General features: G+C 71.1%; 54 protein-coding genes and 5 pseudogenes (2 of these 59 running past the window's edge). 19 read left to right on the top strand and 40 right to left on the bottom strand.

The genetic code is table 11. The features are described 5' to 3' along the window. From C7C45_RS04855 to C7C45_RS04865, 3 genes are all read left to right on the top strand, one after another. Positions 1-627: the 3' portion of a hypothetical protein gene (locus tag C7C45_RS04855; RefSeq protein ID WP_110562407.1), read on the top strand. The gene continues 507 nt to the left of window position 1, outside the view; 627 of the gene's 1,134 nt are visible here — the last part of the coding sequence; its start codon lies off the left edge, out of view; the stop codon is at positions 625-627. 457 nt (positions 628-1,084) lie between these two features. After that, a complete protein-coding gene (locus C7C45_RS04860) occupies positions 1,085-1,693 on the top strand; it encodes an HNH endonuclease (RefSeq protein ID WP_110562408.1) in 609 nt (202 codons plus the stop codon). Further along, positions 1,693-2,028 (top strand): HNH endonuclease, encoded by a 336-nt coding sequence (locus tag C7C45_RS04865; protein WP_110562409.1) that lies wholly within the window; start codon positions 1,693-1,695, stop codon positions 2,026-2,028. Before C7C45_RS04860 ends, C7C45_RS04865 begins: the two co-directional genes overlap by 1 nt. 293 nt (positions 2,029-2,321) lie before the next feature. Here C7C45_RS04865 and C7C45_RS04870 read toward each other — a convergent pair whose 3' ends face one another. Both C7C45_RS04870 and C7C45_RS04875 read right to left on the bottom strand, forming a co-directional pair. Further along, on the bottom strand, positions 2,322-2,876 hold the full coding sequence (locus C7C45_RS04870; protein WP_110562410.1) for a hypothetical protein: 555 nt from the start codon (positions 2,874-2,876) through the stop codon (positions 2,322-2,324). A gap of 114 nt (positions 2,877-2,990) precedes the next feature. Beyond that, the gene (locus C7C45_RS04875) at positions 2,991-4,562 is read right to left on the bottom strand and encodes a recombinase family protein (RefSeq protein WP_146247267.1); all 1,572 of its coding nucleotides are present in this window, start codon (positions 4,560-4,562) and stop codon (positions 2,991-2,993) included. 72 nt (positions 4,563-4,634) lie between these two features. On the opposite strand from C7C45_RS04875, the pseudogene C7C45_RS04880 reads away from it, so the two are divergent. The 3 genes and pseudogenes from C7C45_RS04880 to C7C45_RS33525 form a co-directional block, all read left to right on the top strand. Further along, a pseudogene (locus tag C7C45_RS04880) lies at positions 4,635-5,156 on the top strand (ATP-binding protein); the annotation flags it as partial. Positions 5,157-5,167: 11 nt separating this feature from the next. Further along, a complete protein-coding gene (locus C7C45_RS35475) occupies positions 5,168-6,658 on the top strand; it encodes a recombinase family protein (RefSeq protein ID WP_110562412.1) in 1,491 nt (496 codons plus the stop codon). A 58-nt stretch (positions 6,659-6,716) separates the two neighbouring features. Further along, positions 6,717-7,433 (top strand): hypothetical protein, encoded by a 717-nt coding sequence (locus C7C45_RS33525; RefSeq protein ID WP_146247268.1) that lies wholly within the window; start codon positions 6,717-6,719, stop codon positions 7,431-7,433. Between the two features lie 200 nt (positions 7,434-7,633). Here C7C45_RS33525 and C7C45_RS33530 read toward each other — a convergent pair whose 3' ends face one another. After that, the gene (locus C7C45_RS33530; RefSeq protein ID WP_146247269.1) at positions 7,634-7,855 is read right to left on the bottom strand and encodes a hypothetical protein; all 222 of its coding nucleotides are present in this window, start codon (positions 7,853-7,855) and stop codon (positions 7,634-7,636) included. 226 nt (positions 7,856-8,081) lie between these two features. Here C7C45_RS33530 and C7C45_RS04890 point away from each other — a divergent pair, with 226 nt between their 5' ends. Next, the gene (locus tag C7C45_RS04890; protein WP_110562413.1) at positions 8,082-8,306 is read left to right on the top strand and encodes a helix-turn-helix transcriptional regulator; all 225 of its coding nucleotides are present in this window, start codon (positions 8,082-8,084) and stop codon (positions 8,304-8,306) included. A 60-nt stretch (positions 8,307-8,366) separates the two neighbouring features. On the opposite strand, the gene C7C45_RS35480 is transcribed toward C7C45_RS04890, so the two are convergent. From C7C45_RS35480 to C7C45_RS04905, 3 genes are all read right to left on the bottom strand, one after another. After that, complete coding sequence (locus tag C7C45_RS35480; protein WP_110562414.1) at positions 8,367-9,515, bottom strand: hypothetical protein; 1,149 nt, start codon at positions 9,513-9,515, stop codon at positions 8,367-8,369. Further along, the gene (locus tag C7C45_RS04900; protein ID WP_110562415.1) at positions 9,515-9,781 is read right to left on the bottom strand and encodes a hypothetical protein; all 267 of its coding nucleotides are present in this window, start codon (positions 9,779-9,781) and stop codon (positions 9,515-9,517) included. The genes C7C45_RS35480 and C7C45_RS04900 overlap by 1 nt, the downstream gene beginning before the upstream one ends. Positions 9,782-10,076: 295 nt before the next feature. Next, positions 10,077-10,478: a helix-turn-helix domain-containing protein gene (locus C7C45_RS04905; protein ID WP_110562416.1), complete on the bottom strand. Its 402-nt coding sequence runs from the start codon at positions 10,476-10,478 to the stop codon at positions 10,077-10,079. A gap of 785 nt (positions 10,479-11,263) precedes the next feature. Here C7C45_RS04905 and C7C45_RS04910 point away from each other — a divergent pair. Next, on the top strand, positions 11,264-11,521 hold the full coding sequence (locus C7C45_RS04910; protein WP_110562417.1) for a hypothetical protein: 258 nt from the start codon (positions 11,264-11,266) through the stop codon (positions 11,519-11,521). 277 nt (positions 11,522-11,798) lie between these two features. Here the strand turns inward: C7C45_RS04910 and C7C45_RS04915 are convergent, their stop codons facing one another. The 3 genes from C7C45_RS04915 to C7C45_RS04925 form a co-directional block, all read right to left on the bottom strand. Then, positions 11,799-12,158, bottom strand: coding sequence for a hypothetical protein (locus C7C45_RS04915; protein WP_110562418.1), 360 nt, complete (start codon positions 12,156-12,158; stop codon positions 11,799-11,801). 370 nt (positions 12,159-12,528) lie between these two features. After that, complete coding sequence (locus C7C45_RS04920) at positions 12,529-13,935, bottom strand: AAA family ATPase (RefSeq protein ID WP_146247270.1); 1,407 nt, start codon at positions 13,933-13,935, stop codon at positions 12,529-12,531. Positions 13,936-13,996: 61 nt separating this feature from the next. Continuing rightward, positions 13,997-14,209, bottom strand: a complete 213-nt coding sequence (locus C7C45_RS04925) for a hypothetical protein (RefSeq protein ID WP_110562420.1) — start codon at positions 14,207-14,209, stop codon at positions 13,997-13,999. 287 nt (positions 14,210-14,496) lie between these two features. On the opposite strand from C7C45_RS04925, the pseudogene C7C45_RS04930 reads away from it, so the two are divergent. From C7C45_RS04930 to C7C45_RS04945, 5 genes and pseudogenes are all read left to right on the top strand, one after another. Then, positions 14,497-14,592: pseudogene (locus tag C7C45_RS04930) on the top strand (magnesium chelatase subunit ChlI family protein); the annotation flags it as partial. Continuing rightward, positions 14,589-15,806: a DNA-processing protein DprA gene (locus tag C7C45_RS04935; RefSeq protein WP_110562421.1), complete on the top strand. Its 1,218-nt coding sequence runs from the start codon at positions 14,589-14,591 to the stop codon at positions 15,804-15,806. The pseudogene C7C45_RS04930 and the gene C7C45_RS04935, both read left to right, overlap by 4 nt. Positions 15,807-16,196: 390 nt before the next feature. Next, positions 16,197-16,583 (top strand): annotated as a pseudogene (locus C7C45_RS35800) (site-specific integrase); the annotation flags it as partial. 129 nt (positions 16,584-16,712) lie between these two features. After that, positions 16,713-17,210 (top strand): annotated as a pseudogene (locus C7C45_RS35805) (tyrosine-type recombinase/integrase); the annotation flags it as partial. Positions 17,211-17,302: 92 nt separating this feature from the next. Further along, positions 17,303-18,484, top strand: a complete 1,182-nt coding sequence (locus C7C45_RS04945) for an aminotransferase class V-fold PLP-dependent enzyme (RefSeq protein WP_110562422.1) — start codon at positions 17,303-17,305, stop codon at positions 18,482-18,484. 22 nt (positions 18,485-18,506) lie between these two features. On the opposite strand, the pseudogene C7C45_RS04950 reads toward C7C45_RS04945, so the two are convergent. Beyond that, a pseudogene (locus C7C45_RS04950) lies at positions 18,507-19,136 on the bottom strand (murein hydrolase activator EnvC family protein); the annotation flags it as partial. Between the two features lie 211 nt (positions 19,137-19,347). Between C7C45_RS04950 and C7C45_RS04955 the strand changes: the two are divergent. After that, positions 19,348-20,490, top strand: a complete 1,143-nt coding sequence (locus tag C7C45_RS04955; RefSeq protein WP_110562423.1) for a sulfite oxidase — start codon at positions 19,348-19,350, stop codon at positions 20,488-20,490. A gap of 96 nt (positions 20,491-20,586) precedes the next feature. On the opposite strand, the gene C7C45_RS04960 is transcribed toward C7C45_RS04955, so the two are convergent. From C7C45_RS04960 to ftsY, 28 genes are all read right to left on the bottom strand, one after another. After that, the gene (locus C7C45_RS04960) at positions 20,587-20,910 is read right to left on the bottom strand and encodes a DUF2469 domain-containing protein (protein ID WP_007075222.1); all 324 of its coding nucleotides are present in this window, start codon (positions 20,908-20,910) and stop codon (positions 20,587-20,589) included. Then, positions 20,907-21,719, bottom strand: a complete 813-nt coding sequence (locus C7C45_RS04965; protein WP_110562424.1) for a ribonuclease HII — start codon at positions 21,717-21,719, stop codon at positions 20,907-20,909. The genes C7C45_RS04960 and C7C45_RS04965 overlap by 4 nt, the downstream gene beginning before the upstream one ends. Further along, on the bottom strand, positions 21,713-22,246 hold the full coding sequence (locus C7C45_RS04970; RefSeq protein WP_167454658.1) for an NUDIX hydrolase: 534 nt from the start codon (positions 22,244-22,246) through the stop codon (positions 21,713-21,715). The genes C7C45_RS04965 and C7C45_RS04970 overlap by 7 nt, the downstream gene beginning before the upstream one ends. Positions 22,247-22,299: 53 nt before the next feature. Beyond that, complete coding sequence (lepB, locus tag C7C45_RS04975) at positions 22,300-22,935, bottom strand: signal peptidase I (protein ID WP_110562426.1); 636 nt, start codon at positions 22,933-22,935, stop codon at positions 22,300-22,302. A gap of 10 nt (positions 22,936-22,945) precedes the next feature. Continuing rightward, positions 22,946-23,812 carry a signal peptidase I gene (gene lepB, locus C7C45_RS04980; RefSeq protein ID WP_110562535.1) on the bottom strand — a complete coding sequence of 289 codons (867 nt, stop codon included), beginning with the start codon at positions 23,810-23,812 and terminating at the stop codon, positions 22,946-22,948. A 184-nt stretch (positions 23,813-23,996) separates the two neighbouring features. Beyond that, positions 23,997-24,353, bottom strand: coding sequence for a 50S ribosomal protein L19 (rplS, locus tag C7C45_RS04985; protein ID WP_110562427.1), 357 nt, complete (start codon positions 24,351-24,353; stop codon positions 23,997-23,999). Positions 24,354-24,496: 143 nt separating this feature from the next. Continuing rightward, a complete protein-coding gene (gene trmD, locus C7C45_RS04990) occupies positions 24,497-25,270 on the bottom strand; it encodes a tRNA (guanosine(37)-N1)-methyltransferase TrmD (protein ID WP_110562428.1) in 774 nt (257 codons plus the stop codon). Positions 25,271-25,280: 10 nt separating this feature from the next. Then, positions 25,281-25,841 carry a ribosome maturation factor RimM gene (gene rimM, locus C7C45_RS04995; RefSeq protein WP_110562429.1) on the bottom strand — a complete coding sequence of 187 codons (561 nt, stop codon included), beginning with the start codon at positions 25,839-25,841 and terminating at the stop codon, positions 25,281-25,283. Further along, positions 25,841-26,101 carry an RNA-binding protein gene (locus tag C7C45_RS05000; RefSeq protein ID WP_172862164.1) on the bottom strand — a complete coding sequence of 87 codons (261 nt, stop codon included), beginning with the start codon at positions 26,099-26,101 and terminating at the stop codon, positions 25,841-25,843. The genes rimM and C7C45_RS05000 overlap by 1 nt, the downstream gene beginning before the upstream one ends. Further along, the gene (gene rpsP / locus C7C45_RS05005) at positions 26,076-26,561 is read right to left on the bottom strand and encodes a 30S ribosomal protein S16 (RefSeq protein WP_110562430.1); all 486 of its coding nucleotides are present in this window, start codon (positions 26,559-26,561) and stop codon (positions 26,076-26,078) included. The genes C7C45_RS05000 and rpsP overlap by 26 nt, the downstream gene beginning before the upstream one ends. Positions 26,562-26,780: 219 nt before the next feature. Next, the gene (locus C7C45_RS05010) at positions 26,781-28,877 is read right to left on the bottom strand and encodes a geranylgeranyl reductase family protein (protein ID WP_110562431.1); all 2,097 of its coding nucleotides are present in this window, start codon (positions 28,875-28,877) and stop codon (positions 26,781-26,783) included. 1 nt (position 28,878) lies between these two features. Further along, entirely contained in the window at positions 28,879-29,862 is a 984-nt protein-coding gene (locus tag C7C45_RS05015) for a polyprenyl synthetase family protein (RefSeq protein ID WP_146247271.1), read from the bottom strand. A 2-nt stretch (positions 29,863-29,864) separates the two neighbouring features. Next, the gene (locus tag C7C45_RS05020) at positions 29,865-31,457 is read right to left on the bottom strand and encodes a hypothetical protein (protein ID WP_110562433.1); all 1,593 of its coding nucleotides are present in this window, start codon (positions 31,455-31,457) and stop codon (positions 29,865-29,867) included. Positions 31,458-31,490: 33 nt separating this feature from the next. After that, positions 31,491-31,727: a hypothetical protein gene (locus C7C45_RS05025; RefSeq protein WP_244200243.1), complete on the bottom strand. Its 237-nt coding sequence runs from the start codon at positions 31,725-31,727 to the stop codon at positions 31,491-31,493. Beyond that, complete coding sequence (locus tag C7C45_RS05030) at positions 31,720-35,481, bottom strand: PKD domain-containing protein (protein WP_110562434.1); 3,762 nt, start codon at positions 35,479-35,481, stop codon at positions 31,720-31,722. The genes C7C45_RS05025 and C7C45_RS05030 overlap by 8 nt, the downstream gene beginning before the upstream one ends. A 114-nt stretch (positions 35,482-35,595) precedes the next feature. Continuing rightward, positions 35,596-36,168 (bottom strand): hypothetical protein, encoded by a 573-nt coding sequence (locus tag C7C45_RS05035; protein WP_110562435.1) that lies wholly within the window; start codon positions 36,166-36,168, stop codon positions 35,596-35,598. Between the two features lie 103 nt (positions 36,169-36,271). Further along, positions 36,272-36,928, bottom strand: a complete 657-nt coding sequence (locus C7C45_RS05040; protein ID WP_280101369.1) for a ribonuclease FAU-1 family protein — start codon at positions 36,926-36,928, stop codon at positions 36,272-36,274. A 1-nt stretch (position 36,929) separates the two neighbouring features. Continuing rightward, entirely contained in the window at positions 36,930-38,336 is a 1,407-nt protein-coding gene (proS, locus tag C7C45_RS05045) for a proline--tRNA ligase (RefSeq protein WP_110562436.1), read from the bottom strand. A gap of 491 nt (positions 38,337-38,827) precedes the next feature. Then, complete coding sequence (locus C7C45_RS05050) at positions 38,828-39,907, bottom strand: amidohydrolase family protein (protein ID WP_110562437.1); 1,080 nt, start codon at positions 39,905-39,907, stop codon at positions 38,828-38,830. An 18-nt stretch (positions 39,908-39,925) separates the two neighbouring features. Then, positions 39,926-40,504 (bottom strand): Uma2 family endonuclease, encoded by a 579-nt coding sequence (locus C7C45_RS05055; RefSeq protein ID WP_110562438.1) that lies wholly within the window; start codon positions 40,502-40,504, stop codon positions 39,926-39,928. Between the two features lie 68 nt (positions 40,505-40,572). Beyond that, complete coding sequence (gene ffh / locus C7C45_RS05060) at positions 40,573-42,132, bottom strand: signal recognition particle protein (RefSeq protein WP_110562439.1); 1,560 nt, start codon at positions 42,130-42,132, stop codon at positions 40,573-40,575. 124 nt (positions 42,133-42,256) lie between these two features. Continuing rightward, on the bottom strand, positions 42,257-42,913 hold the full coding sequence (locus C7C45_RS05065; protein ID WP_110562440.1) for a response regulator transcription factor: 657 nt from the start codon (positions 42,911-42,913) through the stop codon (positions 42,257-42,259). Beyond that, the gene (locus tag C7C45_RS05070) at positions 42,910-44,082 is read right to left on the bottom strand and encodes a sensor histidine kinase (protein WP_244200244.1); all 1,173 of its coding nucleotides are present in this window, start codon (positions 44,080-44,082) and stop codon (positions 42,910-42,912) included. Before C7C45_RS05070 ends, C7C45_RS05065 begins: the two co-directional genes overlap by 4 nt. Before the next feature lie 509 nt (positions 44,083-44,591). Further along, a complete protein-coding gene (locus tag C7C45_RS05075; protein WP_110562442.1) occupies positions 44,592-46,868 on the bottom strand; it encodes a [protein-PII] uridylyltransferase in 2,277 nt (758 codons plus the stop codon). A 16-nt stretch (positions 46,869-46,884) separates the two neighbouring features. Beyond that, a complete protein-coding gene (locus tag C7C45_RS05080; RefSeq protein ID WP_172862163.1) occupies positions 46,885-47,223 on the bottom strand; it encodes a P-II family nitrogen regulator in 339 nt (112 codons plus the stop codon). Between the two features lie 25 nt (positions 47,224-47,248). Then, a complete protein-coding gene (locus tag C7C45_RS05085) occupies positions 47,249-48,661 on the bottom strand; it encodes an ammonium transporter (protein ID WP_110562443.1) in 1,413 nt (470 codons plus the stop codon). 275 nt (positions 48,662-48,936) lie between these two features. Beyond that, a complete protein-coding gene (locus tag C7C45_RS05090) occupies positions 48,937-49,800 on the bottom strand; it encodes an aminoglycoside phosphotransferase family protein (RefSeq protein WP_208641066.1) in 864 nt (287 codons plus the stop codon). Between the two features lie 6 nt (positions 49,801-49,806). Further along, positions 49,807-50,988 carry a signal recognition particle-docking protein FtsY gene (ftsY, locus tag C7C45_RS05095; RefSeq protein ID WP_110562444.1) on the bottom strand — a complete coding sequence of 394 codons (1,182 nt, stop codon included), beginning with the start codon at positions 50,986-50,988 and terminating at the stop codon, positions 49,807-49,809. A gap of 150 nt (positions 50,989-51,138) precedes the next feature. Here ftsY and C7C45_RS05100 point away from each other — a divergent pair, with 150 nt between their 5' ends. The 5 genes from C7C45_RS05100 (at position 51,139) to C7C45_RS05120 (ending at position 56,185) form a co-directional block, all read left to right on the top strand. Beyond that, positions 51,139-52,866: an alkaline phosphatase D family protein gene (locus C7C45_RS05100; protein WP_110562445.1), complete on the top strand. Its 1,728-nt coding sequence runs from the start codon at positions 51,139-51,141 to the stop codon at positions 52,864-52,866. Positions 52,867-52,876: 10 nt separating this feature from the next. Continuing rightward, positions 52,877-53,317: a MarR family winged helix-turn-helix transcriptional regulator gene (locus C7C45_RS05105; protein WP_184182349.1), complete on the top strand. Its 441-nt coding sequence runs from the start codon at positions 52,877-52,879 to the stop codon at positions 53,315-53,317. A gap of 148 nt (positions 53,318-53,465) precedes the next feature. Then, complete coding sequence (locus C7C45_RS05110) at positions 53,466-55,085, top strand: MDR family MFS transporter (protein ID WP_110562446.1); 1,620 nt, start codon at positions 53,466-53,468, stop codon at positions 55,083-55,085. A gap of 9 nt (positions 55,086-55,094) precedes the next feature. Continuing rightward, the gene (locus C7C45_RS05115; protein ID WP_244200245.1) at positions 55,095-55,589 is read left to right on the top strand and encodes a universal stress protein; all 495 of its coding nucleotides are present in this window, start codon (positions 55,095-55,097) and stop codon (positions 55,587-55,589) included. A gap of 65 nt (positions 55,590-55,654) precedes the next feature. Beyond that, positions 55,655-56,185, top strand: coding sequence for a DinB family protein (locus C7C45_RS05120; RefSeq protein ID WP_110562447.1), 531 nt, complete (start codon positions 55,655-55,657; stop codon positions 56,183-56,185). A gap of 7 nt (positions 56,186-56,192) precedes the next feature. Here the strand turns inward: C7C45_RS05120 and C7C45_RS05125 are convergent, their stop codons facing one another. Continuing rightward, on the bottom strand, positions 56,193-56,813 hold the full coding sequence (locus C7C45_RS05125; protein WP_110562448.1) for an HAD family hydrolase: 621 nt from the start codon (positions 56,811-56,813) through the stop codon (positions 56,193-56,195). Next, positions 56,813-57,087, bottom strand: the final stretch of a protein-coding gene (gene smc, locus C7C45_RS05130) for a chromosome segregation protein SMC (protein ID WP_110562449.1). The gene runs 3,340 nt beyond the window's last position; the window shows 275 of its 3,615 coding nt (coding positions 3,341-3,615); its start codon lies beyond the right edge, outside the window; its stop codon occupies positions 56,813-56,815. Before smc ends, C7C45_RS05125 begins: the two co-directional genes overlap by 1 nt.

Here is a 57,087-nt window from a genome sequence, read left to right on the forward strand (position 1 = left end):
GGTTCCCCGATCGACGGCGCTGCCATCCTCGCCGGTCTCGCTGCCATCGAGGCGAGCGGCAACGGCCAGGTGAGCACCAACGCCAGCCCGAGCCGCAACGGGGTGACGGTGGATGTTCGGCTGTCCAACATCAAGCCGGACGTGCCGACCCTGGCGACCGATGTCGACAGCGAGGCTCTGCGGAACTTCGGTCTGGACGTGACGGACGCGATCACCAAGCAGGGCGGCTGGGTCGACCTGAGCAACGCCGACCAGTACGGCGGCGGCATGTACGGCAACACCCGAGGGAGCTTCGGCAACCGGACCAAGCGGATCCTGTCGGGACTCAACGGCGCGACCATCGCCAACGTTGAGCGGGACGGCGACCAGGAGCGGCGCACCGTCCGGGTTGACTTCGACCTGTCCTCCCGCTACTTCGGCATCCTCGACCTGAGCGGGTACACCAAGACCGGCGTCAGCGGCCTGGTCGGCGAGATCGTCGCTGGCGTCGGCCGGGTCGAGGCTGCCCGCGTGGTGACCGAGGACCCGACCACCGAGCGGCCGACCCCCGGCAAGGAGTTCAGCTCGCCCAAGTCCGGCGTGCGCGTGGTCGTCGAGGTTGTCGCCGTCGCCCGGATCGCCGGCTGACCAACGGATGACGGGGGCAGGTTCACGCCTGCCCCCTCCCCCTGGTGACGACATGACGAACACGAACCAACCCACCGACCGGGGATGCCTGGTCGACGACTGCTCCCGACCGCACCGAGCCCGAGGACTGTGCGCGACTCACCACGCACGCTGGCGACGCAACGGGCACGGCGGACTACTCGTCGGCCAGGAGCCGACCAGCAACCCGACATGCCTTGACTGCGGTCGACCCGTGCGGATCAAGAGCGGCAGGGCTTCCAAGTTCTGCACCGCCTACCACCGGAACAGGTTCAAGCGTAGGCAGCGCAGAGCAGCCCGCTCAGATCAACGCTGACGGCCGAACACACCACCGCCCAACCCCTGCAAGGGCACAGGATCTCAGCATCTCTCAGGGCGTCTGAGGGGATCTGCGGAGCCCTGTGCCCTTGCTGCGTACGACTACAGGAGACGAACCAGAGTGAGCACCACCGACGACCAGATGACCGACCGAGCGTGCCAGCACTGCGGCGGCTCGATGCAAGGGAAGACGACCCGCGCCGTCTACTGCTCCCGGCGATGCAAGGAGAGGGCTTCCGCGCAGCGTCACGGGACCGAACGCAACGCCCGGCAGAAGGACAGCCGCACGGCATGGAAGAAGACCCACCGCAAGACTGCGGCCGGCAGGGACGAGCGTTGGGCAGAGATGGCCAAGCGGCGAGCCCGCGACCATGGCGCTCCCGCTGTCGAGCTGGTGAAGCGTCGCGAGGTGTTCGAGCGTGACGGCTGGCTGTGTCAGCTCTGCGGCGAACCGACGTTGCGGGAGACCGGCACCGATCCCCGTTCGGCTTCCGTCGACCACACCATCCCGCTGACCGAGGGTGGCTCTCACACGTACGACAACACCGTGACCGCGCACCTGGCGTGCAACGTCTGGGAGAAGCGGACCAAGAGCCTGGCGGATCACTGGGATGCCCGATGGGAGTCCGTTGCGGACAAGCCGATCCCGCTCGGCCAAGCCATCATCTGGACTCTGCTTGACCCTGCCGGCGACCTGGTCGACATCGAGCCCGAGAAGGTGTGTGCCTGATGACATGGGAAGGGAGCAACCGCGCACAGCGTCTCCCCGCCAACTGGTCGAGCATCCGCAAGCGGGTACTTGCCAGAGATGGCCACGCCTGCCAGTTCGTCTGGCGTAACGAGCGTGGCCGGATGGAGCAGTGCGGGAAGCCGGCGACCGAGGTTGACCACATCAACCCCGGCGACGATCACAGCATGGACAACCTGCGGGCAGCGTGCACCGCGTGCCATGCGTGGAAGTCGTCCAGCGAAGGTGGCGCGGCTGCCGCACGGATCCGGGCTCGGGAGCGTCGCGAGGTGGACGGGCGATACCGGCGGACCGAGCAGCATCCCGGGTTGCTGTGACCTGGTCGACCCCCTGAGGTGCCCCCGCATTTTTCGGGACCTCACGCCTCGGGGGGTCACTGAGCCGGCGATCCATCCGCAAGGCAATGCAGAGGAGTGCATAACGTTACAGTGCCTTGGCCCCATCTGCCCAGCTCAGGGCCTGTTCAGGGGCGAGCCGGCGACCCTGGGACTGTGGCGCGATGGCGCTCGCTAAGGACTATCCGGTACGGCATTCAGGCTCAGGGGGTCTATCCCCCACACCCTGTGGGCACTCCCGCAACGCCTCACAACGGCTGCGCGAAAGTCCGAGATCAGCCAGGTTGCGAGTCAGAGTCTTTATCGCTCCGATGGCGGACGCTGTTGCCGACCTTCATCACGCGGTCGATCATCGTCGACGCTGACGGCTGATCCAACTCGTTCACCATTCGGGTGTAGAAACTTTGAGGAACAGGACGCGTTTGGTCTTTTGAGGTCGTCGCCGCGTGATCAAGGATGTCGGAAAACTGAGTCCGGATAATTCGCATGGTCTTGACGAACTCTTCAGCTCTAGCATTCGCTTGACGCAGTTGGGCAGTCAACTTCAGTTCCCGAGCACTCAACTCGTCGCGGTCCGTCGCGGTCATGGCAAGCTCGGCCCGCAAGCGCTCGCCCTGCCGCTGCGTCTCTTCGAGCGCGTCAAGCGTCTTGGTTAGCTCGCTTTCCATCCTCGACATCAGGGACTCGGCTATCTGGACCGACTTGTCAGCAATGTTGATCTTTCGATCATGCCGGCTGAGAAGATGATCCACCCAAGACTTGATCAATGCCCCAGCGCCCAGCGCACCGGCGATGGCTACACCTAAAGTGATCTTCTCGGTGGTGGTCACTCTGCCTGCCCAAGTATCGACGGCGGTTTCAGTCTTGGCAGGCTATCAACCTCGCGCCACTCAGCAGGCTCGCCGACTTGAACAGGTTCGCTGTGTCTGCGCCTCCCGCATCGCTCAGGCTGCCGTGGCTGCGTGTGCTTCCAACCGCGCCATCAGATCCTCGGGAATGATCACGCGTACCCGGCTGTAGCTGTCGGGATCCTCCATCGCTGCCAACTCTTCATCCGTGGGCAGCCCGTACGCGATCACCTTCAACCCGGCTTCCCGCATCTCTCGGTTGCGTTCGGCCACCGTTGACAGCGACTCCCACCGCTCGCGGTACGTCTGCCCGGTCGGCTCCAACTCCCACCGATCCGGCTCGGATGGCAACGCCTCCAACACTTCCCGGCGATCCTCAAGCGAGCGGTACATCTGGCGGAACTCTGCCTTGCCCCGCTCGCCTCGGAAAATTCCGGCGGCCTGGTGCTCCCGCAGCTCGGCAAGCGACTCTTCTACTTCGGCAAGGTCGGCAGCGTGATCCGATCCGGGGACGAACACCCGGCGCATCACCTCCAGGTCCCCGGCGATAGCCATGAAGAACTGTTCGGCAACGTGCTCCAGGACGTGAGCAGGGATCGACGTCATGCCCTTGGGGCAGTTGCGGCCAGCGCGGGCACGCAACCCGCAGCGGTAGTACATGCCGGCCCGTCCCCGGTTGCGGTACAACGGCTCTCCGCACTCGCAGTACGCCACGCGCAGCAGGGGCGAGCCACCGACCCGGTTGCCCGCATTGGGGTTGGCGTTCTTTCGCAACGCTTCCTGAAGCCGCTCCCAGTCGGCACTACTGACGATCGGATCGGCTCGCCGCAGCGGCAACCCATCCTCGCCACGAACCAGCCGAGTGAACGTCTCCTTGGTGCCGTCCGCCTTGGTGCGGGTCTCGGTCATCTCCGCGTACCCGAGCAGGGTGTGAGAGCGCAGCATCTTGAGCAGGTTTGCGACGCGCCACTCAGTACCCGTTGTCGCCTTGCCAGCGCGCTTCCGCTGAGCGTCGAGCGGACTCGGTACGGCTTCCTCGTTGAGCCAGCGAACCACCGAGTTGGCCGAGTCCCCGTTGATGATGCGACGCACGATCTCCCGCGCTGTCTTGCTGGTCTCTGGGTCAACCTCCAACCGCCAACCCTGGCCAGCGTCAGCCTTGACAGCCTGGTAGCCGTACGGCACGAACCCACCACGCCAGCGACCCTGCTTCATCAGGTGAGCGAACGATGACCGGGCACGCTCGCGGATCGCTTCTAACTCCCCTTCTGCCAGCGCGGAAAGGATGTTGACGAACACCGCGCCCATCGTGCTGTTGATGTCGAACCCTTCCGAGGTCGACACGATGGCTCGCCCGTTGGACTTGCACCAGTCCATGAGTGCGGCGAGGTGGAGCACCCGCCGGCTGATCCGGTCCAACCGCCACGCGCAGAGGATGTCGAACGCCGGAACGTCTGCCCTGCCGCCGAGGCTGGTCGGCAACCACTCGCCGAGCTGCGGACGTTCCCCCGGCGGAACGCTTCCGCTCACGCCTTCGTCCTCAGCCCATCCAACGATGGTGTGCCCGTTCTGCTCAGCCCATGTCGTGATGTACCCGCGCTGCCGAGCTACCGAGGTCGACTCTTTCCGCTCGCGAGAGAGTCTGATCACGCCGAGCACCCTGCCCATGTTGGCCACCTCCTGTTGGGACGCATCGGCAGGGTAGAGGCCATCGGGAAGCGGAGTCAAAGGGTTGACTTTGACGAGGCCCCCGAGTTCAGCAAGGGCGCGTTGGAGGCGCTGCGCCAGCCGTTGGAGCACGGCCACATCCAGTTGAGTCGCAGCGGGGGCGGCACTGTCTACCCGGCCCGGACCCAGTTGGTGCTGGCGGCCAACCCCTGCCCGTGCGCGAAACCGTCCGGCGACGCGCACTGCGAGTGCACCCCGCTGGCCCGCCGTCGCTACCTGGGCCGGCTCAGTGGGCCACTGCTCGATCGGATCGACGTACAGGTGCGGTTGATGCCGGTGCGGGCGGCGGAGCTGATGGCGCCCGACGGCGAGGCCGAGCCGTCGGCGACCGTCGCCGCTCGGGTGGCGGCGGCCCGGCAGGCGGCGGCCACCCGCTGGGCCGGACTCGGCCGGCGGCTGAACGCCGAGGTGGAAGGCCCGCACCTGCGTCGACCACCGTGGCGGCTGCCCGCCCGGGCCACCGCCGAGCTACGTGGCCGGCTCGACTCCGGCTCGCTGTCGGCACGCGGCTTCGACCGGGTGATCCGGATAGCAAGGATGCCAAGATGGCAGACGTGGACGCACTCTCATACGCACGCGCCAGCCAGGACCGCACTGGCGAAGAACTGTCCGTAGGCCGCCAGCATGAGGACCACCGGACCCTGGCCCAGCTCCGTCAGGCCAGGATCGTTCGGGAGCTGACTGACAACGACGTGAGCGCGGCGGGGAAGCGGCGGCGGCCTGACTTTGAGACCGGCCTGGAACTGGTCCGCCGGGGTGAGGCCCGGGTCATCATTGCCACCGACATGAGCCGGCTGACCCGGGGGAAGGCGCGCGATGAGGTCCGCCTCCTGGAGCTGGGCCTGGAGACGGGGCTCCACCTCTGGTTTGTCCGCGCGCCAGACCTGGACCTCAGTACCGCCGCTGGCCGGCTGACCGCCTCCATCCTGATCGCGGCGGCCAGGCATGAGATTGAGCAGAAGTCGGAGCGCCAGCGGCGGGCCGCCATCCAGGCGGCGGAGCAGGGCCGCCGCATCGGAGGCCGCCGGCCCTTCGGGTATGAGTCGGACGGCGTGACCATCCGGGAGTCGGAGGCCGCCGCCGTACGGGACGCCTATGAGGCTGTCCTGGCCGGCGTCCCGCTGGGCCGCATCGCGGCGGACTGGAACGCGCGTGGACTGAACACCCCTCAGCCGAAGCGCGACGGGTCCCCCTCCCCCTGGACCGCCCAGACCCTCCGTCCCACGCTGCTGAATCCCCGGTACGCGGGCCTTCGCTCCCACGTCACGGAAGCGCTCAGGGAGACCATGGACCCCCGGGCGGCCAGGCTGAAGGCCATCGTGGGGCCGGCGGCGTGGGAGGAACTGGTCACGGAGGAGACCTGGCGCGCGGCGGTGGAGCTCATCACGGACCCGTCCCGGCACACTGGCCCGCGCTCCGGGCGGGGCCTCCTGACCGGGGTGGGTCGGTGCGGAGTGCCGGAGTGTGGGGCCACCGTCCACCGTGGCGCGGCACCGGCCAGGAAGGGCAGGGAGGGCCACCCCACCTACCGATGCCGGGCCAGCATGGGCCACGTCGGGCGCGCGTCGGAGCCGGTGGACTGGTGGGTGACGGAGGTGGTCATCGGACGCCTGGAGCGCCCGGACGCCGCCCTCCTCCTGGCCGACGACAAGCGCCCAGACGCCGCGAAGCTGAGGCGGGAGGCCCGCGCGCTCCGGGTCCGCCTGGACAGCCTGGCGGGCCTCCTGGCGGACGGGGTGCTCACGGAGGTGGGCGTCCGGCGGGAGTCCGTGAAGCTCCGGACGAAGCTGGCAGAGGTGGAGGCCGCCCAGGCGGACGCCGGACGGGTCAACGTCCTGGGACCGCTGATCAACGCACCGGACGTACGGGCCGCCGTGGAGGCCCTGGACACGGACCGGCTCCGGGTGGTCATCGACACGCTGATGACCGTCACGCTCCTCCCCCCTGGCCGTGGGGTCCGCTTCGGCCAGGACGTGGAGTCCTGGGAGCGCGTGGCGGAGCGGATCAGCGCGTCCATCGTGATCGACTGGCGCTGATTCAGGCTCGGGGACGTGAGCGGGCAACGAATTCGCCCCGTGGCCCTACCCTGATCCGGTGCTTGCCGCTGCCGAGGTACCGAAGATCACTGACTGGATGCAGGCTTGGGGAAGCCTGATCGGAATCGCGGTCTCCAGCTTGGCCGTGATCATCACTGGAATGCTTTTGCGTCACGAGATGCGTATGCGTCGAGAGGAAAAGGCAGACGCGGAGGCCGCCCAGGCCCGATTGATCAGTGTCACGTGGAGCGGGGTAGAAGAAGGTGACGGCTCTGACAAGGTGATCCAGTGGCAAGTTTTTAATCACAGTCAAGCGCCGATTCGCGAGGTCCTTTTGGAGGTGGATGAGGGGCGCACGCGCGAAGAGCCAACGGTTGTCGCCGTGATCAACTACATCGGGCCCGGCGAGAGTGAATCTGGCGCAGCCGACCTGGAGAAAGCCGTTGCGAGCGGCTACGGTTTGCGCCCTGTGGTTTCGACCATCTTCACGGACGGCTGCGGCATCCGATGGGCTCGGAGAGAACGAGGACAGCCAGTGAAGATAAGGGGTCCACTCCGCCCGGCAGAAACTCCATTCAGTCGAGTGCTGTGGCTCTATTGCTGGCCGGTGTCAGCCCCTCCGTATCGCTTGAGTCGCTGGTTCCGCAACCGCACGTCCCGCATCAAGTTTCGAATGGAAATGAGCATCCGAATGCGGACAATCCGCCAACGGAAGAAAATGGACCTTGCGGAGCAGCGCAAAGCCAGTGCCGCCAACTCTATGACCGAGCGCTGAGGTACGCCCGGCGCGTCCTGGCGACCGCTAGGACTGGCCGGGCGTAGGTGTGGCATACCGCTCCAGGCGGTCCCGGGCCCAGTCCAGCGACCGGCACCCGTCCTCCCGGCACCGGGGACAGCGGGCCTCCTGGTGCTCAGCGATGGTCCATGCGGCCAGCCGGGGGACCCAGACCTCCCGGGGGACCTCCTCCGGGACGCTCACTGGTCGGCGGCGGCCATGCCGTACCGGGCCGCCCGGTTGCCGGCCATCCGCTGGCGCTTGACCTCCCCGATGGCCCAGGCGAGCATCCCGCACGCGCCGTCTCCGCACTGAGCACACCGCCCGGTCTCCCGGTGTGGGCTGGGTGGCTCCGCGTGCTGAGTGATCACGCGCATGGCCGTCCATAGCAGAAGCGCGGGGGTCACGGGACCGTCATCCATGGGCACAGCTCCACCTCCTGAAATGGCAGGTCCGGGCACGGAGCCCCGCTCGCGTACCCGGACCGCTACCCGGTGTGTTGCCCGTCCAGGGGACCGGATTGCCCTACCCCCTGTCAAGTATGGAAGTGGACTGGCTACACGTCAAAACTGGCTCTGAGCAGCGCTTACGAGTGACCTCACCAGGGGTTTCAGGTCCGCAAGGGGGTGCCGTGGTGATGCTCAGGAGATGGCCTGGCAGCGGCGGTTGTACGGGAGCGCGGAGCTTCAGGAGCGCCTGGGCGTCTCGCGCGTCCGGGTAGTCCAGCTCACCAGCCGGCCCGACTTCCCGGAGCCCTTCGATCACCTGGCCGGCGGAACCGTCTGGCTGGTGGATGACGTGGAAGCCTGGATCAGCCAGCACCAGCCCTGGAAGGCCAGGGGAGCGGATGAGCCCCCGCCGCCGGAGAGCTGAGCGCGCACACGGAACGGCCCGCCCTGTAGACCAGAGGGCGGGCCGTTGTCCGTACGGGGCTCAGGCGGCGGCCTTCATCTTCCTGGCCGCCTTCGGCTCCGGCTCCGTGGCGTAGCGGGACAACGGGGCCAGCGTCTCCGCCACCTTCTCCCGGGCCGCCCGCGTGGCGGCCCGCGAAGCGTTCACCTGGCCGGTGAGCGCGGAGCCCTGGGCGAAGACCTGGCGCGCGTGGAGCGGCTTCTCCACGTTGGCCCGCATAGCATCCACGGCCACCAGGTCACCCAGGGCGGCGTCCAGCGCGGCCACGGCGGCGTCCAGCCGGCCCAGCGCGGCCCGGCCCTGGCCGCTCAGGTACGCCAGCCACTCCGCCCGGTTGTCCTCCACCGCCTTCAGCACGGCGGCCCGGGTGGCCTCCAGGGCGTCCTCCGTGCCCTGGGCTACCGCCTTCGCGGCCTGGGCCTCCAGCTCCAGGTCCCGGATGGCCTGGGCGGCCTTCGCCGTGTTCGTCGCCTGGCCGGAGGCGGCGGCCTGGGCCGCTGCCCGGCGGAGGTCCTGGGGAGCGTTCTGTGCCCGGTCCTGGGCCTCCCGCGCGGCCCGGTCCAGCTCCGTCGCCTTCAGCGACAGGTCCCGGTACGCGGCCAGGGAGGGCTGGACGGCGGGGTGGACGTGGCGACCGGGGAGGCTCACGTGGAGGCCAGCGGCGTTGAAGCTGACCGGCTCCGCCTCCCAGAGCTTCGGAGCCTGCTCACCATCCGCCAGGGGCTGGAGCGGGCCGGCTCCGGTGGGGAAGGCCACGGTGAGCCCCCACAACTCCGTGAGGCCGCCGTGCTCCACCAGCTCCTTCGCCCGGTGCTCCCCGTCCACGTTCTGGAGCGGGCACTGGTGGCCCTGGTGCTCCTGGCCGGTCATGGCCGCCACCCTTGCCCGCCCGCCGTGGCCGATGACCATGAGCCGGCTGTCCGCTCCACGGGCCTGGACCACGGTGTGGGCGTGCGGTGCCGTGGGGACCCGGCGGTTAGGGCCGTCCCAGAACTGGTCCAGCGGGTCACACGTGCAATCCTCCAGCGCGGCCCCCGCCTCCCTGGCCTGGAACATGGCCCAGCCCAGGATGCGCTCCCCCTGGGCGGGGCTCACGGCGGTCATGCCGCTCATGTCGACGGTCCAGACGCCCAGCTCCGGGGAGTAGCGGACCCGCTCATCCTTGATCATCAGTTGGTCTCCTTCAGTCCGAGCATGGCCCGGCGGCGTGCCTTCGCCGGGTTGGTGGGGGTCTGGTCAGTGGTGGCGCTCTCCGCCGACTCCTGGGCTGGCTCCTCCTGGCCGCCGGCCAGCATGGCGCGGCGTCGGGCGGCGGCGTCCCGCTTCACCTGAGTGATGACCGCCCGGGTGATCTGGGCGGGGGACTTCCCTGCCTGGGCGGCCAGCATGGCCACGCGGCGGAGCCTGGCCTGGGCGGCGGTGTCCTGAGTGGTCACCAGTCCTCACCCTCTCCACGGAGGCGGGCCACGGCGGCCAGGGCGGCCCCCTGGACGCACTCCGGACAGCGGGCCTGCCGGTCGGTCACCGGGCGGACCCGGCGGAGGATCAGACCCTCCTCACGGAGGCGGGCGGCGGCATCTTCGACCAGACGGAGGACCGCTGCCCGCTCACCGGGGACCTCCTGGACCCGTGAGGGACCCAGCGGGACCCGGTGGGTCCTACAGCGCTCCGGGGTCCCGCTGACGCCTAGGACCCGGTGGGTCCCACGTCCGGGTCCAAACGCAAGGGGGCTCATCGGTGGACCCCCATGCCAAGGTCCTGGACCCCAGGACCCAGCTCATGCTGGACCACTACGGCGGAGGGGAGGCGGAGGCCGTAGAGCTGGACCCTCTCCCGCTCCAGGGACAAGAGAAGACCCAGGACCTTCACTGTGTCCTGGAGGGACAGGTCCTCCGTCGCCAGGAGGACATTGGCCCGGCGCATCCAGCCGTTGAAGCGCGCCTCCGACTGGCGGCGGAGTGTGTCCGCCTCCTGGGCTGGGATGCGCTGGAGGGCGGCCCGGACACGTCGCGCGGCGGTCCTGGAGCTGATGTCCAGGCGCTCAGCGATCACGTCGATGGAGTGGCCGGCGTTGCTCAGCTCCAGGGCTTCCAACTCCTGGGCGTGGCGCTTGCCGGCTGTCATGCGGCTCATGTTCCGGACCGTATACCCGTAAAGTGCCAGCAACTAGTCCAAAGTGCCACTGGTGGAGACACCATAGTGACACTTATGTGCGTCCCGGTTGATCTAGTGCGTCCGCAAGGACGCGATCAAGTACATCCCGTGCGGCGAACAACGGGCAGGTCCTGAAGAACTGCTGTGGCTTGCAACACGACTGCCGGGGAGATCCAGCGCTGTCCGCCTGCACGGCGTCGGTGTCTCCATGTGCAGCGGCACTACCTCACGTGGCCCCGGATGGACACGGCCCGCCGCCGTACCGTGACAAGATCACCAACGTTGAGAAGGTCCTCCGGCGTCTCCACCAGATGGCCTTACTGACCGACCAGGGCACCCCAAGAAGGACATCTTCGGCAAGCACTTCACGCGGCGGGACAGAACGTCCGCCGCTGAGCAGGGCGGATGCCGCATGGTGAAAGCCCAACCGCACTGATCGGGGTGGCCCTGGCCGAGTGATGGACGGTGCGGACGGTGGAGCCGCCGATACGCCGCCGATAAAGTCCCCCGAGAACAGCGGGACTGAGCATGTTGGGCGGTCCGCACTCTAGACAGCCTCGTGTACAACCTGAGCACTGTGACGCGCGGAGATGGCTCGCGAAAAACGGGCTCTGTCCTCTTCGGTCGCTACAGTCTCCGAGAACGACCGGCCCGCATGTCTGGGTCAAGGCGGCGGGTCCCCTGGGCTGCAACCCAGGGGCCGCCTTGAACGGTCGCACCCACCACGTCCTGGCAGGGACTTACATGAAGGAGAACGACACCAGGTGACCACGGTAACGAGAGGGTCCCGGCAGCGCCAGACCGGGGAGACCGGCGGCGGCGTGGAACACGTCCTGATCGGCGCGCTTGTGCTGATCGCGGCGCTGTCCATCGGCGCTCTGGTCTACATCGTCAAGCTCAGCGGGCCGGACATGGGCGGCATCGCCCAGGTGGCCATCACCACGATCGGCGGGGTTGCCCTGGCGGCTATCAGCGCCATCGCGGTGGTGCTCCGCAAGCGGCCCGCCCGGCGGCGCAGCTAGCCCAGGAGGAGGCCGGGAGGGTGCTCAACTCCCGGCCCCCTCCACAAGTTCATCTCCGACCCCGGCAACAGTCGCATCAGGCAAAGGCGCTACTTCCTGGAGATCCTTTCTCTGGCTCCGGTGGCCTTTCCTCTGGGGCAACCAGGGGCAACCAGGCGAAGATGGCCCCTGGCCTGGGGATTCCGTTGCCCCATGGGGCAACCAGGGGTAACCAGGCACCAGACGTGGCGGAGCCCCCGGGAGGACAGTCCCGGGGGCTCCAGCGGCCAGGGAGGGCTCAGGCCCGCTGTGCCAGCTCCGTCCGGATGCGGACCAGCGTCCGGGCCCGCATCTCCTGAGCGTTCTTTGCAGCTTCTTCCGGCGTCTCGCCCAGGGCGTACAGCTCATCTTCGGCCACCAGGCCGTACTTCGTGATGGGCCGGGGAAGGTTCTGGGAGCCGTCCATCCAGAGGCCATAGACCACCTCTACCTCCACCCTCCCGTCCTTCGCCGCTTCCTCCAGCGGTGCCAGGTCCGACTCAAGCTGCTCGGTGGAGAGCTGGGCCAGCCCGGGACGGCTGATCCTCGCCAGCTTCCGGTCAGTCGCCCAGGCCGTCCAGAGCGGCTTAGACACGGAGATCACGATGGGATCGGTCATGTGGTCTGTCTCCTTCGGACTGAGGCTGGAACAGGCGGACAGAGTACGACCTGGCGGCCAGGGAGGAGCCCCCCTCTGGCCGCCGTGTCCGTGTGGATCTTGATTGATCTTTGTTCTTCAGTTCCGCCAGTTCCGGATGCCTCCGGCGGGGCGCGGTTCCCGGGGGCTCTAGTTCCTAGAGCCCCGTGGGAACCGTCCCCCGGAACCGGACCGGGGAGCGCGGTTCCCGGCGGTTCCCAGCGGTTCCCGGAACCGTCTTTACCTAGCCTGAGCTGGGCTTATCACTGGCCGTCGATACGACGGTTCCGGGATCTTGGGAACCGTACGGTTCCCGGCGGTTCCGCGATCATGGGAACCGCCGGGAACCGGCTCAGGCCGCCGGCTGGCGCTCCCGGCGCTTCCGCCTGGCCGCCGCCACGTCCGCCTTCCGGGCACCCCGCTCCAGCTTCCGCAGCTCCTCCAGGTAGGTGTCCACGGTCCAGTCCGTCTCCCAGCCCTTCTCATCCATGAAGGCCACCAGGGCGTCCACCTTGTCCGTGGGGGCGCTCAGGTCCTCCTCCTGGATGGCGGGGAGGTCAGCAGCGTCCAGATGGCGGAGCGGGCTCACCTCCCGGCGGAGGTTGATGGTCCGGGGGCCACGCGCGGTCCGGGACTTCCGGTGGACCAGCGTGACCTCCGCCCGCTTGTCACCCAGGTCCTTCGCCTTGATCTGCCAGTTGTGGTCCACGTCCGCCAGCTTCGCCACGGTCCCGGACGGGCGGGTCACCTCTTCGTGGCCGGTGTGGTCCAGGCGGAGGATGCCGACGCCAGCGGCCCGGAGCGGCTTCACGGCCAGCCGATAGGCCCGGTTGGCGGCGGCGTCATCGTTCTGGCTGGCGGCCAGGAAGAACTTCGCCCAGGAGTCGAAGACCACCAGGTCCGCCCCTTCGCACGCGGCCACGATGCGCGCGGCCCCCTCCTCCGTGTCCGCCGTCCAGCCGGGGAAGGAGTGGTAGGTCAGACCCTCCAGCCCTTCCGGGTCCACGCTCATGGCCTCCAGCCGTTCGTCCATCAACTCCGGCGGGTTCTCCTCATCCAGGTAGACCACCCGGCGGCCCTCCGCCGCCAGCTTCGCGGCCCACTCCAGCGCCAGGAGAGACTTCCCGGTCCCGGGCGGCCCGAAGAGGGCGGCCAGGGTGCCGCGCTCCATCACGCCAGGGATCAGCCAGTCCACCTGGCCGCCGGCCATCTGGCGCTTCAGGCGGACCAGCGCCAGGTCCACGCCGGCCACCTTCAGGCCCAGTCGCTCCGCCAGGGCGTCCGTGAAGTCACCAGACGCCAGCGCGCGTCCGTCGCGGATGAGCAGGGAGCACCGCGCGGCGGCGGCGGTACGGGCGTGGGTGAGCTGGGCGTATCCAAACGGGTCCACCGGGGCCTCCTCCGGGTCGGACCCACGGACCTGGACCTCCTCCGCGCACTCTGGACACGGGAACGTGAAGTAGTCCCGGTTGGCTCCGATCAGCCAGCCGTCCTCCGGGTCCTCCGGCGTCACGGCCACTCCCTGGCCAACCAGGGCCGCCTGGAGCCGGGCCAGCCGGCGGACCGTGAACTCCTGAGCCAGGAGGTGATGGAGGATATCGGCCTCCGTGCCCTCCTCTTCGGCCAGGATGCCGGCCAGGGCGTCCCGGTACTCCCGGTCGGTCTTCACGCGCTCCAGCGCCACCGCGTACGTCTGGGGGTCCAGGTCAGTGGGCCATCCAGTGTTGATCTCAACTTGCAGAGTGCTAGACTGAGTCACGAGTCAGTACCTTTCGCTGAGGCCCGGTGCCAGCCGGGCCTTTGGCATATCTGGGGTCAGATCAGGCGGCCCGCTGGCCGGCGGAGCCGGCGGCGGTACCGAAGACAGCGCGGAGCCGGGCCACCTGATCGGGGGTCAGCTCCGGGGCCCGCTCCACCACCGCATTGACGGCGGCGGCCAGGTGAGCATTCCGGGCGCGCTCCCGACGCCATTCCGGCGTGGTGCGCTCAGTGAGGGTGCGTGCGCCGCGCTTCTGAGGCGTCTCCGCGAGCATGGCAACTCTCCAGGTTCGGAGTGTTGCGCGTGCCTCTGGTGTGGCTCACCAGCGCGCGGGACATAGGCCAGAAGGAGCATTCAACGGGTAGGGAGTGCCACTCCCACGCCACCCGTGTACAGGCTCCACTGTAGTGCTTCAGGACCTGTAGTGCAACAGAGTTGATCTACGTTTGCCCTGGTCAGAGCAGTTGTGATGTGGACTGGTTGGACAGTCTGCCCAGGTGGGCGGCGTGGGACCGGAGGATTTCCTGTCCGAACGAGTTACGCCAAACCTCTATCCACGTCATGGCCTGGACCATCGCCGATCTGGACGGCCGGGACCGGCCAGACCTGGACGACGTCCGGGAAGCACTTCAACTACGGACGGGGGAGGCGACGTGAGCGCCGATGAGGAACGCAGGCTGGCCCGGGTCGCACTGACCTGGTTGGCCGAGCCGGGCACCCGAGCGGTGCACCGACTTGTCGAACGGCTCGGCCCGGTGGCGGCCCTGGGCCTGCTGCTCGACGGCGGCAGCCCGGACGGCTGGCTGCACACGACGGTGGCCGCCCGGTCGGCGGCCGGCGACGCCCGGGCGGTGGCGGCCGAGGCGCTGGAGCGGGCGGACCGGCTCGGCGCCCGGCTGGTCACACCGGACGACGAGGAGTGGCCGGCACGGGTGGCCAGCCTGTCCGCGCTGCATCTGCCGGACGTCAGCCGCCGGGTGGACGGTGAGACCGCCCCGCCGCTCTGCTTCTGGGTACGCGGGAGCTGGCCGCTGGGTGAGGCCCTGGAGCGCTCGGTGGCCGTGGTCGGAGCGCGGGCGGCCACCGGCTACGGCCAGCACGTCGCGACCGAGCTGGGATATGGACTGGCCGAACGGGACTGGACGGTCGTGTCCGGTGGCGCGTTCGGCATCGACGCTGCCGCCCACCGGGGTGCCCTCAACGCGGGCGGCCTGACCGTCGCGGTGCTCGCCTGTGGGCTGGACAGGCCGTACCCGATCGGCAACACGGCGCTCTTCGACCGGATCGCTGAGACCGGGTTGATGGTCAGTGAGTGGCCGCCCGGCGCCGAACCGCTGCGGCCCCGGTTCCTGATCCGCAACCGGGTGATCGCCGGAGGCACCCTGGGCACCGTCGTGGTGGAGGCGTCGGCGCGCAGTGGCGCGACGCAGACCGCTCGGCGGGCCATCTACGCCAATCGGGTGGCCATGGTGGTGCCCGGGCCGGTGACGTCAGCGATGTCCGTGGGCACCCACGAGTTCCTGCGTGAGCACCCGAAGGCTCGGCTGGTCACCGGGGTGGCGCACGTGCTGGAGGAGGTGGGCCGGATCGGCGCGGACCTGGCCCCGCTGGCGCGTGGCCCGCAGCGACCCGCCGACACGCTCGACGACGACGCGCGGTCGCTGCTGGAGGCGCTCCCCCGCCGGGGCGCGATGGGCGTGGACCGGCTCTCCGCCCGCGCAGGTGTCGACGTACGGACGGCGTTGCGCAAGCTGTCCCTGCTGGAGGAGTTGTCCATGGTGGTCCGTCGCGACGACGGCTACGCCCTCGCCCCACTCGCCAAGCCGAAGCGCGGGAAACCGGCTACCGCGGCGACGGAGACGTCGGCTTAGGGCCGCAGGCGGACGCGTCGTGGCAGGGTGGGTGGGCCATCGTCCGGAGACGGACACCCGCAGTAGCTGCTCGGGATCCCCGCCAGCCGATATTGCCGTTACTGTGCGCGGTCATGATTGCTATCAAGCCGTGGCACATCGCCGTCCTGTTTTGTCTCGTCGCGTCCGTCGCACTCGTTGGCGGTCTGGTCGCGCTCCTGGTCAAGAGGACCAACCGCCGGTAGCCGCGGATCGAACACCGGCAAGGTCGTGGCCGGTGACGGATGACGATCGGCCGTAGGCTGGTGCCGTGCCAGCTGTCATGGGGGGTGCCGGGGCCGATCGACGGGCCCATGTGCCAACGCGACAGGTGCGACCGCGTTGAGCCGGTCGGACCGGGGCACCCGGGCCATGCACCAGACACTGCCGCCAGCGCTGCGCGATGCGGTCGACGACTTCGCCGAGCACCTGTCCCGGGTCCGTAACCGGTCGGCGCACACCGTCCGCGCGTACGTCACCGATCTGGTCTCGCTGCTCGACCACGCCGTCCAGATGGGCTGCGTCGACCTCGCCGAGCTGGACCTGTCGGTGCTGCGCAGTTGGTTGGCGCGGCAACGCACCACCGGGGCAGCCCGCACGTCGTTGGCGCGGCGGGCCGCGTCGGCGCGGGCGTTCAGCACCTGGGCGCACCGGGCCGGGCTGGTCCCCGCCGACGTGGGCGCCGCCCTGGCCAGCCCTCGCGCGCACCGGGAGCTACCCAACGTGCTGCGCGCCGACCAGGCCGCCGCTCTGGTCGAGGCACCGACCCGACCGGCACCAACCGCGGGCCCAGCAGTCGCCGACTCGCCACCCACGGACTCAGCGCTCAACGACCCGCTGGCTGGGACGACGCCGGGCGCGGCGCCGACGGCGGCGATCGAGGCGGTGCCGCTGCGGGACCGGGTGCTGCTGGAGCTGCTCTACGCCACCGGCGTACGGGTGAGCGAGGCGTGTGGGTTGGACGTCGGGGATGTCGACCACGGTCGGCGGGTGATCCGGGTGTTCGGCAAGGGCGGGCGGGAGCGCTCGGTGCCGTACGGGGTGCCGGCCCAGCGGGCGTTGGACGACTGGCTGCGCCGGGGCCGCCCGGCGATGGTGGTCGCCCGCTCCGGTGACGCGCTTCTGCTGGGTGCCCGGGGCGGTCGGCTCAACCCGACGACCGCGCGTCAGATCGTCGGTGCGTACGCCGAGAACGCCGGCCTGCCCCGGACCAGCCCGCACGATCTACGCCACTCCGCCGCCACCCACCTCCTGGAGGGTGGCGCCGACCTGCGCGCCGTGCAGGAACTGCTCGGCCACTCGTCCCTGGCGAGTACGCAGATCTACACCCACGTCTCGGTCGAGCGGCTGCGTGCCGCGTACCGGCAGGCACACCCCCGCGCTTGAGGTCGAGCGGCAACGCGCCGCTACCGGCAGGCACACCCCCGCGCCTGTTCAAGCGCCGGAGGGCGAGGGAGCCCGGCGGTTACGATCATCAAGTGAGCGTCCCGCAACCCCCTGAGCCGATCCCGGGCGCCCGCCTGCTCTTCTCCCTGGATCCGGCGGTCAGCCATCTCAACCACGGCTCGTTCGGCGCGGTCCCGATCGGAGTGCAGCGGGCCCAGCAGCGGCTGCGCGACGAGATGGAGGCCAATCCCCTGCGTTTCTTCACCCAGGGGCTGGTCGACCGGATCGCGCACACCCGCCGGCACCTCGCCGGGTTCCTGGGTGCCGAACCCGACGGCAGCGCCCTGGTGGGCAACACCACCACCGGCGTCGCCGTGGTGCTGCAGTCGCTGGGGCTGCAAGCCGGTGACGAGGTGCTCAGCACCGACCACGGGTACGGAGCGGTGAGCCTGGCCATCCAGCGTGAGTGCCGTCGCACGGGAGCGGTCAGCCGCGTCCTGCCGATCCCACTGGCCGCCAGCGACGAGCAGATCGTGCAGACCATCCGCGCCGGCCTGCGCCCCGGACGGACCCGGTTGCTCGTCGTCGACCAGCTCACCTCGGCCACCGCGAAGCTCTTTCCGGCCGCCGCCATCGTCGGGGTGGCCCGCGAACACGGCGTGCCGGTACTGGTGGACGCCGCGCACGCCCCGGGGATGCTGGGCACGACGGTGAGCAGCATCGGCGCCGAGTTCTGGGTTGGCAACCTGCACAAGTGGGCGTACGCGCCGCGCGGAACCGCCCTGCTGGCGGTGGCGCCGCAGTGGCGGGACCGGATCGACCCGCTGGTGGTCTCCTGGGAGCAGGACTCGGGTTTCCCGGCCCGGATCGAGTGGCAGGCGACTCTCGACTACACGTCCTGGCTGGCCGCCCCGGCGGGGCTGTTCACGCTGCGCAGCCTCGGCGTCGACCGGGTGCGGGCGCACAATGCCGCGCTCGCCGCGTACGGCCAGCGGGTGGTGGGGGACGCATTGGGGGTGCCCCCCGGCCACCTGCCCGACCCGGGCGGGCCGGGGGTGGCTCTGCGCCTCATCCCGCTGCCGGCGGGGACGGCCACCAGCGTCGACGCGGCGCGGGCGTTGCAGGCGCGGATCGGCGAGCGGCTCGCCGCCGAGGTCGCGGTGATGAGCTGGAACGGCCGGGGGTGGCTCCGGCTTGGCGGGCAGGTCTACAACACCGCCGACGAGTACGAACGGCTGGCCGTGCGGCTGCCGGCGCTGCTCGCCCAGCGCTGACACCACCGACGCTGACGCTGGCCCCGTCGAGCGGGAACAGTCGCACCGCACCGAGGCCGAGCAGGGCCAGGGGGTCCAGATATTCCGTGCCCCGGCGCAGGCCCCAGTGCAGGCACGTTTCGGCCGGACAGCCCGGGTGCCCGGGCAGCAGCTCGCCCAGCGGCGCACCGGCGGCGACCGCCTGGCCGGCGTGTACGGCTGGTCGGACCGGCTCGTGGGTGGTCCGCAGCCCGTCGGCGTGCCCCACGGTGATCACCGGTCGGCCGGCCACCTCGCCGGCGAACAGCACGGTGCCAGGCCCGGCGCTGCGGATCACCGCTCCGGCCGGGGCGGCCAGGTCGACGCCCCGGTGCCCGGCCAGCCACGGCCGGGGCGGCGGGTCGAACCGGCGCACCGGACGAGGCGGCCCGTCGACCGGCCAGCGGAACCGGCCCGGCCCGACGCCCGCAGCGGCAGGCACCGGCACCGGGACAGCCGCCGAGACGCCCAGCGCGACAGCCACCGGCAGGGCCCTCGACGGTGGGCGGCCGGGCACCGCCGCGACCAGGACGGCCAGTCCGCAGAGCAGAACGGTCAGCGCGAGTGGGAACGCGGCGCAGAGCAGCACGGTGTGGCCGATGGAGCCGGTACGCGGGGCGGGTGGCGGTGTCATGACGGCAGCCTCGTGCCGGGGCCGGGTCGTCCGCGATCCCGGCCGACCCGGCTGTGGACAATCGGAGGTGCTGTGGACGACCACCAAGAGCGTCGATGATCTGCTATGCGCGCGGGCCGGGGGTGCTGCCCGGGCCGTGTTCGGGCCGCCACCGAGGGCCTAGGCTGGGCCGCGTACGGCGGGTGCCGCCGTTTGGACCGGGGAGGCCCGCATGACCACTCTCGATGACCGGACGCCGGCCCCCCAGGGGCCGACGGTGGCCGAGGTGAGTGACCCGTCCCGGCTCGCGGAGCCGGACGAGGCGATCAGCGCCGAGGAGTTGCAGCTCGCCGCCCGCAACCACGGCATCCCGTTGGAGGCGCTGCGCTACGACGTCACCCCCGCCGGGCTGCACTACCTGCTGATCCACTACGACATCCCGGAGGTCGACGCGGCGACGCACGCGCTGACCATCGGCGGCGCGGTGGACCGGCCGCTGACGGTGACGCTTGACGAGCTGCGCGAGCGGCCGCGGGTCACCCACCAGGTGACCCTGGAGTGCGCGGGCAACGGTCGGGCCCTGCTGCACCCCCGGCCGGTGAGCCAGCCCTGGCTGGTCGAGGCCGTCGGTAACGCCGAGTGGACCGGCACCCCACTGGCGCCGTTGCTGCGCGAGGCGGGCCTCGGGCCGGACGCGGTGGACGTGGTCTTCACCGGCGCCGATCACGGGGTCGAGCGCGGGGTCGAGCAGGACTACCAGCGGGCGCTGCCGGTCGCCGACGCGCTGCGCGAGGAGGTGCTGCTGGCGTACGAGATGAACGGTGCTCCCCTGCTGCCGCAGCACGGCGCCCCGCTGCGGCTGATCGTGCCGGGCTGGTACGGCATGGCGCACGTGAAGTGGCTCCGCTCCATCGAGGTCCGCACCGAGCCGTTCGAGGGCTACCAGAACGCGGTGGCCTACCGGGTGCGCCGGGACGCCGACGACCCGGGCGTGCCGGTCACCCGGATCGAGCCGCGGGCGCTGGTCCGACCGCCCGGTTTTCCGGACTTCATGTCCCGTCGCCGGGTGGTGCGGCCCGGGCCGTGCACCCTGGATGGTCGGGCCTGGTCGGGGCACGCGCCGGTGGTCGCCGTGGAGGTGACCACCGACGGCGGGGAGACCTGGACCCCGGCCGAGCTGGACCCGGCCGGCGGCGGTGATTTCGCCTGGCGGCGCTGGCGACACGAGTGGGTCGCGACGCCCGGCCGGTACGTGCTCGGCGCGCGGGCGACCGACGCGTCCGGGCGGACCCAGCCGGTCGAGCAACCGTGGAACCGTGGCGGGTTCGCCAACAACCTGGTGCAGCGGGTCGAGGTCGTGGTGCCGGCCGAGTGATCGGCGGTACGTGCTACGCCACGGGCCGGGCCGTGGCTCGGCCGGCCGCCACGGGTGGGGGGCCCGTGGCGCGGCCGGGCGACACGGGGTGTGCGGTCAGCCGCCGAAGCCGGAGTCGGCGGGCAGCGAGATGTCGGGCTTTTCCAGCTCCTCGACGTTGACGTCCTTGAAGGTCATCACCCGGACGTTCTTCACGAAGCGGGCCGGACGGTACATGTCCCAAACCCAGGCGTCGTGCATCTCGACCTCGAAGTAGACCTCGCCGTCGGAGTTGCGCACGTGCAGGTCGACCTGGTTGGCCAGGTAGAACCGACGTTCCGTCTCCACCACATACGAGAATTGGCGGACAATGTCGCGGTACTCCCGGTAGAGCTGCAGCTCCATCTCGGTCTCGTACTTCTCGAGATCTTCCGCGCTCATCGCACTCCGCCTTCCATGGCCACATCTTCCCCCACCGGCGTCTGAGGCCGAGGCTGCTCGCCCAACGCCACGCCGACGGTACCCCCTGACGCCCCGGAGCGCTCCATCGGCTCTTCCGGGCCGTGGCCGCCGGGCCGTCGGGCACGCGGCGGCCGGCCGTCGCGGCCGGAGACCGCGGCGACATTGACGTACGAGAACCGGTGCTCCCGGCACGGCCCGTGCTCGCGCAGCGCGGCGGAGTGCTCCGGGGTGATGTAACCCTTGTGCTCGGCGAAGCCGTACGCCGGGAACACCCCGTCCATCTCCACCATGATCCGGTCTCGGGTGACCTTGGCGAGCACGCTGGCTGCCGCCACGCACGCGGCCACCCGGTCGCCCTTCCACACCGCCAGCCCCGGCACCCCCAGGCCGTCGACGCCGAAGCCGTCGGTCAGCACGTACTCCGGTCGCGTGGTGAGCGAGGCGAGTGCCCGGCGCATCGCGGCCAGGTTGCACACGTGCAGCCCGCGGGCGTCGACCTCCTCGGCGGGGATGACCACCACGGCGTACGCGAGGGCCCGGTCCACGACCTCCGCGTACACCCGTTCCCGACTGGCGGGGGTGAGCAACTTCGAGTCGGCCAGGCCTTCGATCTCACCGCGCCGACCTTCGGGCAGCACCGCGGCGGCGGCGACCAGCGGGCCGGCACAGGCGCCGCGGCCCGCCTCGTCGGCGCCGGCGACGTGCCGGAAGCCGCGCCGCTGCAGCGCCCGTTCCAGGGCGTACAGCCCGGCCTCACGGCGCACGACGGTACGCGGCGGGGTCAGCACGACGACTCGTCCAGGTCGGCGGCGGTCGACTGCTCCAGCCGGGTCAGCAAGGCGGGCAACTCCGGTGGGTAGAACCGGTCGCCGCTGGCCACCAACTCGGCGGGAAGCCACCAGCGGTGGCCGACGATGCTGCGCTGCTCGATGGCGTCGAAACCTGCCGTGTCCACCTGCCAGGACTGCACCCGGAGGAGGAAGAAGTCCTGCTCCTGGCGGTACCACGTGCCGTCGAACGAAAACTCGGTCGTGTCGGACCAGACCGGCTCGCCCAGCTCGGCCGGGTCGAGCCGCAGCCCGGTCTCCTCGGCCAACTCTCGGGCCGCGCCCACCACCGGGGACTCCCCCGGGTCGAGCCCGCCGCCCGGGGTGAACCAGTAGCGGTGCCCGGGCCGAGCCGGGTCGAGGCCCTCGAACAGCAGAACCTGGCCGGCCGCGTCGACGAGCAGCACGCGGGCCGCGCGTCGAGGGGTGTAGACACGGTCGGCACTGTTCGCGCCTGCGGGGCTCGCAAGCTCACTCCTCGCGCTCACGGTCACCGCCCCAGCCTGCCAGACCGACGGCGGATCGCCCACGCCCCGTCGGTCTACGGCTTGGGAATGCCGTCGAACTGATCGGGCACCGTCAGCCAGGTGGCCCGACTGACCGGCCAGAAGACGGTGAACGCCCGCCCGACCACGTCGTCCTCGGGGATCGTGGCCTCGGTGATGTTCTGCCCGGACTGCTGCCAGTGCTCCAGCGAGTCGCCAGAGGCGGAGCGGTGGTCGCCCATGACCCACAGTCGGCCCTTCGGCACGGTGATGTCGAACTCCTGGTCGGCCGGCTTGTCGCGGATCCCGTTCATCGAGAAGATGTACGGCTCGTCCAGCGACTTGCCGTTGATCATCAGCCGTTCCTCCGGGTCGCAGCAGACCACGTGGTCGCCGGGGACGCCGATCACCCGCTTGATGAAGTCCTCACCCTTGGGGTTGCCACTCCACTCGATCGGAGCCTTGAAAACGATCACCTCGCCGCGGTGCGGCGATCGGAAGTCGTAGACCAGCTTGTTGACCAGCACCCGGTCATCGATCTTGAGAGTGTTCTCCATGGACGGGGAGGGGATGAAGAAGGTCTGCAGCACAAAGGCGCGGACCAGCACCGCGACCAGGATCGCCACACCCAGCAGGATCGGCAGTTCCTTCCAGAAGGAGCTGCGCGGCTTGTCGGTCTGCTCGTCAATCACGCCAAGGAGCCTACGTTGCCGAACTGGACGTCATCGTCCGGAACGCGCGGGAACCTCGTAGGGCGGCCGCCAACGGGAGAATCAGCAGCACACCGCCCTGTGGGGTTGGTCGCACCGGGGGCGCCCCGGAGGATGCCACGCCCGGATCGGACACGTCGTCGAAGGTCGACGGCACCGACAGCGAACTCCAGCGGGACGAGGGCCAGACCACCATGAAGGCCCGGCCGATCACGTTGTCGATCGGCACCGGGCCCTGGCAGCGCGCGTCCTGGGAGACCTCGCGATGATCGCCCATCACGAAGATCTGACCGGGCGGCACGACGACCTCGTCGAAGCGCCGGGAGCGGCACTCCGCGGGGTTGGGCGGCAGGTCCAGTGGAGAGTCCCGCAGGACGTACGGCTCGTCGAGCGGCGTGCCGTTCACGGTCACCCGACCCTGACTGTCGCAGCACTTGACCCGGTCACCGGGCAGGCCGATCACCCGCTTGATGAAGTCCTTCTCACCGGGGCGGCTCACCCCGACCAGGTCGCCGACGGTACGGGTCAGCTTGCCGGCGAAGCCCGGCTCGGGCTGCTCGTCGACCTGCGGCGCCCAGCGGTCGGTGCCCCGGAAGACCACCACCTCGCCGCGTTCCGGGTCACGGACGTCGTAGACGACCTTGTTGACCAGCACCCGGTCCCCGATGAGGAGGGTGTCCTCCATCGAGCCGGACGGGATGAAGAACGCCTGCAGCAGGAAGGTGCGGATCAGCACCGCGAGGCAGAACGCGACGACCAGCAGCAGCGGAAGCTCCTGCCAGAGGGGCATCTGCCGCCGGGTGCGGCGGGTCCGTCGACGCCACGGATCTACGGTGCCGTCCTCGTCAAGCGTCTGCACACGCCACTCCCCGGTCCACAGAAACACCACCGCCCGGGAGCCTCGTCGAGGCTCCACGGGCGGTAGTGGACGGCTACCCGCCACAGGGGCGGGCCCGCCGCCTCGCTGCGCCCGTGACGACCAGGGTAGTGCGGTCTGGTCGTTACGGCATACGCGCAGGCCAGGCGGCGTGGCGAGCGGGGGGTCAGCTGGGCAGCTTCTCCCGCTTCTCCTTGATCTTGGCCTTCTTGCCGCGCAGCTCGCGCAGGTAGTAGAGCTTGGCGCGACGCACGTCACCGCGGGTCACGACCTCGATCCGGTCGATGCCCGGGCCGTTGAGCGGGTAGGTCCGCTCGACGCCGACACCGAAGCTGACCTTGCGGACCGAGAAGGTCTCGCGCAGACCGTCACCCTGGCGGCGGATCACGACGCCCTGGAAGATCTGGACACGGGACCGGTTGCCCTCGACGACGCGGGCGTGCACCTTGACGGTGTCACCGGCCCGGAAGTCGGGAAGGTCGGTCCGCTTCGACTGGGCGTCAAGGGCGTCCAGGATGTTCATCGCTGCGTCCTCGTAAGGCTCACGGCGCACCGTCACTCGGTGCGCGGGTGGGTGATTCTGATCCCCGGATGGTGGTCGGCGGGCCGACCCCGGTCGGGGATCCTCGCAGCCGCCCACGGGCGCGGACGGATGCGGCAACCCCCCTACTTTGCCACATCCCCCGGGGGCCACTGAAATCCGGCCCGGTCCAGGGCCGCGATGTCCCGTTTGTCGAGCCGGTCGGTGGGCAGCGCGGCGAGCAGGTCCGGGCGCCGGGCGGCGGTCCGCAGCAGACCCTCCTCGCGCCGCCAGCGGGCGATCTTGCCGTGGTCGCCGGAGCGGAGCACCTCCGGCACGTCGTGCCCGCGCCAGCTCGGCGGCTTCGTGTAGATCGGAGCCTCCAGCAGCCCGTGGGCGTGCGACTCCTCGTCCAACGAGCCCGCGTTGCCCAGCACCCCCGGCAGCAGCCGGGTGACCGCCTCCAGCATCACCAGGACCGCGACCTCGCCGCCGAAGAGCACGTAGTCACCGAGCGAGACCTCGGTGACCGGCATCCGGGTGGCGGCGTGCGCCAGCACGCGTTGGTCGATTCCCTCGTAACGGCCGCAGGCGAAGAGCAGATGCGACTCGGCGGCCAACTCGTACGCCATGGCCTGGGTGAACGGCGCACCGGCCGGCGACGGCACCAGCAGCCGGGGCGGCGGGGCCTCGGCCGGCGCGAGGGCGTCCAACGCCTCGCCCCACGGCTCCGGGCGCATCACCATCCCCGGCCCACCGCCATAGGGGGTGTCGTCGACCGTGCGGTGCACGTCGTGGGTCCAGGTCCGCAGGTCGTGCACGGCAAGCTGGAGTACGCCGTTGGCCCGCGCCCGCCCGATCAGTGACAGGTCCAGCGGGGCGAAGTACTCCGGAAAGATCGACACGACGTCGACGCGCATGGGGGTGGTCCTAAAGATCGAGCAGTCCGGCCGGCGGGTCGACGATCACCCGTCCACCGGCGAGGTCGACCTCCGGAACGATCGCCCGGACGAACGGGATCAACGCGGTACGCCCCTCGGGGCGTCGCAGCACCAGCAGGTCGGAGGAGGGTGCGTGGTCGATCCGGGCGACCTCGCCCAGCCGTTCGCCGGCCGGGGTCACCACGGCCAACCCGACCAGCTGGTGGTCGTGGAACTCCTCCGGGTCCTCCGGAGGCTCCACGTCGGCGCTGTCCACCACGAGCAGGGTCCCGCGCAACGCCTCGGCGGTGTTGCGGTCCAAGATTCCACCGAACGCGATCAGCACCCGGCCCTGGTGGAAGCGGGCTTCCTCGATGGTCAGCTCCGCCGGAACCCGGAACGGCACCCCGGCCTCGTCCGCCGTGGAGGGCGAGGGGGGCGTCGCCCCCGGCTCAGTGCGCAGCACTGTGCCGGGGGCGAACCGTGCTTCGGGCTCGTCGGTCCGCACTTCCACGGTTACCTCACCGCGGACACCGTGCGGCTTGCCGATCCTGCCGACGACGAGCTGCATCAGTACGAGTCGACGATGTCGACGCGTACCCCGCGCCCGCCGATGGAGCCGATCACCTGGCGCAGCGCCTTGGCGGTCCGGCCGGACCGCCCGATCACAGTGCCGAGGTCCTCGGGGTGCACGCGGACTTCAAGCCGCTTGCCCCGACGGGAATCGACCATCCGCACCCGGACGTCGTCCGGGTGGTCGACGATGCCCTTGACCAGGTGCTCCAACGCCGGACGCAGAGGCATGTCAGGCCTGCTCACCGGCGTCGGCAGCGGCGGGAGCCTCGGCCGCGGCCTCGGTCTTCGGCGCCTCGGCCGGAGCCTCGGTCTTCGGAGCCTCGGCAGCCTTGGCGGCCTTCTTGGCCGGCTTGGCCGGGGTCTCCGGGGCGAGCCCGGCGGCGGCCTTCGCCTCAGCCTCGTACGCCGCCTTGCGGTCGGCCCGCTCGGGCGCGACCAGCAGCGGCGGCGGGGCCGGCAGGCCCTTGTACTTCTGCCAGTCACCGGTCAGCTCCAGCAGCCGCTGAACCGCCTCGCTCGGCTGAGCGCCGACGGACAGCCAGTACTGGACCCGCTCCGACTTGACCTCGATGATCGAGGGGTCTTCCTTGGGCTGGTAAACCCCGACGAACTCGATCGCCCGACCGTCGCGCTTGGTGCGCGAGTCGGCGATGACGATGCGGTACTGCGGGTTGCGGATCTTGCCCATCCGCAGGAGCCGGATCTTTACGGCCACAGTTGTTTCGCTCCTGTTGCGATCTCACCGGCCCGTGCGGGCGGTGTGCATGGGTGAGCGCCGACCGGACCCGTGGGGTTGGGCCGGAGACTACTCGGTGGACTAGCGACGTGCCCGGGTTAGAGGGCGCCGGACGCGCGCCGGATACCAGCGACCCATTCTGCCAGATGGAGCGCCGATCACTCGCACCGGAGCCCCAGGCATGCCCGCCGAACGCCGCTACGTGACCGACATCACCCTGCCGTCGGGGTCCACCGGCCCCGGCAGCCCGGGGGTGGCCAGCCGAGCCAGCAGCTCGCGGGCCGGGCCGGCGGGCACCACCCGCAGCGCCTCCCGCGCCCGTTGGGCGTGCTCGGCGACCAGGCCGAGCAGCCCGGCCACCCGAGGGTCGTCGCGCGCGACCGCACCCGGCTGTGCCGACCCACCCCACCGGGACGCCCCGGCCAGCTCCCGAAGCTGCTCGCCGAGGGCATAGGCAGCGCCAACCTCGCGACCGTACGCGGCCAACGCGTTCACCACCGGCACCCGGGCGCCTCCGAGCCGACCGCCGAGCCGACACGGCAACTCGAACGCGATGGCGGCCCGCCCGGCCAGGACGGCACCACCGGCACCCCCGTCGGACGACGGGTCGTCACGCAGTTCCAGAGCCCGCCCCTCACAGGCCACCGTCAGCGCCTCGGCGAACTCGGCGACGACCGGGCCACCGCCCTGCGCGGCGAACTCGTACGCGCGGGCCAACAGGAAGTCCGCGACCAGCACCGCGAACCGGTTGCCCCACGGCGTCGGTCGGGGGCCGGTGGACCGGGCCTCCTCCCGGGCGCTGTCCACCGCCAGGCCGGCGAGCAGACCCAGGTCCACCGCCGCGGCGAGGGCGTGCCGCAGCGGGTGTTCCCGGCCCCCGACCGCCGCGGCGACCAGCAGCAGCACCGCCGGGCGCAGCGAGAGGGTCGACAGGTCCTCGTCCACGCCGGCGAGCCGGACGAACATCGGCCAGTCGTCCCGGACACAGCCGGCCAGCAGTTCGCCCACCGCCAGGAGATCGCGCCGCAGGTCGCGGGCGAGTTCCGGAGCCGGCTGGGGCAGCGGGTCCAGCAGGACACCGGCCCGCGCCCCGTCCGGGAAGAGCGCCAGCCGGCGGCAGAGGGCGAAGAGTGGGCGGTCGTCGTCGAAGGTGGCGTCGAGCACCCGCCAGGCGAGCAGGTACCGGCGCACGGAGTACCGGCCGGTCTCGAAATAGCCGGACTGCCGGGCGGCCAACTGCCGGGCGTACGGAGCGGGATCCACCGGTCCTGCCCCGGCGCGACGAAGCGCCGTGTCGATCCGGTCCGCGGCGAGCAGGCCCGACTCCAGGGCGAAGCTGATGCCCTCGCCGGTGAACGGGCTGACCAGCCCCGCCGCGTCGCCGACCAGGAGCAGCCCCGGCACACCACACCGGGACGGGTCGAAGTCCAGCCGCAGCGGCGCACCGGTCATCGGTCCGGCTGGCCGGGCCGCCCGGAACCGGTGGTCGGTCGTCGCCAGCTCGGCGACGAAACGCTCGTACAGCAACCGCACGTTCTCCCGGTGGGTCGGGTCGAAGAGGCCCACGCCGACGTTGGCCGTCCCGTCGCCGACCGGGAACACCCAGCCGTAGGAGGGCAGCACCCGCCGGTCCGTGACGTCCGCCAGCGGGAGGTGGATCTCCAGCAGTTCGTCGAGGTCCGCCACCTGCGTGAAGTAGCCCCGGGCGGCGAACCCGGTCCACTCCCGGTCCGGACTACGCAACCCGGCCTGGTGAGCCAGCCGTGAGGAGGCCCCGTCGGCGGCGACCACAGCAGGGGTACGCAGCGCGAACCGGCGGCCCTCGTACTCGACCTGCACGCCGTGGACCCCGCCCGCGCCGCCCAGCAGTCGGGTGGCCCGTGCCCCGGTCCAGAGCACCGCGCCGGCACGCACCGCCCGCCGGCACAGCACCGCATCCAACTCCAGTCGGGGCACCACCATGCCGTACCCGGTGCCGTCGGGGTCCTCGTAGTGGAAGTCGCGACCGCCCCGCCCGCGCATCCGGATCCGCACCCCGTCGACCCGCTGGGCGCCCGTCAGCTCGTCGAGCACCCCCATCTCGGCGAGCAGCCGCACGGCGCTGCGGGTCAGGCCGTCGCCGCAGCACTTGTCGCGGGGAAACTCCCGCCGGTCGATCAGCAGAACCCGGCGGCCCAGCACCGCCAGCCGGTACGCCGCGGCCGCGCCGCCCGGGCCCGCGCCCACCACCACCGCGTCGAAGCCGTCGAGCCGGTCCGGAACCATCGCCGGGATCGGCGGGTCCGACGTGACCACCTCAACCCGCCCGGGTGACGGCGTAGTCGGCGAGCCGGACCAGCGAGTCCCGGGCCGGACCGGGCGGCAGCGGGTCCAGCCGCCGGGCGGCCTGTGCGGCCCTGCTCCGGGCCTCGGCGAGGACCTCGTCCACCGCACCAGAGGCGACCACCAGCTCGGCCACCTCGGCCAACTCCGCCGGGGTGGGCTCGCGTACCTCCAGGAGGTCGCGCACCCGCCCGGCCCCCGGTGTGTCGCGGGCCAGCAACCGCAGTACCGACATGGTGTAGACCCCTTCCCGGACGTCCGTCAGCGGCCGCTTGCCGAGAGCCGCGTAGCTGCCGCGCACGTCGAGCGCGTCGTCGGTGAGCTGGAAGGCGACCCCGAGGTCGTGGCCGTACCCGGCCAGCGCCTCGACGGTCGCCGGCGGCGCACCGGCGAGCAGCGCGCCCAACCGGCAGGGCAACTCGAACAGGGTCGCCGTCTTGCCAGCGATGATCTCCAGGTGCTCGGCCTCGGTGAGGCCGGTGTGGAACGCGTTCTCGGTCTCGCGGAGCTGGCCCGTGCAGAGCGCGACGAGCGCGGCGGCCGCCTCCCGGCCGTACCGGTCGTCGAAGGCGGCGAGCAGTGCGATCGCCCGGGCGACCAGGAAGGTCCCGGCGACCACCGCCGCCGGCTCGCCCCATTCGGCGTTGACGCTGGGTCCGTGCCGCCGGGTGACGGCCCGGTCCATCACGTCGTCGTGGTAGAGCGAGGCGAGGTGCAGCAACTCCAACGCCGCGGCGGCGTCGAGCAGGTGCGCTGGACGGACGGTGCCGAATTCGGCCGCGACCAGCAGCAGCGCGGGACGGATCCGCTTGCCGCCCCGACGTTGCAGGGCCGTCGCCATCGCCCAGAGCGCCGGGTCCGACGCGGCGACGGCCTCCCGCATCCGCCGGTCCAGGCCGGCCAGCGCATCCCGGGTACGGGCGCTGGCCAGCCAGTCCGGGTCGGTTGCGTTGCTCACCGTCACCGCTTCCGCTTGGGCTTCGGCTTCGGCTTGGTCGGCTCCTCGGCCGCCGGTTGGCCGGCGTCGCCGCCGCTCCCACCGCCACCGCAGCCACAGCCCCCGTCGCCACGCCGCCCACTGCCCGGAGCACACAGGGTGGGCACCCGCTCGACCAACTCCTGCGCCTTGTGCAGCAGTTGCTCGTCGTCGAGCATCCGCAGGATCTCCACCGGAGTACGACCGACAGCGTCGTTCGCCAGCGCCAGCACCTCCTCGGCGGCGGAGAGCTCCTCGGCGGTCAACCGGTCCGCGAAGCGGCGCAGCGTCTTGCGGGCCTCGTCGAGGTGCTCGGTGGTGAGCGTCGCCTCGGAGCGCTGCGGCTGGAGCAGTGCCGCACGGGCCGTCTCGGCGTAGGTGTCGTAGAGCTTCTGCAGGTGCCGCCGGTCGGCGTCGGAGAGCTTCGTCGCCCGGGCTCGGGCCACCAACCGGTCCTCGTTGGCGAAGTAGGTGTCGACAGCGAACCGGCCGACCCTGGTCTGCTGCAGGTAGCGCTGCCGGAACTCCTTCTCGACCGCCACGTCGAGGTCGACGTCCCGGTCCAGGACCCGGCGGGCGGTGCTGCTGGAGGCGCAGCCGCAGGCACTCTCGTTGCCACCCTCGCCGCCCAGGTAGACCACCGACCCGGAGTCGCCACCCTCGGACAGGTGGGCGGTGGCGATCTGGCCCTCGAAGGTAGCCACGCCGACGCCGGGGCCGTAGTCGATGCTCGCGCTGACATCCACCTCGGTCACCGTGGAGGTGGTGTACTCCGTGGTCCGGCCGACCTTCTCCACGTTGCTGCCGATGTCGACGCCGGCGATGGCGCTGGCCCCCGCGGGGAAGGTCACGTCGAGTTGACGCAGCACCTCGTCGATGGGGTTGATCAGGGTCCGGTTGCACGAGCCGGCGAAGAGTAGACCGACCGCCGGATGATCGCTGTTGGCCACCGGGAAGATGTCGTTCTTGACCTGGTCGATCACGTCGTTGGGTTGGGTGACCTGGCCGATCGCGCAGTCCACCCGGTTGCCGGCCGGGTTGATCATCACGAATCGCTTGAGTGTGGCGATGGTGTCGGCCGGCGCGGTGCCGCCGTCGTACGAGCCGGGCTGCGTGATCGCGTCGCCGATCACCCCGGCGTTGGAGTTCGCCAGCACGTGGTTGTTGCTCAGGATGCAGAGCGAACCGTCGGTGTTGTCGGTGACCAGCGCGCCAAGCGTGCCGGCCGTGACGTTGATGTGCGCGATGCTCACCCCGTTGGGCGCTGGGCGTTCCCGGGCGGTGAACTCCTGGGCGAAGAACGGGCCGGTCTCCACCACGTCGACCTCGACGAAGTCGGACCCGAAGTAGACCCGCCGCGGCAGCAGCCGGGTGGTGGGTAGGAACTGCCTCGGCACCTTGCGCACCACGTACACGACCAGGGCCGGCTCGTCCGTGCGGCGGCCGCTGACCTCCCGTCGCCCGTAGGCGAGCCCGCTGACGTTCGGGTCGCCGAGCAACCCGGCCAGTGGTCCCTGACGGGCCGCCCGAGCCAACGCCCGGGCCTTGACGTAGCTGTCGTCGTTCGGATTGAACATGGCCGTCTCCTGCCGGTGCAACGGGGTGATGGATCAGGTTCGGCGGGCCTCGAACGGCCCGGTGAGCACGAAGCGCAGCGCGACACCGTCGACGCGCTCGCTGGTGCGGGCCACCAACACGGGGTCGGTGACGTAGACGGTGATGACGTACGGGCCGGACGGGTCGGGCCGGCCGATGCCGGTGCCGACGGCGGCGAACCGTCGGGTGAGCTCAGCCCGGTGCGCGGCCAGCACGGCACGGACGGCGTCGAGCGAGTCGGGTTCAGCCACAGCAGCCACCACGAATCGGCGGGTCGGACCGGGGCGTCGGGCCGCTGACACCGGGGTCGATCGGAACCGGGTGCGACGTGGGGTCGCCGTGCTCGTCGTCGGACCCGGTGTCGTCGGCGTACTCGGCGCAGAGCCGGATCAGCAGCCCCTCCGCCGATCGGCCGACGATCCGGACGGCGACGATGCCGGGACCGGCGAGCGTCACCGTCGCCGGGCCCGGTGGCGAGTTCGCCGGCACCTCGACGCGGTCGAGCTGCGTACCGTCGTCGTCGAACGCGGTCAGCTCGACCGGTTTGCCGCCCTGGTTGGCCAGGGTGACGACGACCCGGTCCACCGGGTGGGGCAGTGCGACGTGGACGCCGGCGCCGAGTTGGAGGGCCGCGCCGCCGGTGGGCGGCCCGACCGCGACGACCACCCGGCCGGCGTCGTCCAGGGAACGGATGAGGAACTCGTGGTCCGTCCACTCCGCCGGGTACTGGGTGCCGGGCTGACGGCCGGCGAAGTCGAGACAGTCGCGCGGCCGTGGTGGCGGCGGCTCCGTCGGGCAGTACGGCTGCGCGGCCAGCAGGTCCACGTCGTCGAACCACACCCGTCCGCCGCCCCTTCGGGGTTCGCCCCCGTCGGCCGCTGCCTCCAGGAAGACGGTCACCCCGGCGGCCTGGGCGGCGACGCGTACCGTCAGTGGGCTCCACCGCTGGGCGCTCGTGCCGTCGCTCCAGACGACGGCGGCGGAGGCCGGGTCGGTGCCGCCGGTGGGGTCGACGCCGAGCCGCGCGGTCGCGGGTTCGGCCTGGTCGAGGTCGTACCAGGCGGTGAGCTGGTAGGCCCAGCCCGGGTTGGCCCCGATCTGCTGCCGGACGCCGACCCGCTGCTGCGGACCGGGCACGAGCCCCTGGGAGCGGCGGCCACCGTGCACCACGAAGTTGCTCGCGGCGTGTTGGCCGGTGCCGCCGGCCGCCGAGCCGGCCAGCACGTACGGCTCCCAGCCGTTGGCGACCTGTCCGGTGGTGCGCTGGGCGAACCCGTCCTCGAAGTGCCGGTTGACCACGTCGATGGCCCGGACCACCACCTCGTCGACCCCGGTCCCACCGTCGTCGTCGATCACGGTGCACCGGGTCAGGAACGTGCCGCAGTCCGGGTAGCGGTGGGACAGCACCGCGATCCCCCGACCGGCCGGCGGCTCGTGCGTCTCGGTGACCACCGCCGGCAGCGGGGGGCTGCAGTCGCCGAAATCCCAGACGGCGGTGTGCGTGTCGCACCAACCGGGGTCGGTGAACCGGGCGGTGAGGGTGAGGACCGTGCAGGGGTAGGTGAACAGATCGGGGCCGGCATCGACCACCGGCGGGACGTTGCGCACCGTCACGGTCCGGGTGTCGGTCGCCATCCCGCCGTTCTGGTCCCGGACCCGCAGGGTCACCTCGTACACACCGTTGTCGCACCAGGCGTGCTGGACGGTGCTGGTGCCCTCGGCCCGCGGCGGGGTGTTGGTCTCCACGACCGTGCCCGGCTCGGTGGGTTGGGCGTCGCCGAAGTTCCAGGTGGTCTCGTGGGTGTCGACGTACTCGACGTCGCTGAACCGGCCGACGAGGGTGACCAGCTCCCCCTCGTCGACGGTGAGGTCCGGGCCGGCGTCGACCGTGGGCGGCACGTTGGCGACGTACACCAACGCGAAGTGGCGGCTGGTGGCGCCGCCGGGCTGGTTGATCGTCAACGAGTGCGCCGCGAGGTAGGTGCCGCTGGCGGCGTACACGTGGTTGACGTCCGCGGTGGCGGCCGGTGCGGCGCCGTCGCCGGTCAGCCAGGTGTAGCCGGCCGCGGCGCTGGTGTGCCCGGCGGCCAACAGCAGGGCCGACTGGGCCGTCCCGGTGTACGGTCCGCTGCTGCGGGCGGCGAGCACCTCGGTGCTCTCACAGGAGCTGAGCACCTCCAGGTCACCGGCGAGGACGAGCCCGTCGGCGTTGATCACGACCGGGTCGAAGAAGACGGCCCTGACCCGCCCGATCCGGGCCAGCTCGGGCGGCCAGCCGGTGATGCCGCTGACCGCCCCGGTGATCGGGTCGACAAGGCGTGACCCGCCGATGTTGTTGACCACGGCCGTGATCACCGCGGCGACCACGATGATGATGATCCCGATCAGGATGCTCCCGGCACCGAAGCTGATGATCGCCAGGATGATGGCGATGACCCAGAACAGGACCGACTCCTCGGGGTCGACGTCCGGTTCGCCGATCAGGTGGTTGTCCATCCGCTGGACGCCGTCGGGGTTGAGATCGCCGCTCGGGGTCCAGTGCAGTCCCACGTCGGCCCGGAAGCTGGCGTCGACGTCGATGCTGCCGAGGATCGCGTCGATGACCGTCAACTCACCGCTCATCCGGATCGACCCGTCCCGCAGTACGACGTCCAACTCCCGGACGTCCGCCTTGTCGTCGCCCTGGTCGACGCGGCGCGGCAGGTCGCTGTCCGCCCAACCGTTGGTGACCCGGGCGGAGTCGATGTTCTCCTGCACGATCGTCCCGTCGAGCAGGATGGCGAAGTCCCGCCCGGCCGGTACGACGTTGGTCATCGCCCCGATGTCGGCGCCCTCGCCGGCGTTGATCGCGATCACCAGGAGGTCGGCGAAGACCCGGGTGGCGACGTTGTCGGCCTCGAACACCTCGCCACCGACCTCCGGCGTCCACAGGGCCAGGAAGCCCCGCCCGGTCAGGTCGTCGAAGAGCAGGTCACCGATGGCCGTCTCGATCTGCGCCACGGTGGGCACCACGACGCTCTGCGAACCGAAGCCGTGCACCAGCGCCGCCCCCTGCTGGTTGAGCTGGGCCTGCAGCGCGTTGTCGAGGAACCCGAAGAGAGTGGCGTTGTTGGTGGTGAAGTGGGCGCCCTCGATGCCGGGCGCCGGGCTGATCGGCCCCGCCACCACTGTCGCCGTGTCGAAGCGCAACGTGTACGCCCCCGGCGGGGTCTCCAGCGGCACCGTGATGGCGAGCCGGGTTTCCACCGCCATCGGGTCGGCCAGCGCGGGCGCCGCGCCACTGCCGACGATGTGGAACATCCGCAGATAGATCGGCATGCTGATGAGGACGTTCCCCGGATCCGGCTGGCTGACGTCGATCCGGTGGGCCGGGTCGGCCTGGTCGTCGTAGATCTCCAGGTGGGTGTCGAGGGTGTAACTGCCGACGCCGAGGCCCAGCACCAGCCCGGTGTCGTCCTGCTCGTGCGGGATCGTCGGGATCCCCGGATGCAGCACACCCCCGGGGCCGCCGTTCTCGTAGGCGAAGTGGATGTACTCCCCGAGAATCTGGACAAGCTTCGGGGCGAGAGGGTCACCGCTGGTCAGGGTCGCGGTGACCGCGCTGCGGGGCAGGCCGTCGAAGCGCAGCCCCACGTTCTTCGAGTCGGGCAGCACCCCGATCGGCACGGCGGCGTGCGCGGTGGCGGTGAGGTCCAGCAGTTGCGCGGAGGGCACCGGCGGGTCGGCGACGGTCACCTGGATGACCAGGCCGAAGGTGAGTTCACAACCGTCGATGTCGGGTCGTGGGGCGGCGTCGAGCTGGTCGCGGGGGATCTCCACCTGGCCGCCGGCCGTGGTGAACCCGCCGATCCCGAGGCCGGCCGGGACCGGCAGGAACTGCCGGATGCGTCCCTCGTCGGTGCTGGTGTCGCCGCACTCGGCGGACTTCCAGGCACCCTGCAGGGCCTTGCGGAGAACGGGTGGAGTCGCCTCGACGACGACCTCGAAGCCATGGGTGTCGGCCATTGGTCCCCCTTCGGGGCCGGTGTGGTGGAGGCCGGAGGGTGTGGACGCCGGATGCCGGACCGGACGTCAGGAGATGCTCGGGCAGCCGTCGCCGCGCGACGGGCCGCCCGTTGGTCAGCGAGGGTGGGTGTCGGGTTCCGGGTCCGGCGACTGCAGCCGGCCAGTCACCGCCGTCAACGGTGTGGTCACCGCACCGCTGAGGATCGCGGCGAAGGCCCGTGGGGGTGCGAACCTCGGCCGGCGGGCGGAAATCCGCCGGTACTCAAGGAGCGGGTCCAGCACCGGGTGTCGGTCCCGGAGCGGTTCCAGCGGGTCGGGGCCGGCACCGCCGGGCTGCCAGCGCGGCGGGTCGGTATCCGGTTCATCGCCGTCGGAGCACGGAAGCACACCCAGGTCGGTCAGGAGCCGGCGGACGGCCGGGCCGTCGTCGGGGTCGACCTGGCGATCGACCAGCCGAGCGATCGTCGTACGCAGCTCGGCAAGCTTCTCGGCGGCGGTCGGTCCGAGCCGGATGCGGTCACCGATACCGGTACGGGTGTCGGGGTTGAACTGGTAGCCGAGGTGCTCGACGGCCAGCAGTGGATTCGTGGCTGCCGCGATCGCGACGGCGGGAGCGGCGTTCAGCCGGGCGAGGATCACGCCGGCGCGGGCCTGCAGGTCGGAGAAGGTGTTGATCTGGTCGGCCATCGGGCCTCCCACCACTGGTGGTGTCGTTGCCTGAACCCTAGGCCGTCACACCGCTCGCACCACGCCCTATGTCCGCAGGATGACACAGGGTAATCGACGCAGGTCAGCGGACTGGTGGGCGATCCCAACCGGCAGGCAGCCCATCCGGTACGCCCCAGTTCGGCGGCGGGGCGTAGTCACACCAGGTGCCGTCGAACGGGAACACGCCCGCCTCGGCGAGGCCGATCACCCGCTCCCCCTCGGCGCGGACCGCCTTCTCGTCGGTCACCCAGTAGTCCTCCGGAAAGGCGAGCCGCTCGACGAACTCGTCCTCGTCCTTCCACTGCCAGGTGCGATCCGAGGCGACGAGCACGTCCAGGTCCTGGTCGATGACGTCGACGCCAGCCGTCGGACCGTCGTCCCAGCGGACGCCGGGCTCCTCCAGATTGACGTACCAGTGGCTGAACCGGCCCGCCGCGTCGCGGAACCACCAGACGGAGTGCGCCGCCCCGGTGGGCAGAAACTTCAACAGCGGCGGCCCGTTCCAGCGCCCCTCTGCGAGCTGGTACGTCGGCGTGATCCAGTCGGCGAACGGCAGCCGCCGCATGGTCAGGCCGACCCCGTTGACCTCGTGCGCCACCGGCGAGCCCTCCGCGATCCAGAGCAGCAGCCCCCGCTCGTCGTCGAGGACGACCCGCGCCGGCCGGACCCACCCGATCCGCCCCCGTCGCACGTTCCGGTGCAGGATCAGCCGACCTGGCTCGAAGCGGTCGACGGTCACCTCAGTAGGCGCGGGCGAGGATGGCGACCAGGCCGGGCTCGTCCTCCGAGTCCGGCACCGAGCCGTCGGCACGCAGCAGGCAGCGCACCGTGACGCCCTGCCCGTTCGCCTCGGCCTCGCCGGCCACGCCGACCGCCGACCACGGCACCCGGGCCCAACCGGTCGCGGCTGCCTCGATCGCCTCGGCGAGGGTCGCCACCTCCACCGTGCGCGACTCGCGGTTGGCCAGCGCCTGGTCGTGCAGCACCTGCTGGTCGGTCTCCAGGGCGGCCAGCACCGCACCGACCACGTCGGCCACCGGCGTCGGCGACTTCGAGCCGTCCGTCCGCCGCACCACCACCGCGTTGCCGGCGGCCAGATCGCGGGGGCCCACCTCGACGCGTACCGGGTAGCCGCGCAGCTCGGCGTCGACGGCCCGGCGGCCGAACGGGGTGTCGGTCCGGTCGTCGAGCGCGACCCGGACACCGGCGTCGCGCAGGCCGTCGCGCAGCTTGGCCGCCGCCTCGCCCACGCCGTCGCCGTCCTTGACCACCATGACGTACGCCTGGATCGGCGCCAGCTTCGGCGGCACGCGCAGACCGTTGTCGTCGCCGTGCGCCATGATCAGGCCACCGAGCATCCGGGTCGACGTGCCCCAGGAGGTGGTCCAGGCGTGCTCCCGGCCGCCCTCCTTGGAGGAGTAGCTGATGTCGAACGCCTTGGCGAAGTTCTGGCCCAGCTCGTGGCTGGTGCCCAACTGCAACGCCTTGCCGTCACCCATCATGCCTTCGCAGGTGTACGTGGCGGTCGCGCCGGCAAACCGCTCGCGCGCCGTCTTCAGGCCCACCACGACCGGAATGCCGATCACGTTGACCATCAGGTCCTCGTACGCCTCGTGCAGGATCCGCCGCGCGTACGCCCGGGCGTCCTCACGGGTGGCGTGCGCGGTGTGCCCCTCCTGCCAGAGGAACTCGCTGGTACGCAGGAAGATCCGCGGGCGCAGCTCCCACCGGACCACGTTGGCCCACTGGTTGAGCAGCAGCGGCAGATCCCGGTACGAGTCGATCCACTTGGCCATGAACTCGCCGATGACCGTCTCACTGGTCGGGCGCACCACCACCGGCTCGGCGAGCGGCTTGCCACCGCCGTGCGTGACGACCGCCAACTCCGGCGAGAAGCCCTCGACGTGCTGGGCCTCACGCTTGAGGTAGCTCTCCGGAATGAACAGCGGGAAGTACGCGTTCTCCGCACCCGCCGCCTTGATCCGGGCGTCCATCTCGAGCTGCATGCGCTCCCAGATGGCGTAGCCGGCCGGACGGATGACCATGGTGCCGCGGACCGGGCCGTTGTCGGCCAGCTTCGCCTTGGCGATCAGGTCCTGGTACCAGCGGGGGAAATCCTCCGCACGGGGAGTGAGCACGCGTGCCATGACCGCACATCCTATGCGCCACGCGGACGACCACCGCGCCCGGGAGTCGCCGTCGTGTCCAGCGACCCGCCCGTGCGCTGCGCCGCCCCCTCCTCGCGCCGCCCGCACCCCGATCGAGCAGACCGCCCCGGCCCTGGCCGACCTCGCCGTACACCTCTTCACCGCCGCAACCCCAGCCCACCCGCTGACCCACGTGGCACGCAGACCCGGCAAGACGCGCACAGCGCGCAGAACACGTACGTCCGCAGACAACAAGATCGCGCTCGTGTCCGGTTTGTTCCCTGGGGGGTGGGGTGGGTCGTCTCCTCGGGCTCACCCAGGGTCGGCGAGGGGTCGACTCGGACGTGATCGACTCCATGTCGCCGATGTGGCGGTATCCGTGTTGCGAGATACCGCCACATCGGCGAAACGGAGTGGATCACGCCAGCCAGCGGGCAGGCGCGGACACAGGGCGGGCGCGGGCGCGGGGCAAGGACCGGCGTGGGGCAGGGTCAGCGGATCACTTGGCCGCGCAGGATCGTGCGGGCGGGGGCGCGGACGACGCGCAGGTCACTACGGGGGTCCTCGGGGTAGACGGTCAGGTCGGCGAGGCCGCCCTCGACCAGGCCGGGGAAGCCGAGCCACTCCCGGGCGCCCCAGGATGCGGCGGCGAGCACGTCGATGGGCGCCATGCCGGCCTGCTCGTGCAGCAGCAACATCTCCTCTGCGGCCAGCCCGTGGTCGATGCCGCCACCGGCGTCGGTGCCCACGTAGATCGGCACGCCTGCCTCGTGGGCGGCACGCACCACGTCGGGGAAACCGTCGCGCAGCGCGAGCATGTGCTCGGCGTACCCGGGGAACTTGGCCCGCGCCTGCTCGGCGATGCCCCCGAAGGTGGCGATATTGATCATCGTGGGGATCAGCGCGGTGCCCTGACGGGCCATCTCGTCGATCAGGTCGAGGCTCAGCCCGGTGCCATGCTCCACCGAGTCCACCCCGGCCCGCACCATGATCTCGACAGCGGACTCGGAGAAGGTGTGCACGGCGGCGCGTACCCCGGCGTCGTGCGCGGCCCGGACGGCCGCGGTGAGGGTGTCCGCGTCCCAGGCCGGTGCCAGGTCGCCCACGCCCCGGTCGATCCAGTCGCCAACCAGTTTCACCCAGCCGTTGCCGGCCCGCGCCTGCGCGGCCACCGTCGCGGCGACCTCGGCCGCGCCGACCTCCACGCCGATGTCGCGCAGGTAGCGCTTCGGCGGTGCGACGTGCCGGCCAGCGCGGGCGAGTCGCGGTAGGTCCGACTCGTCGTCCAGTTCGGGGTACGGGTACGGCGAGCCGGCGTCGCGGATCGCCAGCACCCCGGCGTCCCGGTCGACGTGGGCCAACTCGCGGGCCTGGTCGAGGGAGGTGATCGGGGCGCCACCTCGGGCGATGCCGATGTGGCAGTGCGCGTCGACCAGCCCCGGCAGCACGAAACCGCCGTCGACGACGGTCTCCGCACCGGGCACCGGGGTGAAGGTCACCCGGTCGCCGACCAGCCAGAGATCCCGGACCTCGTCGTCGGGGAGCAGCACGCCGCGCACATGAAGAGCCATGCGCACAGTCCTACCCGATCACCTCTTCGCCCGTTCGAGGACCTCCTGTCGGCGGCGCGTCCACGCCGGCAGGTCCAATATCACCTTCCATGGGCGGTCGATGGTGACAAGGCCATCGGTCTCCACGCTGGGTTCGTAGCCGCCCTTGGGGCTGAGCAGCAGCTCGGTGAAAGTGATCTTCTCCCGCAACGGGTCGATCACCCAGTACGCGGCGACGCCGGCGTTGGCGTAGATGCGAACCTTCTCGCGCCTGTCACGAATAGTGGAGTCCGGCGAGATCACCTCGACCGCGAGCAGGGCATCCTGCACCGGCACGGGTGACCGGTTGGCCTGCTCGACACGGATGACCACCACGCCCGGTCGTGGCTCGTTACGGCGGTCGATCGACAGCGACTGGTCCATGCTGACGAAGAAGTCGTCCGGGCAGGCGAGTTCCAGGGCGAACATGACGCGACCGCAGATGAACTGATGCAGCGGTGTGGGGGACGGCACGATCAACCTTCCGTTGATCAGTTCGTACGGAAGGTCCTTCGGCAGCTCGCCGAGATCGTCGACCGTCCACTCGTGCCGCTCCGGCAGGATCGGGGCTGCGGTCATGACATCTCCTTCCAGGGGGCGACATCACCCTAAGCAAGGGTGATGTCGCCCGCCGTCACCGACACGCGTCAGCGCGGGCCCTTGTCGCCGCCCTTGCCGAGCTTGTTGAAGTCGATCTTCGGAAGCTTGAAGCCGGGCGGCAGGCCCTGGCCACCGGCGAGGTCGTTCGGGTCCAGGCCCGGCGGGAGCTGCGGCATGCCGCCGGGGAAGCCGCCCGGCAGCCCGGCGCCCGCACCGGTACGCGGACGACCGCCACCCTTGGTGCCCTTGCGCTTGTTCTTCGGCGACTTGGTCGCCTTGCGCCGGCCACCGCCGGGCAGGCCCATCATGCCGCCCATCTGCTTCATCATCTTCTGCGCGTCGGCGAAGCGGTTGAGCAGTTGGTTGACGTCCATCACGGTGACCCCGGAACCGTTGGCGATGCGCGCCCGGCGGGACCCGTTGATGATCTTCGGGTTGGTCCGCTCGCCCGGGGTCATCGACCGGATGATCGCGGTGACCCGGTCGAAGTGGCTGTCGTCCAGCTCGGAGAGCTGGTCCTTCATCTGCCCCATGCCGGGCATCATGGCCAGCACGTTGGCGATCGGGCCCATCCGCCGCACCGCGATGAGCTGGTCGAGGAAGTCATCCAGGGTGAACTGCTCGCCGCCCATCAGCTTGGCGGTCATCTTCTCCTTCTGATCGGAGTCGAAGGCCTGCTCGGCCTGCTCGATCAGAGTGAGGACGTCGCCCATGCCGAGGATCCGGCTGGCCATCCGGTCGGGGTGGAAGACGTCGAAGTCCTCCAACTTTTCGCCGGTGGAGGCGAACAGGATCGGCTGCCCGGTCACCTCGCGGACCGACAGCGCGGCACCACCACGGGCGTCGCCGTCGAGCTTGGAGAGCACCACGCCGGTGATGCCGACGCCATCGCGGAACGCCTCGGCGGTGCGGACGGCATCCTGACCGACCATCGCGTCGATGACGAAGATGACCTCGTCCGGCTGGACCGCGTCGCGAATGTCGGCGGCCTGCTGCATCATCTCGGCGTCGATGCCGAGCCGGCCGGCGGTGTCGACGATGACGATGTCGCGGGCCGCCCGCTTCGCGTGCTCGATCGACGCGCGGGCCACCTGCACCGGGTCACCGGTGCCGTTGCCGGGCTCCGGGGCGTACACCTCGACGCCAGCCCGGCCACCGAGCACCTGGAGCTGCCCGACGGCGTTGGGGCGCTGGAGGTCGGCGGCGACGAGCAGCGGCTGGTGCCCCTGACCCTTCAGCCAGCGGGCCAGCTTGCCGGCCAGAGTCGTCTTACCGGAACCCTGGAGACCGGCCAGCATGATCACCGTCGGCGGCTGCTTGGCGAACTGGAGCCGCCGGCCCTCGCCGCCGAGCACGCTGATCAGCTCTTCGTTGACGATCTTGATGATCTGCTGGGCCGGGTTCAGCGCCTGCGAGACCTCGGAGCTGCGGGCCCGCTCCTTGACGGCCGCGATGAAGCCCTTGACCACCGGCAGCGCGACGTCCGCCTCCAGCAGCGCGAGGCGGATCTCGCGCGCGGTGGCGTCGATGTCGGCGTCGGTGAGCCGCCCCTTGCCGCGGAGCTTGGTGAAGATCCCGGACAGGCGGTCACTCAAGGTGTCAAACACGCGAACATCCCGTTTGTCAGTGTTCCGGCGGGCACAACGCGGCCGGCACTGCGGAGTCCGGCCACCGCTAGGGTAGCCGCCCGGCCGCGGGGCCGCTGTCGCCCGGCCCGGCCCGCCGCGGCCGTCACTCTGACACCAACCCCGACTGGTACGCGAAGACGACGAGCTGGGCCCGGTCCCGGGCTCCCAGCTTGCCCATCGCCCGGCTGACGTGGGTCCGCGCGGTCGCCGGGCTGACCACCAGCCGTACGGCGATCTCCTCGTTGTTCAGGCCCTCCCCGACCAGGCCGACGACCTGACGCTCCCGGTCGGTGAGCGCGTCCAGCCGGGGGTGCGGACGAAGCACCCGGGACGGCCGGGTGGCGAACTCCCGCACCACCCGTCGGGTCACCGACGGCGACAGCAGCGCCTCCCCCTCAGCGACCAACCGGATCGCCCGGAGCAGCTCAGCCGGTCGGGTGTCCTTGGTGAGGAACCCGCTCGCACCGTGCCGCAGCGCGTCGAAGACGTACTCGTCCAGCTCGAAGGTGGTCAGCACCACCACCCGCGTACCGGTCAGGTCGGGGTCCGCGACGATCCGCCGGGTCGCCTCGATGCCGTCGATGCCGGGCATCCGGATGTCCATCAGCACCACATCCGGCCGTTCCCGACGCGCCAGCTCGACCGCCCGCAGCCCGTCGGCCGCCTCTCCGGCCAGCGCCAGGTCGTCCTCGCTCTCCACCAGCGCGCGCAGACCGAGCCGGACCAGGTCCTGGTCGTCGGCGATCAGCACCCGGATCACGCGGTCGACTCCAGCGGCAGCCGGGCGGAGACCCGGAACCCGCCCCCGGCGTGCGGCCCGGTGGTCAACCGCCCACCCAGCGCCGCGACCCGCTCCCGCATCCCGGCCAGACCGTGCCCGCCGACACCGTCACCGTCGGCGGCCAGATCGATCCCGTCGCCGGCCGCGCCGGTCCCCCGGTCGGTGACCTCGACGGTCAGCTCGTCGGCCCGGTAGTCGACGGTCACCTCGGCGTCGGAAACCCCAGCGTGACGCAGCACGTTCGTCAACGCCTCCTGCACCACCCGGTACGCGGCCAGGTCCACCGCCGCCGGCAGTTCCCGAGGGTCGCCGACCACGTGCAGCTCGACGGCGAGGCCGGCCCCGGCGAGCCGGTCGCGCAACGCCGCGAGCCGGGCCAGGCCGGGCACTGGACCACGCTCCGCGCCCTGCCGTACCGCGCCCAGGGTGACCCGGAGTTCGTCCAACGCCTCCCGGCTGGTCCGACTGATCGCGGTGAGCGCGGTCTCCGCCTGCTCGGGTCGTTTCGGCAGCAGGTGCAGCGCGATCTCCGCCTGCATGCTGATCGCGGCAAGCCCGTGCCCCACCACGTCGTGCACCTCCTGCGCGATACGCAACCGCTCCTCGTCGGTCTGCCGCCGAGCCTGCTCGGCGCGACTGCGGGCCTCCTCGGCCCGGCTGCGCGCGGCCGTCTCGCGGTTGACCCGCACCACCACCCCCACCGCGAACGGTACGACCACCCAGGCCGACGTGGGCAGCACCGCCGTCCAACCGGAGGCCGAGCCGAGGGAGACGATGACGTGCGCGAGGAGCAGAACGAATGCGCCACCGGTGGCGAGTGCCGCCGGGCGCACCGGCAACCGTGCCGCGACGGTGTACACCGCCACCAGGAGCGTCAGCAGGATCGGCCCGTACGGGTACCCGATCACCAGGTACATCGTGGTGGCCACGCTGACCACGGCGAGGACCGCCGCCGGCGCCCGGTGCCGCGCCGTCAGGGCCAGCGCGGCGACCACGATCAACACCCGACAGGCGGCGTCCACCGGCCTCGATCCGGGTTGGTCGTCGCCGGCCAGGCCGGTGCCGAATAGCCCGATGACGAGCAGCGCCAGGGCGAGCGCGACGTCCGCCGCCGCCCACCGCCATCCCCGCTGATCCCCGCGCCACATGGCCGTCATTCTGCCCGCGCCGACGGGCCTCGGCGTGCGTCCACGAGCGGGACCGCACCTACGCTCCCCGACGTACCCGCTGCCCCACCCCTCGGCCGCACGCCCGGCCACGCATCCCGGCCGCGCTTCCGGGCCATGCTTCCCCGGCCGCGCTTCCGGGCCATGCTCCCCGTCACACCCTTCCCGCCACGTCTCTTCCTGCTCGTGGCCTGGCCTCCGACTTCAGGCGGCGGCGGTCACCCCGCCAACGAGGCGGATCAGCGGGCTCCGGAGTGGAACGGTCGGTGGCGGCGGACACCCCCGTGAGCGATATGACACAGAGGTATAAATATGCCTCAGAGTCATACCGCTCACAGCGAATAGCTGGCTCGCGCGGAGCGCGCTCCGGTCGCTCAGGACCGACCACCGCAGCCGCGAGCCGCAGAGACCGGCAACCCGCAGGACCGCCAAGCCGTGCGGGGCAGCCCGCCCGGCGAGGGCCGCACAGCCGCCCAGCAGCGGGCGTGGGATCAGACGGCGGCGAGGACCGCGGCTTCCAGGCGTGCTCGGGCGTCGTCGTCCGGCCAGCCGCCGACCAGGTAGAAGGCGTCCACCACGTCCGCGCCGAGTGTGGAGATGCGGGCCGCCCGGACCAGGGCTCCCACGTCGTCGAGCGCGCAGGTGACCCGGTAGAGCAACCCGGCGGCGTCGGCGGCGCGCAACTCCAGCAGCACCGCGTCGGTGGCCGCCTCGCGGTGCCAGACGACCCGGGGGGCCGCACCGCCGCCGCGGGCGGCGAGCGCACGGCCGCGCAGGCGCTGGGTGACCGACACGTCACCGCCGACCGCCCGGCGCAGGTCGGCACGGAGCGACACCGGATCCGGCGGCAGGCCGTAGCGGGGTTGCACCCGGCACTCGACCAGGGCCCGGCCGTCGACCACGGACGCGTCCGCGGAGATCACTTCCAGTCGGTGCAGGGCCAGGCAGCCGGCGACCGTGGCGAGCAGACCCCGCCGGTCGGCCGCGGCGACCGACACCCGGTCCCCGGTCAGGTGGACGACTGGCAGTGGCCCGGCCAGCAGCTCCGGGTCCGGAGCCGGGGGCTCGGGCAGCACGCCGGTGTCGAGTGCGGTGCGGACCCGGGCGACCAGCTCGGCGACGAGCCGGCCCTTCCAGTCCGACCAGGCCGCCGGCCCGGTCGCCGCCGCGTCGGCACGGACCAGCGCGTGCAGCAGGTCGAGGGTGCCGGTGTCGCCGACCGCCTCGGCCACCGAGGCGATGGTGACCGGGTCGGCCAGGTCCCGGCGGGTGGCCACGTCGGGCAGCAGCAGGTGCAACCGGACCAGCGTGCCGATCAGTGCGACTTCGCTGGGTGGCAGACCGATCCGGGTCGCCACCGCCTGGGCCAGTGGCACACCGACGGTGCTGTGATCACCGGTGAGGCCCTTGCCGATGTCGTGCAGGAGGGCACCGAGGAGCAGCAGGTCGGGGCGTTCCACCTCGCGGGCGTGCCGGCTGGCCTCATGAGCGGCCTGCACGAGGTGCCGGTCGAGGGTGTAGCGGTGCACCGGGTTGTGCTGGGGCAGGCTGCGCAGCCGGGTCCACTCGGGCAGCCAGCCGTCGACCAGCCCGTACCGGTCGCAGGTCTCCCAGGCGGGCACCAGGCCGGGACCAGCGCCGAGCAGGGTGGTCAGCGCGGCCCGGGCCTCAGCCGGCCAGGGCGCGGGCAGCGGCGGGCAGTAGGCCGCCAGCCACTCGCAGGTGGCCCGGGCGATCGGGAGTCGGGTCGTCGCCGCCGCGGCGGCCACCCGCAGCGAGAGGCTCGGGTCGGGGCGTGCCCCGATCGCCGTCCGGGCCAGCACCAACTCGCCGTCGTGCTCGACCACGTCGCGGGCCACCGGGCGGCGCACCGGGCGACCGTTGCCGCCTCGGGACCGGCCGGAGCGCAGCCGCTCGGCGGCACGGAACGCGTCATCCAGAGCGTGGCTGACCGTGCGGGCGTCACCGGCGACCCGCCGCAGGAGGGCGTCGCCGTCCTCGAGAGCAAGCAGGGCGGCGACTCCGTCGCGCTCCTGGGCGACCAACCGGTCGACCCGTCGGCCGACCTGCTGGTGCAGGGCGTCGCGGGTGTCCAGCAGGCGCAGGTGGGCGGCGCGCACGGCCGGGCGGAGCGCGTCGGTGATGCCGGCGGCGGAGATCGCCCGCAGCAGACCCACGTCGCGCAGGCCACCGGCGGCCTCCTTGAGGTCGCCCTCCAGCAGGAACGCCAGCTCACCGTGGGCCTGCCAGCGGGCGGCGGTGACCTCCCGCAGGCCGGGCAGGTGACGTACGGCGGTGCGCCGCCAATGATCGGCGGCGGTGCGGATCAACGCGTCGGCCAGCGCCTGGTCGCCCACGACCAGCCGGGCGTCGAGCAGCCCGAGGGCGACCTTGACGTCGTCCTGGGCGACCGAGAGAGCCTCGGCGACGGTACGGACCGAATGGTCGAGCCGCAGGCCCGCGTCCCAGATCGGATACCAGATCGAGGCGGCCAACTCGTCCGTGCCCGGCACGCCCGCGTGCAGCAGAACCAGGTCGAGATCGCTGTACGGAGCACACTGCCGCCGACCCAGCCCCCCGACAGCGAGCAGTGCCACCCCGTCCCGCCCGGCCAGCAACCCGCGCAGAAACGAGTCGTAGGCCGCGGCCCGTGCCAGCCGAGCGGCCTCGCCGATCCCCCTGGGAACGCCGACGACCTCGTTGACCAAGAGGTTCGCGTCGCCGTCACCGGCGTGCCCTGACGCGTTCTTCTTGATCAACGAGGTCATGTCAGTCTCGGCGCGATCAGAGTGCGTCTAGGCCGCGTTCGCCGGTACGAACCCGGACGACCTCTTCGACACCGGTGACCCAGACCTTGCCGTCACCGATCTTGCCCGTCCGGGCTGCCCCGACGATGGCGTCCACGACCTTGTCGACGTCGATCTCGTCGGTGAGCACCTCGACCCGGATCTTGGGCAGGAACTCGACCGTGTACTCGGCACCCCGGTAGACCTCGGTGTGCCCCTTCTGCCGCCCGTACCCCTGAACCTCGCTGACGGTCAGCCCGGCCACCCCGAGGGCGTGCAGGGCCTCCTTCACCGCGTCCAGCTGGTACGGCTTGATGACCGCGGTCACCAGCTTCATGTCCAACCCCTCCATCCCAGGAACGTTAACCGGCGACCTTTTCGCTGACCGGCTCGGCGGGCTCCGCCTCCGGCTTGGCGCTACTCGTCGTGCCGCCACCGGGGGTGCCGATGCCAGCCATGGCGAACGCGCTGCCCGTGCCGCCGCCGGCCGGGGACAGGTCGTAGCTGCTCTCGGCGTGCTCGCCGATGTCGATGCCCTCGACCTCGGCCTCGGCCTTCACCCGGAACCCGATCGTCTTCTCGATGACGAAGGCGAGCACCCAGGCGATGCCGAACGACCAGACGGTGACGATCAGACCGGCGAGGGCCTGCCGCCCGAGCTGGGTGACGCCGCCCCCGTAGAAGAGACCGTCGGAGGCACCCACCACGTCACTGATCGCGGCGTTGACCGAGTTGGTGGCGAAGAGACCGAGCCAGAGCGAGCCGATCCAGCCACCGACGAAGTGCACGCCGACCACGTCGAGGGAGTCGTCGTAGCCGAGCTTGTACTTGAGGCTGACGGCGAGCGCACACACGGCACCGGCGACGATGCCGAGCAGGACGGACGCCCACGGGGCGATGAAACCGCAGGCCGGGGTGATGGCGACCAGGCCGGCGACGGCGCCGGACGAGGCACCGACCATGGTCGGCTTACGGGTCTTGACCCACTCGACCGCGATCCAGCCGAGCACCGCCGCCGCCGTGGCGAGCTGGGTGTTGATGAAGGCGAGGCCGGCGACCGAGTCGACGGTCAGCTCCGAACCGGCGTTGAACCCGAACCAGCCGAACCACAGCAGACCCGCACCGAGCGCGACAAGCGGGATGTTGTGCGGCTTCATGCCCTCGCGCGGCCAACCGAGCCGCTTACCGAGCACCAGAGCCACGGCCAGGGCCGCCGCACCGGCGTTGATGTGCACCGCGGTGCCACCGGCGAAGTCCAGCGCGTGGATGTCACCGCCGATGATGCCGCCGCCCCACACCCAGTGCGCGACCGGGAAGTAGACGAGCGTGGCCCAGCCGAAGGCGAACAGCAGCCAGCCGGCGAACTTGGCCCGGTCGGCGATGGCACCACTGATCAGCGCGACGGTGATCACCGCGAAGACCATCTGGAAGGCCATGAACACGTAGAGCGGAACCCCGATGCCGCTGGGGTTCTCCGCCGTGGCACCCCACAGGTCGGTCTCGGCGAGGAACGTCTTGGTGCCGAGGTACGCGCCCGGGTCACCCCAGAAGCCGTTCACGTCGGTCCCGAAGGCGACGCTGAATCCGTAGAACCACCACAGAATAGAGATGAGCCCGATAGCGGAGAAGCTCATCATCATCATGTTGAGTACGCCCTTGGCCCGGTTGAGGCCGCCGTAGAACAGCGCCAGTCCGGGGGTCATGAGCAGCACGAGCGCGGTCGAAACCAGCAGCCAAGTGGTATTGGCGCCGTCGATCGTCGGTGCTTCAGGCACGCTGGCCTCCTAAAGGTGAAGTCCTCCTTCGCGGCTTTCCGGGGCAGCGTCGCCCGTAGGCCGGTTGCGCGGAAGCTTCGCGGCCGGCTGTTTCACCCGAGGTCCCGTGCGGGTTTCCGTTTCGTGACGGGTTGTTTCGTACGTGTCACGAACTCCGCACACTCAGCGGCATGGACGGTGGTGGATCACCTGGACGGCGAACGTCGATGGCTGACCGGCCGCGCTCATTGACCGGTCCGCTTGCCGGGACCGGCCGAGCATCGACCGGTCGGCGCTCAGCGGAGGGCGTTCTCCAGGGCGTGCCGCTCGTAGTCGAGCAGCCGCAGATCACGCATCGGTCGGCGCAGGTGACCCTTGTGCACGATCCGGACGAACGCCGGCTCACCGGCGGCGGCCATTCGGCGGATCCCCTCCACGTGGTCCACGATCCTCTTGCGGATGGTCCGGATCAGGCGGTGCCGGTCCCGGGGGATCAGCCCGTACGCGTCGGCGAAGAGCCGTAGCCGGCGCGGCCGGTCCGGGTGCTTCCAGCCCAGCGTGATCGAGTCCCGGTCCGCGAAGATCGGCACCCAGGTCCAGGCCGCGTACGCCACGTCGTAGATCCGTGCTCCGGGCGAGGCGAGGTCGAAGTCGATCAGCCCGAGGGTGCCGTCCGGTCGCCAGATCACGTTGTGCGGCGCGGCGTCGTGGTGGCAGATCACCTCGGTGTCCGGTGGCGGGGGCCCGAACGAACGCCAGACCGCCCCCGGTTGCGGAGTGAAGCCGTACTGCGCGTCGTGGAACATCCGCAGCATGGTGGCGACGGTGACCAGCGCCTCGTCGGTCACCCAGTGCGGGGCGAGCGGATATTCTCCGCACTCCCCCTCCAGGTACGACAGGACCTCACGGTTGCGCTCGTCCATGCCGAGCGCTCGTGGGGCGCCGGTGAAGCCCACGTACTCCAGGTGCCGCAGCAGGGCGTGCACGGACGGTGTCCACGGCCCGGCGTTGCGGCGGACCGTGTCGCCGACGCGGACGACGGTGCTCACGTTGCCGCCGTGCAGCGGGATCTCCTGCGAAGTCACGTACGGTCTCCCGAGGCGCTGCGAAGGGTGGCCGGGCTCGCGCCAGCCCGCGTAGGCGCGGTCGTCGCTGGTCACCCGAGACTACGCGTCCCGTCCGGTGGCCTCGGTCCCCAGCAACGCGTCGACGAACTGCGCCGGGTCGAACGGGGCCAGGTCGTCCTTGCCTTCGCCGAGGCCGACCAGCTTCACGGGGATGCCGAGCTTGCGCTGGACGGCGATCACGATGCCGCCCTTGGCGGTGCCGTCGAGCTTGGTCAGCACCACGCCTGTCACGTTGACCACGTCGGTGAAGACCCGGGCCTGTTCCAGGCCGTTCTGCCCTGTCGTGGCGTCCAGGATGAGCAGTGTCTCGTCGATCGGGCCCTGCTTCTCCACCACGCGCTTGACCTTGCCCAGCTCGTCCATCAGGCCGACCTTGTTCTGCAGGCGGCCGGCGGTGTCGATGAGCACGGTGTCCACGCCGGTGTCGATGCCGCGCTTCACGGCGTCGAAGGCGACGCTGGCGGGGTCGGCGGCCTCGGGGCCACGGACGGTCTCCGCGCCGACGCGCGAACCCCAGGTCTCCAGTTGGTCGGCGGCGGCGGCCCGGAAGGTGTCCGCGGCGCCGAGCAGCACGCTGCGGCCGTCGGCCACCAGCACCCGGGCGATCTTGCCGCAGGTGGTGGTCTTGCCGGCCCCGTTGACGCCGACGACCAGGACCACGGCCGGAACGCCGTCCTTCGGGGCGGTCCGCAGCGACCGGTCCAGGCTCGGGTCGAGCGCGTTGACCAACTCGGCGGCGAGCAGTGCCCGCAGCTCGGCGGCGGAGCGGGTGCCGAGCACCCTGGTGCGCTCGCGGAGCCGGTCGACGATGTCGCGGGTGGCGTCGACGCCGACGTCGGCGGTGATCAGGCTGTCCTCGATCTCCTCCCAGACGTCCTCGTCGAGGTGGTCGCGGGCGAGGAGGCCGAGCAGGCCCTTGCCGAAGACGTTCTGCGAGCGGGACAGTCGCGAGCGGAGCCGCACCAGCCGCCCGGCGGTCGGCTCGGGCACCTCCACGGCTGCCTCGAGCACGGGTGGCGGCTCGACCAGGACACCGGTGGACAGATCCGACTCCGGTGCCTCGACCGGCGGGCCGGCGAGATCTTCCTCAGCTCGGGTGTCGACCTCGGTGCGTGGCAGCGGGGGCTCGGGCCGCCGCCGCAGACGCGGCACGACCAGCCCGACTGTGCCGGCGATCAGCACACCGAGCAGGACCAGAGCGAGGACGAGATATTCGGCCATGCCGGAATCCTGTCAGATGCCGACGGCGGAGTCTCAGCCACCGCTCACCGAGCGGTGCTCAGAGTCCCAGCCACCGCTCACCGAGCGCTGCCCGGAGTCTCAGCCACCGCACCCCGGGAGGTGCCAGGCAGCGGCGGTAGGCTCGGCCGCATGCCCGCCGCACACCTGCTCATCGGCCCACTTCTGCGGCGAGTGGTGGACACCCGGGCCACCGTCTGGGTGGAGACGGCGGCGCCCGCCGTGGTCACGGTCCGCACCGCCGGCGGCGCCACCGGCACCGCGCCCACCTTCTCGGCGTACGACCACCACTACGCCCTCGTGGTGGTGGAGGGGCTCACTCCGGACAGCGAGACCACCTACGAGGTGCTGGTCGACGATGAGGTGGTCTGGCCGGTGCCGAGCACCGGTTTCCCGCCGAGTGTGATCCGCACCCGGGCCGCCGATGATCGGCACCAGCCGGTCAGCCTGATCTTCGGCTCGTGTCGGGAGACCACCCAGCACGCCACCACCCGGAAGCTGCCGCCGGACGCCCTGGACGCGTACGCCCGGCGGTTGATGGCCGACCCGGAGTCGAACCCGCTTCCTGACCTGCTGGTGCTGCTCGGTGACCAGGTCTACGCCGACGTCACCTCGCCGACGGTGCGCCGGCTGCTGCGTCGGCGGCGGCGGCGTCCGAAGGACGCCCCGGCCGACCAGGTGGTGAGCTTCGACGAGTACACCAAGCTCTACCTGGAGTCCTGGCGTGATCCGGAGATCCGCTGGCTGCTCTCCACCGTGCCGAGCGTGATGATCTTCGACGACCACGAGATCATCGACGACTGGAACACCTCGGCGGCGTGGCGTGCGGAGGTGCGCGAGCAGCCGTGGTGGCAGGAGCGGATCGGCAGCGGGCTCGCCTCGTACTGGGTCTACCAGCACCTGGGCAACCTCTCCCCGGACGAGGTCGCCACCGATCCGGTCTTCGCCAAGGTCGCCGCCGCCGAGGACGCCACCGGCGTGCTGCGTGAGTTCGGGCACCGGGTCGATCAGGAGTCGGACGTGGCGCACGACACCGAACGTTGGCGCGCAGTGCAGTACCAGTGGAGCTACGCCCTGGACCTGGGCCGGACCCGGTTGGTCATGCTGGACAACCGGTGCAGCCGGGTGCTCGATGCGGGCAGTCGGGCCATGCTGCCGCCCGGCGAGTGGGCCTGGTTCCTCGACCAGGCGCACGGCGTCTACGACCATCTGGTGGTCGGCGCTTCGCTGCCCTGGCTGCTTCCGCAGGGCATCCACCACATCGAGGCGTGGAACGAGAAGCTGGCCGAATCGCGTCGCCCCTGGGTGGCGCGGGGGGCGGAGAAGCTGCGCCGCGCACTGGACCTGGAGCACTGGGCGGCGTTCCGGCGTTCCTTCGACGCGCTCGCGGAGACGTTCGCCCGGATCGGCACCGGCACCCCGGGGCAGTCCGGCGCTCGGGTCGGCGCCGGGCCGGCGTACGCCCCGCCGGCGTCGATAAGTGTGCTCTCCGGGGATGTGCACCACTCGTACGTGGCGCGGGCCCGGTTCCTCGACCCGGCGGTGGTCACTCCGGTGCATCAACTCACCTGCTCGCCGATCCACAACCAGGTGCCGGCCGGCATCCGTCCGCTGATGCGGTTGGGCTGGTCGTCCGGCCCGGCGGGGGCCACCCGGGCGCTGGCCCGCTCGGCGGGTGTCCGCCGCCCCAAGGTGCGTTGGCACAGGCTGGCCGGGCCGTACTTCGGCAACGCCGTCGCCACGCTGACCCATCGGGGCCGGGGGGCCGAGGTGACCATCGAGGGCACCACGAGTGACGGTCACCTACGCCCGGTGATGCACCGCCGACTCTCCGGTGCCGATCGAGCAACGTCGCCGTAGTCTCTACGCCGTGGATGAGCACCTGCCGGAACCGATCCGGGCGGTCGAGCACGAGCTGACCGCCCTGCTGCGTCGTGGGCGGGCGGTTTCGTGGGAAATCGCCCGAGAGGTGCACCCGACCCTTGAGCCGAACACCTACGGGCTGCTGCTCTGGCTGCGCCGCAGTGGGTCGATCCGGTTGACCGAGTTGGCGTCGCGGCTGGGCGTGGGCAAGGGGACGCTGAGTCGGCAGATCAACGCGCTGGAGGTGCTCGGCCTGGTCCACCGTGATCCGGATCCGAGCGACCGGCGGGCCGCCCAGATCAGCCTCACCGATGAGGGCCAGCGCCGGTTCGACGTGGCCAGGTACGCCCGGTTGGGCGAATTCGTCCGTGCCCTGGACGGCTGGCCGGACCGGGACGTGGAGGAGTTCGCCCGGCTGCTCGGCCGCTTCAACGATTCCTGGCAGTAGCACCCCCGACGGCAGGGAATAGGGCGCCGCCCCCACAAGTTGTTGCTCAAGGCAACCAAGGCATACGGTTGCTTCAGGCAACTCTCAGGCGACCCGCGTACCCAGCCCGCCGCCGCTCCACCTCTACTCCGCTCGGAGGCAACAAACGATGAGCCAGGCGACAGCGCCCACCCAGGCGACCGCCGTCAACATGACCCACCGGCAGATCCTGGAGGCGCTCTCCGGCCTGCTGCTGGGCCTGTTCGTCGCGATCCTCTCCTCCACGGTCATCTCGAACGCTCTGCCGCGGATCATCACCGAACTGCACGGCGGACAGTCCGCGTACACCTGGGTGGTGACCTCGGCCCTGCTCGCGACCACCGCGACCACCCCCATCTGGGGCAAGATGGCCGACCTGACCAGCAAGAAGACGCTGGTGCAGCTCGCCCTGGGGATCTACGTGCTGGGCTCGGTGCTGGCCGGCCTCGCCCAGGGCACCGGCGAGCTGATCGCCTGCCGCGTGCTGCAGGGCATCGGCGCCGGTGGCCTCACCGCGCTCGCCCAGGTGATCATGGCGACGATGATCGCGCCGCGTGAGCGGGGTCGCTACAGCGGCTACCTCGGCGCCGTGATGGCCGTCGGCACCATCGGCGGACCACTGATCGGCGGCGTGATCGTCGACACCTCCTGGCTCGGCTGGCGCTGGTGCTTCTACGTCGGTGTGCCGTTCGCCATCGTCGCGCTGATCGTGCTGCAGAAGACCCTGCACCTGCCGGTGGTCAAGCGGAAGGCGCAGATCGACTGGTGGGGCGCCACCCTGATCACCGCGGCCGTCTCGGTGCTGCTGATCTGGGTCTCGCTCGCCGGCAACCAGTTCGCCTGGGCCTCCTGGCAGACCGCCGTCATGGTGGTCGGTGCCCTGCTCCTCGGCGCGCTGGCGATCCGGGTCGAGACCCGGGTGGCCGAGCCGATGATCCCGCCGCGGCTGTTCCGCAACCGCACCATCACCCTCGCCGTCATCGCCAGCATCGCGGTCGGCGTCGGCATGTTCGGCGCGTCGATCTTCCTCGGCCAGTACTTCCAGATCAGCCGTGGCGAGTCCCCGACGATGTCCGGCCTGATGACCCTGCCGATGATCCTCGGCCTGCTGGTCGCCTCCACGGTGGGCGGGCGGATCATCACCAAGACCGGCCGGTGGAAGCGGTTCCTGGTGGCCGGCTCGGCGCTGCTCACCATCGGCTTCGCGCTCATGGGCACGCTGCGCGCGGACACCAGCTTCACCGTGCTCAGCGTCTACATGCTGCTGATCGGCGTCGGTCTGGGTCTGACCATGCAGAACCTGGTCCTCGCCGTGCAGAACACCGTCGGCCCGCACGAGCTCGGCGCGGCCAGTTCGGTGGTGGCGTTCTTCCGCAGCCTGGGCGGCGCGATCGGCGTCTCCGCGCTCGGAGCGGTGCTCGCCCACAAGGTCAAGGACTACACCGCCGACGGCCTGGCCCAGCTCGGCATCCCCGCGTCCAGCTCGGGCAGCGGTGGCACCCTGCCCGACGTGCACACCCTGCCCGGCCCGCTGCGGGCGGTGGTGGAGAGCGCGTACGGCCACGGCGCCGGTGACATCTTCCTGACCGCCGCGCCCTTCGCGCTGGTCGCGCTGATCGCGGTGATCTTCATCAAGGAGGTCCCGCTGCGGCAACACAACGGCAACCCGGTTTCCAGCGAGGCCGAGCGGGAATCGACCCGCGCCGCCGACGCTGGTGCCGCAGTGGTCCGCACCGGCGAGCAGAGGTGAGGTAGGAGCATGAGCGTGGGAGCACCGGACCGCGAGGAGTACGGCCCCCGGACCCGCCCGCTGCCCTTCGAACGGGGTACGGACGGCCCTCGGGTGATCATGGTGGGTGTCGACGGCACCCGCACCTCCGAGCGGGCCGGCTCCTACGCCGCCGGCCTGGCCCGCCGCCAGGGGGCCGCCCTGGTGGTGGTCTTCGTCAGCTCGGCGAGCGGGCTGTCCGCGCTGGTGCCCGGCATGGACGCCGGCGCGATCCAGCGCACCAACGACGAGTTGGCCGACGATCTGCGTCGTGAGTGCAGGCGCGGGGCCGAGCAGTGGGGCATCCCGGTGACCTTCCTGTTCCGGCGCGGCGACGCGTACGGCGAACTGTGCGCGGCGGCCGACGAGTTCCAGGCCGACATGGTCGTGGTGGGCGCCTCCGAGCAGGCCGGTCACCGGCTGGTCGGCTCGGTCGCCACCCGCCTGGTCCGCACCGGCCACTGGCCCGTCGTCGTCGTTCCCTGACGCGCACGGGCCGGCCCGGCGGTAATGGGCTCGCCGATGTCGGTGGGTACCGACAGGATGGTCGGATGACCTGGAGAGCACCCGAGATCGACCGCCAGAACGAGCCCTACGTCGGTGACGAGCGCACCCTGCTGGAGGGCTGGCTCGACTACCACCGGCAGACGTTGCTGCTCAAGTGCGCCGGCCTGACGGCCGAGCAGCTGAGGACGCCCAGCGTGGAGCCCTCCGGGCTGACGCTGCTCGGGCTGGTGCGGCACATGGCCGACGTGGAGCGTTGGTGGTTCCGCATCCGCGCCGCAGGTGAGGACATCACCGGCCTCTTCGACGACGATGAGGACCCGGACGCCGACCTCAACGCCGTCGCCGGGGCCGACGCGGAGGCCGCCTTCGCCACCTTCGCCGCCGAGGTGGAGGCCGCCCGTAAGGCCGCCGCCGGCCTGCCGCTGGACCGGACCTTCGTACGGCCCCGCCGGGACGGCACCAGCGACGAGCTCAACGTCCGCTGGGTCTACCTGCACATGATCGAGGAGTACGCCCGGCACAACGGTCACGCCGACCTGATCCGGGAACGCATCGACGGCGTCACCGGCGACTGACCAGCGCTCAGTAGTCGAGCGCCGCCCGCAGGTAGCGCAGGTCGGCGTGGCCGCCCCAGCGGTGCGCCGACAGCCCCGCGGACCGAGCGCCCCGCACGGCCCAGTCCTCGTCGTCGACGAAGAGGACCCGGGCCGGCGGGGTGGCCAGGGCCACGCAGGCGGCCTGGAAGTACTCCGGGGCGGGCTTGTGCACGCCGACCACCGATGAGTTGACCACCACGTCCAGCTCGCCGACCAGGCCGAGCGCGGCCAGGTCGGCGTCGAGCAGGTCGGTGGCGTTGGTGCCCAGCCCGACCCGGACGCCCGCCGCACGGACCTCCCGGACGAACGCCAGCACCTCCTGGTCGACCTCTCCCCGGTAGCTCTGCCACTGCTCGACGGCAGCGCGGGCCCGATCCGGGCTGCCCACCGACTCGGTCAGGGCGTCCGCCACGCTGCTCATCCACTCGGTGTGGCTGACCTTGCCGGTGAGCACCGGCTGGAGCCGCCCCCACTGCATGGCGATCTCGCCGAGCACCCCCTCGGAGAGGCCGTACTCCCGCTCGACAACGGCGGCCACCGCCGGGTCCCACCGACGCAGTACGCCGTCGAAGTCCAGCAGGAGCGCCGTCGCGCGTTCCCGAGCCACTACCCGTTCTCCTCGCCGCGGCCGTGCCGCTGGTCGTCCTCGTCGGCTCGGTTGAGCCGTTGACTGATCACCTGGGTGACGCCGCTGCGCATGGTCACGCCGTAGAGCGCGTCGGCGATCTCCATCGTCCGCTTCTGGTGCGTGATGACGATGAGCTGGCTCTTCTCCCGCAACTGTGCCAGCAATGTGATCAACCGGCCCAGGTTCACGTCGTCCAGGGCCGCCTCCACCTCGTCCATGATGTAGAACGGGCTGGGCCGGGCGCGGAAGATCG

Source organism: Micromonospora arborensis (assembly GCF_003205615.1).
Classification (GTDB): domain Bacteria; phylum Actinomycetota; class Actinomycetes; order Mycobacteriales; family Micromonosporaceae; genus Micromonospora; species Micromonospora arborensis.

Excerpts from the sequence above, each read along its gene's own strand:
- C7C45_RS04865 (WP_110562409.1), top strand. The coding sequence starts at position 1,693 with ATGACATGGGAAGGGAGCAACCGCGCACAGCGTCTCCCCGCCAACTGG.
- C7C45_RS04875 (WP_146247267.1), bottom strand. The coding sequence starts at position 4,562 with ATGGGCAGGGTGCTCGGCGTGATCAGACTCTCTCGCGAGCGGAAAGAG.
- C7C45_RS35475 (WP_110562412.1), top strand. The coding sequence starts at position 5,168 with ATGGCAGACGTGGACGCACTCTCATACGCACGCGCCAGCCAGGACCGC.
- C7C45_RS33530 (WP_146247269.1), bottom strand. The coding sequence starts at position 7,855 with ATGGATGACGGTCCCGTGACCCCCGCGCTTCTGCTATGGACGGCCATG.
- C7C45_RS04890 (WP_110562413.1), top strand. The coding sequence starts at position 8,082 with ATGGCCTGGCAGCGGCGGTTGTACGGGAGCGCGGAGCTTCAGGAGCGC.
- C7C45_RS35480 (WP_110562414.1), bottom strand. The coding sequence starts at position 9,515 with ATGATCAAGGATGAGCGGGTCCGCTACTCCCCGGAGCTGGGCGTCTGG.
- C7C45_RS04905 (WP_110562416.1), bottom strand. The coding sequence starts at position 10,478 with ATGAGCCGCATGACAGCCGGCAAGCGCCACGCCCAGGAGTTGGAAGCC.
- C7C45_RS04915 (WP_110562418.1), bottom strand. The coding sequence starts at position 12,158 with ATGACCGATCCCATCGTGATCTCCGTGTCTAAGCCGCTCTGGACGGCC.
- C7C45_RS04925 (WP_110562420.1), bottom strand. The coding sequence starts at position 14,209 with ATGCTCGCGGAGACGCCTCAGAAGCGCGGCGCACGCACCCTCACTGAG.
- C7C45_RS04955 (WP_110562423.1), top strand. The coding sequence starts at position 19,348 with ATGACCACTCTCGATGACCGGACGCCGGCCCCCCAGGGGCCGACGGTG.
- C7C45_RS04960 (WP_007075222.1), bottom strand. The coding sequence starts at position 20,910 with ATGAGCGCGGAAGATCTCGAGAAGTACGAGACCGAGATGGAGCTGCAG.
- rplS (WP_110562427.1), bottom strand. The coding sequence starts at position 24,353 with ATGAACATCCTGGACGCCCTTGACGCCCAGTCGAAGCGGACCGACCTT.
- trmD (WP_110562428.1), bottom strand. The coding sequence starts at position 25,270 with ATGCGCGTCGACGTCGTGTCGATCTTTCCGGAGTACTTCGCCCCGCTG.
- rimM (WP_110562429.1), bottom strand. The coding sequence starts at position 25,841 with ATGCAGCTCGTCGTCGGCAGGATCGGCAAGCCGCACGGTGTCCGCGGT.
- C7C45_RS05020 (WP_110562433.1), bottom strand. The coding sequence starts at position 31,457 with ATGTTCAATCCGAACGACGACAGCTACGTCAAGGCCCGGGCGTTGGCT.
- C7C45_RS05030 (WP_110562434.1), bottom strand. The coding sequence starts at position 35,481 with ATGGCCGACACCCATGGCTTCGAGGTCGTCGTCGAGGCGACTCCACCC.
- C7C45_RS05035 (WP_110562435.1), bottom strand. The coding sequence starts at position 36,168 with ATGGCCGACCAGATCAACACCTTCTCCGACCTGCAGGCCCGCGCCGGC.
- proS (WP_110562436.1), bottom strand. The coding sequence starts at position 38,336 with ATGGCACGCGTGCTCACTCCCCGTGCGGAGGATTTCCCCCGCTGGTAC.
- C7C45_RS05050 (WP_110562437.1), bottom strand. The coding sequence starts at position 39,907 with ATGGCTCTTCATGTGCGCGGCGTGCTGCTCCCCGACGACGAGGTCCGG.
- C7C45_RS05055 (WP_110562438.1), bottom strand. The coding sequence starts at position 40,504 with ATGACCGCAGCCCCGATCCTGCCGGAGCGGCACGAGTGGACGGTCGAC.
- C7C45_RS05070 (WP_244200244.1), bottom strand. The coding sequence starts at position 44,082 with ATGTGGCGCGGGGATCAGCGGGGATGGCGGTGGGCGGCGGCGGACGTC.
- C7C45_RS05075 (WP_110562442.1), bottom strand. The coding sequence starts at position 46,868 with ATGACCTCGTTGATCAAGAAGAACGCGTCAGGGCACGCCGGTGACGGC.
- C7C45_RS05080 (WP_172862163.1), bottom strand. The coding sequence starts at position 47,223 with ATGAAGCTGGTGACCGCGGTCATCAAGCCGTACCAGCTGGACGCGGTG.
- ftsY (WP_110562444.1), bottom strand. The coding sequence starts at position 50,988 with ATGGCCGAATATCTCGTCCTCGCTCTGGTCCTGCTCGGTGTGCTGATC.
- C7C45_RS05100 (WP_110562445.1), top strand. The coding sequence starts at position 51,139 with ATGCCCGCCGCACACCTGCTCATCGGCCCACTTCTGCGGCGAGTGGTG.
- C7C45_RS05110 (WP_110562446.1), top strand. The coding sequence starts at position 53,466 with ATGAGCCAGGCGACAGCGCCCACCCAGGCGACCGCCGTCAACATGACC.
- C7C45_RS05115 (WP_244200245.1), top strand. The coding sequence starts at position 55,095 with ATGAGCGTGGGAGCACCGGACCGCGAGGAGTACGGCCCCCGGACCCGC.
- C7C45_RS05120 (WP_110562447.1), top strand. The coding sequence starts at position 55,655 with ATGACCTGGAGAGCACCCGAGATCGACCGCCAGAACGAGCCCTACGTC.